48 protein-coding genes, 1 other RNA gene, 1 pseudogene and 1 riboswitch (1 of these 51 cut by a window edge) are annotated in these 57,463 nt (G+C 65.5%); of the genes and pseudogenes, 24 read left to right on the forward strand and 26 right to left on the reverse strand.

The annotated features are described in order from the left end of the window. Together GWC77_RS18345 and cobA are read left to right on the forward strand one after the other, a co-directional pair. Positions 1–791 (forward strand): annotated as a pseudogene (locus GWC77_RS18345) (sulfate adenylyltransferase); the annotation flags it as partial. Between the two features lie 65 nt (positions 792–856). Beyond that, a complete protein-coding gene (cobA, locus tag GWC77_RS18350; RefSeq protein WP_173259319.1) occupies positions 857–1,630 on the forward strand; it encodes a uroporphyrinogen-III C-methyltransferase in 774 nt (257 codons plus the stop codon). 40 nt (positions 1,631–1,670) lie between these two features. Here cobA and GWC77_RS18355 read toward each other — a convergent pair whose 3' ends face one another. The 4 genes from GWC77_RS18355 to lptF all read right to left on the reverse strand — a co-directional run bounded on the left by GWC77_RS18355 (position 1,671) and on the right by lptF (position 5,555). Beyond that, positions 1,671–2,468, reverse strand: a complete 798-nt coding sequence (locus tag GWC77_RS18355) for an HAD family phosphatase (protein WP_173259321.1) — start codon at positions 2,466–2,468, stop codon at positions 1,671–1,673. Between the two features lie 421 nt (positions 2,469–2,889). Further along, positions 2,890–3,282 carry a sirohydrochlorin chelatase gene (locus GWC77_RS18360; protein ID WP_173259401.1) on the reverse strand — a complete coding sequence of 131 codons (393 nt, stop codon included), beginning with the start codon at positions 3,280–3,282 and terminating at the stop codon, positions 2,890–2,892. 22 nt (positions 3,283–3,304) lie between these two features. Further along, positions 3,305–4,453: an LPS export ABC transporter permease LptG gene (gene lptG / locus GWC77_RS18365; RefSeq protein WP_173259323.1), complete on the reverse strand. Its 1,149-nt coding sequence runs from the start codon at positions 4,451–4,453 to the stop codon at positions 3,305–3,307. A gap of 4 nt (positions 4,454–4,457) precedes the next feature. Beyond that, positions 4,458–5,555 (reverse strand): LPS export ABC transporter permease LptF, encoded by a 1,098-nt coding sequence (gene lptF / locus GWC77_RS18370; RefSeq protein WP_173259324.1) that lies wholly within the window; start codon positions 5,553–5,555, stop codon positions 4,458–4,460. Between the two features lie 132 nt (positions 5,556–5,687). Between lptF and GWC77_RS18375 the strand changes: the two genes are divergently transcribed. From GWC77_RS18375 to GWC77_RS18385, 3 genes are all read left to right on the forward strand, one after another. After that, on the forward strand, positions 5,688–7,199 hold the full coding sequence (locus GWC77_RS18375) for a leucyl aminopeptidase (protein WP_173259326.1): 1,512 nt from the start codon (positions 5,688–5,690) through the stop codon (positions 7,197–7,199). A gap of 40 nt (positions 7,200–7,239) precedes the next feature. After that, positions 7,240–7,656: a DNA polymerase III subunit chi gene (locus GWC77_RS18380; protein ID WP_173259403.1), complete on the forward strand. Its 417-nt coding sequence runs from the start codon at positions 7,240–7,242 to the stop codon at positions 7,654–7,656. A 110-nt stretch (positions 7,657–7,766) separates the two neighbouring features. Beyond that, complete coding sequence (locus GWC77_RS18385; protein WP_367949063.1) at positions 7,767–8,492, forward strand: DUF2486 family protein; 726 nt, start codon at positions 7,767–7,769, stop codon at positions 8,490–8,492. Between the two features lie 13 nt (positions 8,493–8,505). Here the strand turns inward: GWC77_RS18385 and ilvD are convergent, their stop codons facing one another. Beyond that, positions 8,506–10,179 carry a dihydroxy-acid dehydratase gene (ilvD, locus tag GWC77_RS18390; protein ID WP_173259328.1) on the reverse strand — a complete coding sequence of 558 codons (1,674 nt, stop codon included), beginning with the start codon at positions 10,177–10,179 and terminating at the stop codon, positions 8,506–8,508. 207 nt (positions 10,180–10,386) lie between these two features. On the opposite strand from ilvD, the gene GWC77_RS18395 reads away from it, so the two are divergent. Continuing rightward, entirely contained in the window at positions 10,387–11,355 is a 969-nt protein-coding gene (locus tag GWC77_RS18395) for a LysR substrate-binding domain-containing protein (protein WP_173259330.1), read from the forward strand. Positions 11,356–11,446: 91 nt separating this feature from the next. Beyond that, entirely contained in the window at positions 11,447–12,346 is a 900-nt protein-coding gene (gene lgt / locus GWC77_RS18400; protein WP_173259332.1) for a prolipoprotein diacylglyceryl transferase, read from the forward strand. A 67-nt stretch (positions 12,347–12,413) separates the two neighbouring features. Here lgt and GWC77_RS18405 read toward each other — a convergent pair whose 3' ends face one another. The 5 genes from GWC77_RS18405 to GWC77_RS18425 form a co-directional block, all read right to left on the reverse strand. Next, positions 12,414–13,151, reverse strand: a complete 738-nt coding sequence (locus tag GWC77_RS18405; RefSeq protein WP_173259333.1) for an SIMPL domain-containing protein — start codon at positions 13,149–13,151, stop codon at positions 12,414–12,416. Positions 13,152–13,191: 40 nt separating this feature from the next. Continuing rightward, positions 13,192–13,650, reverse strand: coding sequence for an EVE domain-containing protein (locus GWC77_RS18410; RefSeq protein ID WP_173259335.1), 459 nt, complete (start codon positions 13,648–13,650; stop codon positions 13,192–13,194). A gap of 108 nt (positions 13,651–13,758) precedes the next feature. Continuing rightward, positions 13,759–13,940: non-coding RNA, 6S RNA (gene ssrS, locus GWC77_RS18415), on the reverse strand. A 77-nt stretch (positions 13,941–14,017) separates the two neighbouring features. Next, positions 14,018–14,332, reverse strand: coding sequence for a cell division protein ZapA (locus GWC77_RS18420; protein WP_173259337.1), 315 nt, complete (start codon positions 14,330–14,332; stop codon positions 14,018–14,020). Continuing rightward, positions 14,329–14,697, reverse strand: a complete 369-nt coding sequence (locus GWC77_RS18425) for an ATPase (protein WP_173259339.1) — start codon at positions 14,695–14,697, stop codon at positions 14,329–14,331. The genes GWC77_RS18420 and GWC77_RS18425 overlap by 4 nt, the downstream gene beginning before the upstream one ends. A gap of 158 nt (positions 14,698–14,855) precedes the next feature. Further along, positions 14,856–15,092, forward strand: a riboswitch (cobalamin riboswitch). 101 nt (positions 15,093–15,193) lie between these two features. On the opposite strand from GWC77_RS18425, the gene GWC77_RS18430 reads away from it, so the two are divergent. The 6 genes from GWC77_RS18430 to GWC77_RS18455 all read left to right on the forward strand — a co-directional run bounded on the left by GWC77_RS18430 (position 15,194) and on the right by GWC77_RS18455 (position 21,634). Continuing rightward, positions 15,194–17,119, forward strand: a complete 1,926-nt coding sequence (locus GWC77_RS18430; RefSeq protein WP_173259341.1) for a TonB-dependent siderophore receptor — start codon at positions 15,194–15,196, stop codon at positions 17,117–17,119. A 63-nt stretch (positions 17,120–17,182) separates the two neighbouring features. Then, entirely contained in the window at positions 17,183–18,184 is a 1,002-nt protein-coding gene (locus GWC77_RS18435; protein ID WP_173259343.1) for an iron ABC transporter permease, read from the forward strand. Beyond that, complete coding sequence (locus GWC77_RS18440) at positions 18,181–19,002, forward strand: ABC transporter ATP-binding protein (RefSeq protein WP_173259345.1); 822 nt, start codon at positions 18,181–18,183, stop codon at positions 19,000–19,002. Before GWC77_RS18435 ends, GWC77_RS18440 begins: the two co-directional genes overlap by 4 nt. Positions 19,003–19,101: 99 nt before the next feature. Further along, entirely contained in the window at positions 19,102–20,232 is a 1,131-nt protein-coding gene (cobT, locus tag GWC77_RS18445; RefSeq protein WP_173259347.1) for a nicotinate-nucleotide--dimethylbenzimidazole phosphoribosyltransferase, read from the forward strand. Between the two features lie 32 nt (positions 20,233–20,264). Beyond that, complete coding sequence (locus GWC77_RS18450) at positions 20,265–21,032, forward strand: adenosylcobinamide-GDP ribazoletransferase (protein WP_173259407.1); 768 nt, start codon at positions 20,265–20,267, stop codon at positions 21,030–21,032. Then, positions 21,017–21,634 (forward strand): histidine phosphatase family protein, encoded by a 618-nt coding sequence (locus tag GWC77_RS18455; protein WP_173259349.1) that lies wholly within the window; start codon positions 21,017–21,019, stop codon positions 21,632–21,634. Before GWC77_RS18450 ends, GWC77_RS18455 begins: the two co-directional genes overlap by 16 nt. A gap of 61 nt (positions 21,635–21,695) precedes the next feature. On the opposite strand, the gene GWC77_RS18460 is transcribed toward GWC77_RS18455, so the two are convergent. Together GWC77_RS18460 and cobU are read right to left on the reverse strand one after the other, a co-directional pair. After that, on the reverse strand, positions 21,696–22,670 hold the full coding sequence (locus GWC77_RS18460) for a cobalamin-binding protein (protein WP_254367027.1): 975 nt from the start codon (positions 22,668–22,670) through the stop codon (positions 21,696–21,698). Beyond that, complete coding sequence (cobU, locus tag GWC77_RS18465) at positions 22,649–23,212, reverse strand: bifunctional adenosylcobinamide kinase/adenosylcobinamide-phosphate guanylyltransferase (RefSeq protein ID WP_173259351.1); 564 nt, start codon at positions 23,210–23,212, stop codon at positions 22,649–22,651. Before cobU ends, GWC77_RS18460 begins: the two co-directional genes overlap by 22 nt. Before the next feature lie 133 nt (positions 23,213–23,345). Here cobU and GWC77_RS18470 point away from each other — a divergent pair, with 133 nt between their 5' ends. Then, positions 23,346–23,969 carry a ParA family protein gene (locus tag GWC77_RS18470; RefSeq protein ID WP_173259353.1) on the forward strand — a complete coding sequence of 208 codons (624 nt, stop codon included), beginning with the start codon at positions 23,346–23,348 and terminating at the stop codon, positions 23,967–23,969. 65 nt (positions 23,970–24,034) lie between these two features. Here GWC77_RS18470 and panD read toward each other — a convergent pair whose 3' ends face one another. From panD to GWC77_RS18490, 4 genes are all read right to left on the reverse strand, one after another. Further along, complete coding sequence (gene panD / locus GWC77_RS18475; RefSeq protein ID WP_173259355.1) at positions 24,035–24,421, reverse strand: aspartate 1-decarboxylase; 387 nt, start codon at positions 24,419–24,421, stop codon at positions 24,035–24,037. A 42-nt stretch (positions 24,422–24,463) separates the two neighbouring features. After that, positions 24,464–25,297, reverse strand: a complete 834-nt coding sequence (gene panC / locus GWC77_RS18480; RefSeq protein WP_173259356.1) for a pantoate--beta-alanine ligase — start codon at positions 25,295–25,297, stop codon at positions 24,464–24,466. Between the two features lie 124 nt (positions 25,298–25,421). Then, on the reverse strand, positions 25,422–26,291 hold the full coding sequence (locus GWC77_RS18485) for a ScpA family protein (protein ID WP_173259358.1): 870 nt from the start codon (positions 26,289–26,291) through the stop codon (positions 25,422–25,424). An 11-nt stretch (positions 26,292–26,302) separates the two neighbouring features. Then, a complete protein-coding gene (locus GWC77_RS18490; protein ID WP_173259360.1) occupies positions 26,303–26,488 on the reverse strand; it encodes a DUF3460 family protein in 186 nt (61 codons plus the stop codon). Between the two features lie 347 nt (positions 26,489–26,835). On the opposite strand from GWC77_RS18490, the gene GWC77_RS18495 reads away from it, so the two are divergent. From GWC77_RS18495 to GWC77_RS18510, 4 genes are all read left to right on the forward strand, one after another. Further along, entirely contained in the window at positions 26,836–28,536 is a 1,701-nt protein-coding gene (locus tag GWC77_RS18495) for an autotransporter assembly complex family protein (protein ID WP_254367029.1), read from the forward strand. 82 nt (positions 28,537–28,618) lie between these two features. Further along, positions 28,619–32,779 (forward strand): translocation/assembly module TamB domain-containing protein, encoded by a 4,161-nt coding sequence (locus GWC77_RS18500; protein ID WP_173259361.1) that lies wholly within the window; start codon positions 28,619–28,621, stop codon positions 32,777–32,779. A 145-nt stretch (positions 32,780–32,924) separates the two neighbouring features. Next, complete coding sequence (locus GWC77_RS18505) at positions 32,925–33,566, forward strand: hypothetical protein (RefSeq protein ID WP_173259363.1); 642 nt, start codon at positions 32,925–32,927, stop codon at positions 33,564–33,566. Positions 33,567–33,591: 25 nt separating this feature from the next. After that, positions 33,592–34,248: a hypothetical protein gene (locus GWC77_RS18510; RefSeq protein WP_173259365.1), complete on the forward strand. Its 657-nt coding sequence runs from the start codon at positions 33,592–33,594 to the stop codon at positions 34,246–34,248. Between the two features lie 48 nt (positions 34,249–34,296). On the opposite strand, the gene metG is transcribed toward GWC77_RS18510, so the two are convergent. Both metG and GWC77_RS18520 read right to left on the reverse strand, forming a co-directional pair. Then, complete coding sequence (gene metG / locus GWC77_RS18515) at positions 34,297–36,471, reverse strand: methionine--tRNA ligase (protein ID WP_173259371.1); 2,175 nt, start codon at positions 36,469–36,471, stop codon at positions 34,297–34,299. A gap of 385 nt (positions 36,472–36,856) precedes the next feature. Continuing rightward, entirely contained in the window at positions 36,857–37,522 is a 666-nt protein-coding gene (locus tag GWC77_RS18520) for an OmpA family protein (RefSeq protein WP_173259373.1), read from the reverse strand. Between the two features lie 328 nt (positions 37,523–37,850). Here GWC77_RS18520 and apbC point away from each other — a divergent pair, with 328 nt between their 5' ends. The 5 genes from apbC to GWC77_RS18545 all read left to right on the forward strand — a co-directional run bounded on the left by apbC (position 37,851) and on the right by GWC77_RS18545 (position 43,392). Then, the gene (gene apbC / locus GWC77_RS18525) at positions 37,851–38,939 is read left to right on the forward strand and encodes an iron-sulfur cluster carrier protein ApbC (protein WP_173259375.1); all 1,089 of its coding nucleotides are present in this window, start codon (positions 37,851–37,853) and stop codon (positions 38,937–38,939) included. A 148-nt stretch (positions 38,940–39,087) separates the two neighbouring features. Continuing rightward, positions 39,088–39,639 (forward strand): superoxide dismutase family protein, encoded by a 552-nt coding sequence (locus GWC77_RS18530; protein ID WP_173259377.1) that lies wholly within the window; start codon positions 39,088–39,090, stop codon positions 39,637–39,639. Positions 39,640–39,664: 25 nt separating this feature from the next. Further along, positions 39,665–40,234, forward strand: a complete 570-nt coding sequence (dcd, locus tag GWC77_RS18535) for a dCTP deaminase (protein ID WP_173259379.1) — start codon at positions 39,665–39,667, stop codon at positions 40,232–40,234. Positions 40,235–40,357: 123 nt separating this feature from the next. Continuing rightward, positions 40,358–42,637 carry an arginine/lysine/ornithine decarboxylase gene (locus tag GWC77_RS18540; RefSeq protein ID WP_173259381.1) on the forward strand — a complete coding sequence of 760 codons (2,280 nt, stop codon included), beginning with the start codon at positions 40,358–40,360 and terminating at the stop codon, positions 42,635–42,637. A 2-nt stretch (positions 42,638–42,639) separates the two neighbouring features. Further along, positions 42,640–43,392 carry a lysozyme inhibitor LprI family protein gene (locus GWC77_RS18545; RefSeq protein ID WP_173259383.1) on the forward strand — a complete coding sequence of 251 codons (753 nt, stop codon included), beginning with the start codon at positions 42,640–42,642 and terminating at the stop codon, positions 43,390–43,392. 53 nt (positions 43,393–43,445) lie between these two features. Here the strand turns inward: GWC77_RS18545 and argH are convergent, their stop codons facing one another. The 4 genes from argH to GWC77_RS18565 form a co-directional block, all read right to left on the reverse strand. Further along, positions 43,446–44,864 (reverse strand): argininosuccinate lyase, encoded by a 1,419-nt coding sequence (gene argH / locus GWC77_RS18550; protein WP_173259384.1) that lies wholly within the window; start codon positions 44,862–44,864, stop codon positions 43,446–43,448. A gap of 157 nt (positions 44,865–45,021) precedes the next feature. Next, positions 45,022–45,846: an anti-sigma factor gene (locus tag GWC77_RS18555; RefSeq protein ID WP_173259386.1), complete on the reverse strand. Its 825-nt coding sequence runs from the start codon at positions 45,844–45,846 to the stop codon at positions 45,022–45,024. Further along, a complete protein-coding gene (locus tag GWC77_RS18560; RefSeq protein ID WP_173259388.1) occupies positions 45,843–46,448 on the reverse strand; it encodes a sigma-70 family RNA polymerase sigma factor in 606 nt (201 codons plus the stop codon). Before GWC77_RS18560 ends, GWC77_RS18555 begins: the two co-directional genes overlap by 4 nt. A gap of 72 nt (positions 46,449–46,520) precedes the next feature. After that, on the reverse strand, positions 46,521–47,366 hold the full coding sequence (locus GWC77_RS18565; protein ID WP_173259390.1) for a helix-turn-helix transcriptional regulator: 846 nt from the start codon (positions 47,364–47,366) through the stop codon (positions 46,521–46,523). A 266-nt stretch (positions 47,367–47,632) separates the two neighbouring features. Between GWC77_RS18565 and GWC77_RS18570 the strand changes: the two genes are divergently transcribed. After that, positions 47,633–48,385, forward strand: a complete 753-nt coding sequence (locus GWC77_RS18570; protein WP_173259392.1) for a class I SAM-dependent methyltransferase — start codon at positions 47,633–47,635, stop codon at positions 48,383–48,385. A gap of 44 nt (positions 48,386–48,429) precedes the next feature. Here GWC77_RS18570 and GWC77_RS18575 read toward each other — a convergent pair whose 3' ends face one another. The 4 genes from GWC77_RS18575 to ppc all read right to left on the reverse strand — a co-directional run. Then, positions 48,430–49,638 (reverse strand): EAL domain-containing protein, encoded by a 1,209-nt coding sequence (locus tag GWC77_RS18575; RefSeq protein ID WP_173259394.1) that lies wholly within the window; start codon positions 49,636–49,638, stop codon positions 48,430–48,432. A gap of 72 nt (positions 49,639–49,710) precedes the next feature. After that, positions 49,711–50,754: a PleD family two-component system response regulator gene (locus tag GWC77_RS18580; RefSeq protein ID WP_173259397.1), complete on the reverse strand. Its 1,044-nt coding sequence runs from the start codon at positions 50,752–50,754 to the stop codon at positions 49,711–49,713. A gap of 22 nt (positions 50,755–50,776) precedes the next feature. Continuing rightward, positions 50,777–54,532 (reverse strand): PAS domain S-box protein, encoded by a 3,756-nt coding sequence (locus GWC77_RS18585; protein ID WP_173259399.1) that lies wholly within the window; start codon positions 54,530–54,532, stop codon positions 50,777–50,779. Between the two features lie 194 nt (positions 54,533–54,726). Next, a protein-coding gene (ppc, locus tag GWC77_RS18590) for a phosphoenolpyruvate carboxylase (RefSeq protein ID WP_173259413.1) crosses the window boundary here: on the reverse strand, positions 54,727–57,463 show its 3' portion. It continues 101 nt past the right edge of the window; the window shows 2,737 of its 2,838 coding nt (coding positions 102–2,838); its start codon lies beyond the right edge, outside the window — the gene reads right to left on this strand; the stop codon is at positions 54,727–54,729.

The raw sequence follows: 57,463 nt of genomic DNA on the forward strand, positions 1-57,463 counted from the left end.
GCGATGCGTACGTGCAGCTCGCGCAGCAACTGGGGTTGAGCGGGGTGCGGTTCGTGCCGGTGTCGGCGCTCAAGGGCGACAACATCGTGCGGGCGAGCGAGCGCATGCCGTGGTACGCGGGCGAGGCTTTGCTGGACGTGCTCGAGGCATTGCCGGTGGCGCCGCCCACGGGCGAGGCGCTGCGTTTTCCGGTGCAGTGGGTGGCACGCCAGGACGGCGCAAGCGCGGACGACTTCCGCGGCTACATGGGCCGGGTGGAAGCGGGCGAGGTGCGCGTGGGCGACGTGGTGACGGTGCTGCCGGCGGGGCGCGAGGCGACGGTGGCGGAGATCGTGGCGCCGGTGGTGGGCGGCACGGCGGCGGTGACGCGCGCGTTCGCGGGGCAGACGGTGACGATCCGGCTGACGGAGGATGTGGATGTCTCGCGCGGCGATACGTTCGTGGCGGCGCAGCGTGCGCCGCAGCCGGCGAAGAAGCTGGAGGCGGACTTGTGCTGGTTCGACGAGGAGCCGCTATCGACGCAGCGCAAGTATCTGCTCAAGCAGACGACGAACACGGTGTTCGCGCGCGTGGGGGCGGTCAACGAGGTGCTCGACGTGCATACGCTCGCGCATACGAGCGAGCGGCATGCGCTGACGATGAACGACATCGGACGGGTGTCGCTGACGCTGCAAAAGCCGGTGGTGTGCGACGTGTATGACGAGCAGCCGGCGACGGGCGCGTTCGTGCTCATCGACGAGGCCACGCATCATACGGTGGCTGCCGGCATGATTCGTGCATACTCTGCCTGACGCGGCCTGAGACCCACCAAGCAAGCGACAGACGGCCGCATGAACTCGAACGGGACGGATGGCGTATGGGCAAGGTGTACTTGATCGGTGCGGGGCCAGGGGCGGCGGACCTCATTACGGTGCGTGGTGCCCGTTTATTGGGCATGGCGGACGTGGTGCTGCACGACGCGCTGGTCGAACCCGAAATGCTCGAATACGCGCCGACGGCCCGCAAGATCGCTGTCGGCAAGCGCTGCGGTCGGCGCTCGACGGCGCAGCAGTTCATCAATAAGCAAATCGTCGATGCCGCGCTGACGCACGAGTTCGTCGTGCGGCTGAAGGGTGGCGATCCGATGTTGTTTGGCCGCGCCGACGAGGAAATGCGAGCACTGGAGCAAGCCGGTATCGAGTACGAAGTGGTGCCGGGCATCACGGCGGCGCTCGCGGCCGCATCGGCCGTCAAGCGCTCGCTGACCTTGCGTGGCGTTTCGCGCAGTGTGGCGCTGGCCACGCGCAGCCGCGCACCGGATTCGCAGGAAATCCGCGAGCAGGTCAATGCGGATTCGCTGGTCTTCTACATGGGCCGCGACAGCGCGCCCGAGATCGCGCAGCAACTGATCGATGCGGGACGGGCTGCCGCGACGCCGGTCGCGATCGTGGAAGCTTGCAGTACCGCCCGCGAACGCACGCTGACACTGACGCTCGAAGCGCTCGCGGCGGGCGAAGCCCAGCAGTGGCTCGATCCGGCCCAGCCGAGCCTGCTGATGATCGGCGCGGCGTTCGCCGAGCGTGGGGCGCTGACACAGGACGCTAGCGGGCAAGGCTTGGTCGACGAACGGCCTGCGCGCGCTGCGGCCTAGCGTCCCCCTCTCGCGCCGGGCCTACGGTTCGACGCGCGCTTCAGAGCCGAGGAATGCGGTGCTGCCGCAGCAATTCTTCGGGGATCCGCAAAGCTTTACTCAGCTCGTGGTAATCCACCCCGAATATTCGGTGATGGACCGCTGCGGGAAAGTCGTCCCGCGCAACCGTGTTGCCGACGATATACATCTCGCGTATTCCCGCTCGCAGCGCTGCCTCTTCTCCTCCCGGCGTATCTTCGAATCCAACGAGTTCGTCAGGGGGCACCCCTAGCAACTCCGCTGCTTTGAGATAGCCTTCCGGTGCAGGCTTCTTCTGCTTCACGTCATCTCCGGTAACCGTGTAGCTGAATGCGTCGCGTGTCCCCGTCCAGTATTTCATCGCGTCCACGCTCTCTCCGGGACTGTTCGTCACTAGCGCGACCGGCCCATGGGTCCTGACGTGCGCGAAAAATTCGGGCGCTCCTCGCACCGGCTTTATTCCGTTCTTCCTGACGAGGTCTCGGAATATCTCGTCCTTCTTTTCGTAGAGCTTCAGTTCTTCCGTGGTCAGGTCGCGATTTTCTCGCTTACGGATCTCGCGGATGACGATCTCTTCGTCGCTGCCGTGGAAGTGATTCGGCTCGTCGGCTTCGACCTTGATATTGAAACACTGATCGAAGAAGATGCACCACGCTTGAGCGTGCACAGGCGCACTGTCGAAGACCGTACCGTCACCATCCGTTACCGATGCAAATCGGCTGTCGCGGCCGTCGTCCGAGAACGTAGCTCGCGCAAGGCGCGGCGCGTCGCCGGGTTGCGAGAGGCGCATAGCCCGCAAATGGCTCAGCGGGCCTTCCAACGGGTGGCCGAGGTGACTCTTGTGCAACCGACCGAGGTCCAGCGTATCGCTATCGGCACCGTCTGGCGACAGCCGAGCTGCTGCGTGGCGAGGCGTGTACGCACCTTGTGTATCTCCTGTGTCTCCAACTCTCATGTCAATCCTCCTGTCGAAGATTCGACCGCACGTTCGTCGCCCGTCACGTGGGTGGAGCGGGACTGCGACGGAGCGGCGCCTTATTACGATGCAATGCACCTGGAACGAGCGGATGTTAGGACCCTTCGTCTGATTCCAACGGAATGGAGGCGAAGGCCGGGGGGAGGAAACGAATTCTCGAAGGCTCAGGCGAGCAGTGCGCTTTCAGTGAGATGCGGCGAGGAAAGGCAGAAGATAAGGAGCTTTCGTGAAAGCGAGCGAGGCACCCGGCTCGTCAGCGTTGACCCTATCGCTGATCGCGTACGCCGATCTGCCGTTGGCAGTACGCGGCGAGCGCATCGAGCACCGCGTCGTCTTCGCCGACGGGTTGAGCGCAGCGAATCTCGACACCTGCGTGCGCGGCGCGGCATTGGTCGACGACAGCAGGCAGATCTCGCCGGATGTGCCCACCTATGCCGATGAACACTGGCACCACCGTCACCACCGTGCAGCCGGCCGCCACCTGCGCCGCGATGGCCGTTGACAGATCGGGCGTCATCAGTTCGAGGAATGCCAGGTCGACGCGCGCGTCGGGGCCCGCCAGCGCGCGCAGTTTCGCGGCGAGCCGTTCGAACGGCTCGGCCCAGCGTGCGTCGCGCGCGCCGTGGCCGAAGAGAACGATGCCGTTGCGTACCGTCATCATGATGATCGCGCTCCGAACGTCAATGCCGATCGACCCACTTCAGCGCCACGAAGCCGAGCACGAGATAGATGAGCGCGGGCGTGGCGGCGGTCATCGGCGCGGGCCATGTGGTGAGCATGCCGATATGCGAAAAAAGCGTGTTGATGAGCTGGAAGCTCATGCCGAGCATGATGCCACCGAACACCTTCACACCGACCACACCCGCACGCGTATGCAGGTACGCGAACGGCAGCGACAGCACGAGCATGACGAGCACGGCAAACGGATAAAGCAGCTTCTTCCAGAGTGCGATGTCGTAGCGCTGAGTATCCTGCCGATTCTCGGTCAAATGCTGGATATACCGGAACAGGTTGAACATCGACATCCGGTCGGGCGCGATCAGCAGCACGGAGAGAATTTGCGGCGTGAGCTCCGAGCGCAGCGAGTATTCGGGCAGCGTCGTCTGCGCTGCGCGGTAGACGGGGTTCAGCGCGTCGGCGGGGTGGGCGTCGGGCGGCGCGATGCTCGTGAGCTCGGTATCGGTGACACCCTTGAGCAACCAATGCCCATTACCCTGGTAGCGGCCGCTTTGCGCGATACGTACGTTCGTCAGCCGAAACCCGGGATCGAACTCGTAAATGCGCACATTGCTGATCGACGAGTCGGGCATCAGCTCGCCCACGTTGACGAAGCGCGTGATGCGCTCGCCGTTCTCGCGTGCGCCGAGCGTGTCCTTGACCCAGACACCCGACGCGAAATTCGTCGATACGGCAGAGCCCAGCGCTTCGAGCCGGACGCGCTCGGATAATTGATCGGTATAGGGCCCGACGACTTCGCCGATAAAGTAGGTCAGCGCCACGATGGGAATGCCGATCTTGAGCAGCGACCGAAGCGCCTGCCCGGTCGCGAGACCCGAGACGCGGAAGATCGTGTACTCGGAGCTCGCGGCCATTTGCGCGAAGACATAGATCGCACTGATCAGCGCCGCCACCGGGATGATCTCGTAGAACCGCGACGGCGTTTGCAGCGCGACGCGCAGCACGGCATAACCGAACTTGTAATTGCCGTGCCCGACCGTGTTGAGCTCGTTGATCAGATCGAAAAAGAAAAAGAGCCCCGAGAACGCGAACAGGATGAAGATGAACGCGAGATAGATCTGGCGGGCGAAGTATTTTTCGTAGATGCGCATCGCGTCACGCTCCTGCCGTGCGCTTGAACAGCGCGCGAGAGATCAGCGGCCGGTTGCGCACGCGCAGCCAGAATACGATGACGACGAGCGCCGTCACGATCACATGCAGCCCGAGCAGGCCGACGACGAACGACATCCGGCCCTGTTCGACCCACGACTGCACGACGTTGAGCAGGTTCGAATAGGTCAGAAAGATCAGCACGGCCATGACGAGGTTGATCGTGCGCCCCCGACGCGGATTCTGATAGGCGAGCGGGATCCCGAGCAGCATCAGGTTGATGGCCATGAGCGGCAGCCCCGTGCGCCAGGCGAACTCGGCGAGATTCGTGTTGCTCGGGTGGCGCAGCAGCGCGAGCGTGGGCAGACCGGTTGTCGATGGTTTGTTGACGACCGGCTGTTGCGTGATCTTCACGCCATAGCGCTCGAATTCCATGATGCGGAAGTCCGGCTTGCCCGGCTCGCCGTCATAGCGGCGGCCATTGTCGAGCACGACGAATCGCGCGCCGTCTTTTTCGGTTTCGGTGTGACCTTGCTTCGAGACGACGACGCTCACTTTGCCGTTTTCGGTGCTCGTCACGAAGACATTCTCGACCTTCGCTTGGTCGGGCGTCATTTTTTCGACGAAAAAGACGCGATGGCTCGCGGGCGATTCGCGGAACTGGCCCGGCGCCAGCAGCGATACCTCGTCGCGCTGTTGAAAACGCGCGCGGATGAGCTTGTTTTGCGCGTTCGACCAGGGCCAGCCGACGTATGCGAAGAAGGCGATGAGCAGCAGCATCGGTGCCGCGAAGGTGGCGATCGGCTTGATGAAGCGCGTGAGGCTCACGCCGGAGGCGAGCCAGACCACCATTTCCGAATCGCGGTACCAGCGCGTCAGGACGAACAGGATCGAGACGAACAGCGTCACCACGAGCATCACGGCGAGATAGCCGATGACGGTGAGCCCGATCAGCACGAGAACGTCCTTCGGGTCCACTTCGCCCGAAGCGGCAAAGCCGACGATGCGGATCATCATCGTCGTCAGAAAGATGGTCAGCAGCACCATGAAAACGGCACCTGCCGTATATGCGAGCTCGCGCTGCAAGGAGCGTTCGAAGATCATTGTCGGCGAGAGATGGCGGGGGCGGAGAACGCGGACGGTGTGCGCCGCGGTCCGACGCCGCAAAAAAATAGCGGATAATTGCGGCTACTTTCCTTCAAAGCAGTAGCCGAATTTTATCCGAGGACGAGCGCGATGGACTTTAGCATAAAAGCCTGTGAGTGGACGAAAGGCACGACAAACGGTTTCCTGGCGGGCAAATCGGATTGCATCGTGCTGGGCGTCTTCGAGTCGCAAACCCTGAGTGGGGCGGCGCTCGAGATCGACACGGCCACCAAAGGGCTCGTCACGCGCATCGTCAAAGCCGGCGATATGCAGGGCAAGAGCGGCACGACCCTCTTTTTGCCGGAGGTTTCCGGCATCGGCGCATCGCGCGTGCTGCTGGTGGGGCTCGGAAAACAGGACGGCTTCGGGCAGAAAGCCTACGGCGACGCCGTGCGCGCCGCCTGGCGCGCCATTCTTGGCACGAAGATCGCCCATGTCACGTTCACGCTGACCCAGCTGCCGATCCAGGAGCGCGGCGGCGAGTGGGCCGTGAAAGCCGCCATCGTCGCGCTGCGGGCCGAAACCTATCAGTTCACGCAAATGAAGGGCAAGCCCGAGCCCGTCAAACGCAACCTCAAGCGCATCGTTTTCAGCGTCGATGCGCCGGACGAGAAGCTCGCCAAAGCCGCGGCCAAGGAAGGCGCCGCGCTGGCGAACGGCATGGACCTCGCCCGCGATCTCGGGAATCTGCCCGGTAACGTATGCACGCCGGCCTACCTCGCGCACACAGCGAAAAAGCTCGGCAAGGAATGGGATCTGAAGACCGAGATACTGGGCGTGAAGCAACTCGAGGCGCTCAAGATGGGCTCGATGCTGTCGGTCACGCGCGGCTCGGCCCAGCCGCCGCAATTCATCGTCATGCAGTATCAGGGCGCCGGCGCGAAGACGGCGCCGATCGTGCTCGTCGGCAAGGGGATCACGTTCGATAGCGGCGGCATATCGCTGAAGCCCGGCGAGGCCATGGACGAAATGAAGTACGACATGTGCGGCGCGGCCTCCGTTTTCGGGACGCTGCGTGCCGTTGCCGAACTCGGCCTGAAGCTGAACGTCGTCGGCATCGTGCCGGCCTGCGAGAACATGCCGAGCGGCACGGCCACGAAGCCGGGCGACATCGTCACGAGCATGTCGGGCCAGACGATCGAAGTCCTCAATACGGATGCCGAAGGCCGGCTCGTGCTCTGCGACGCCTTGACCTACGCGGAGCGCTTCAAGCCGGCGGCCGTCGTCGACATCGCCACGCTGACGGGAGCCTGTGTGATCGCACTCGGCCATCATATGAGCGGGCTCTTTTCGAAAGACGATGCGCTGGCCGGCGAGCTGCTCGATGCCGCGCGCGAGGCAGCGGATCCGGCCTGGCGCATGCCGCTCGACGAGGAGTATCAGGAGCAGCTCAAATCGAATTTCGCCGATGTCGCCAATATCGGCGGCCGCCCGGCGGGCAGCGTCACGGCGGCCTGCTTTCTGTCGCGCTTCACTTCGGCCTATCCGTGGGCGCACCTCGATATTGCCGGTACGGCATGGAAGAGCGGGGCGGCCAAGGGTTCGACGGGCCGGCCGGTGCCGTTGCTCACACAGTTCCTCATCGACCGCGCGGCGCAGTGATGGCGGCATGCATGTCCTCTTGCGCGACGAGGAGCCTGCGGTGACGCGCATCGACTTTCATACGAATGTCGGCGATTCGCTGCTCTACGCATGCCGGCTCGCCCGCAAGGCTTACGTGGCCGGTCAGCCCATCGTCGTGCTGGCCGACGCGGCGCGTCTGCGCGCATTCGACGAGCGGTTGTGGACCTTTTCGCCGCTCGACTTCGTGCCGCACTGCATGGCAGGTCAGCCGCTCGCCGAGCGTACGCCCGTGGTGCTCGCGACCGATCTCGAAGCGACGCCTCACCATCGCGTACTGCTCAATCTCGGTGCGACGGTGCCGCCGCAGTTCGCGCGCTTCGAGCGTCTGCTCGAAGTCGTCGGCAATGGCGAGGACGAGCTGCTCGCGGGCCGCGAGCGTTATCGCTTTTATCGCGACCGCGGCTATGCGCTCAACAACTACAAGCAGGGCGCCTGAGACGGCGCACTAGCGTTTGTCCGACACCCGCAAGGCCGGCATGCCATCGTGGCGCAAACGCCCGGGCCGTCGAGTCCAACGGGCCGATCCAAGAGAAAGGGAGACTCATCGTGACCGATCCCAAGCATCCCGAACATTCGAGCGATCCGGGCGATCCCGATTCGCTCCCCGTGCTGACCGACGTACTCGTGCCGGGGCGGCCGCCGATGCCGCGCCCCACGGCACAGCACGAGCCCGATGCCGCGACGCGGAGCGAGCCCTCGATGCACGAATCGGCGCGATCGTTCGCGACCACGGAGCAGCAGGCGGCACGCCGCCCGACGGAGTCGAGCACCGAAGCCGTTCGAGCCGCGCAGATCGAGGAGTTCGTCGAGCCGGCTGCCGCTGCACCATCGATATCCGCCGAAGCGCCGGCCGATACGCCGGTTGAAGCGCCGATCGAGGCATCGACCGCGGCAGAGCAACAGGCACAGGGAGAGCGGCAAGCCAAGGCAGAGCAAGACGCAACGGCGAAACAACAGGTAGAGGCCTCGGCGCCCCTATCGTCAGCCGCGCCTGCCGTCGAACTGCCTGCCGCGGAGGATTTGTCCGAACGCGATGCGGAGCAGCTCGCCGAGCGTCTGCGCGTGCGGTTTGCAGGCTATCTGCGCGAGGAAGGGCGAGCGGTCATCGAAGCGCGTTGCCGCGATGCCTTGCAGGAGCACACGAGCTGGCTCGTACGGCAAGTGACGCGTGAAGTCGCGCTCGCCCTCGAGGGGGAGGTGGTGGGCTGGGTGCGCGACGCGGTGCGCGAGGAACTCGCGGCGCATCGCGCGTCGCGCCGCCCGGGCGCGTAATCCGTGCCCGGCGTCAGCCCGTGACCGCGCCCTTGTTCGCGGGCCGCGCAAGCGCCGCGTACTTCGCCAGCACGCCCCGCGTGTAGCGCGGTGCCGGCTGCTTCCACGCCGCGCGGCGGCGCTCGAGTTCGGCATCGTCGACGTTCAGCTGCAAGAGCAGCTTATGTGCATCGATCGTGATCGAATCGCCCTCCTGAACGAACGCGATCGTGCCGCCTACGAATGCTTCGGGGGCGACGTGACCGACCACCATGCCCCAAGTCCCGCCCGAGAAACGGCCGTCGGTGATGAGCCCGACCGATTCGCCGAGGCCCTTGCCGATGAGCGCCGACGTGGGTGCCAGCATCTCGGGCATGCCGGGACCGCCTTGCGGGCCCAGATAGCGCAGCACGAGGACATCGCCGGGCCGGATCTGGTCGGCAAGAATCGCGGCCAGCGCGCTTTGCTCGTCGTCGAATACACGTGCAGGGCCCGTGATCGCAGGGTTCTTGAGACCGGTGATCTTCGCGACGGCCCCGTCGGTCGCGAGGTTGCCCTTCAGAATGGCGAGGTGGCCTTCTTTGTACAGCGCCTTGTCGATCGGGAAAATCACTTGCTGATCGGCACGCGGCACACTCGGCACGTCCTTCAGTTCTTCGGCGAGCGTCTTGCCGGTGATCGTGATGCAATCGCCATGCAGCAGGCCCGCGTCGAGCAGAATCTTCATGACTTGGGGTACGCCGCCCGCGCGATGCAGATCGGTCGCCACGTATTCGCCCGACGGCTTCAGATTGCAGATGACGGGCACGCGCTGGCGCACGCGCTCGAAATCGTCGATCGTCCATTCGACCTCGGCCGCATGCGCGATCGCAAGGTAGTGCAAGACCGCGTTCGTCGAGCCGCCCGTCGCCATGATGACGGCCACGGCGTTTTCGATCGACTTTTTCGTGATGATGTCGCGCGGCTTCAGATCCCGCTTGACCGCCTCGACCAGCACGCGGGCCGACTCAGCCGCGGACGTGACTTTTTCGTCGTCGGGGTTCGCCATCGTCGACGAGTAGAGCAGCGACATGCCGAGCGCCTCGAACGACGAACTCATCGTATTGGCCGTGTACATGCCGCCGCATGAACCGGTGCTCGGGCAGGCGTTTTGCTCGATGCCGTCGAAATCTTCCTGTGACATGCGTCCGGCCGTGAATTCGCCGACGGCCTCGAACGACGAGACGATCGTCAGATCCTTGCCTTTCCAATGGCCGGGGCGGATCGTGCCGCCGTAGACGTAGATACCGGGCACGTTCATGCGCGCGAGCGAGATCATGCCGCCCGGCATATTCTTGTCGCATCCGCCGATGACGACGACGCCATCCATCCACTGACCCTGCACGCACGTCTCGATGCAATCGGCGATGACTTCGCGCGAGACGAGCGAGTACTTCATGCCTTCGGTGCCCATCGACATGCCGTCGGAAATCGTCGGCGTACCGAATATCTGCGGGTTGGCGCCCGCGTCTTTCACGGCGCTCACGGCGGCATCGGCGAGGCGTTGCAGACCGGCGTTGCAAGGCGTGATGGTCGAATGGCCATTGGCGACGCCGATCATCGGCTTGTCGAAATCGTCCTTCTTGTAGCCGAGCGCGTAGTACATCGAGCGGTTCGGTGCGCGGGCAACGCCCTGCGTGATGTTTTGCGAGCGACGGTTGTAAGCCATGGGGACTCCGGGTTCGTTCGATTGCCTGTCAATGCCATGCACGCGAAGCCTGATCCGGGCCCATTGGCCGCATCGCGCTGCAGCCTCGCGTGGAGTCGCGCCAGAATGCCCTGACTCGATACGCGTGTCCAATATATTATTGAGGACTGATTAAGTCGAAAAACATATCAGACGATCGACGCCCTCAAAAAGGGAAGGGAGCTCTCCATGACGCCCGATCTGCGGCAATTGCGTTACTTCGTCGCCGTTGCCGAGGAGCGGCACTTCGGCCGTGCCGCCAAGCGGCTGGCGATGACCCAGCCGCCGCTTTCGCAGGCGATCCGCGCACTCGAGGAGGAACTCGGCGTCGCGCTTTTCGCGCGCACGAAGCGTACCGTCGAACTCACGCCCGTGGGCGCCGATCTGCTGCCGGAGGTGCGCAAGTTGCTGGCCGCGGCGGAGGGCCTGCGCCCACTCGCGCAAAGCCTGGCGCGGGGCGAGGCCGGTACGTTGGCACTGGCGTTCGTTTCGACGGCCGATTACGGCTTGTTGCCGCAGCTTTTGCGCGAATTCGCGGGGCGCTACCCCGGTGTGCGGCTGCAGCTTGCCGAAGCGACGAGCGATGTGCAAATCGACGAACTCGTGGCGGGCCGCATCGACGCAGGGCTCGTCATCGCACCTTTGCCGCCGCGACACGCGGCGGCGCTGACCTACCTTCCCGTCATGCGCGAGCCGCTCATCGCCGCGCTGCCCAGCACTGCCGCGCGGGTGCGCTCGCGCAATCGGCACGGCGAGCCGCCCGAGTGGGACGAGACACCGGTGACGCTCGCCGAGTTGGCCCAGTTGCCGCTCGTGATCTTCCCGCGTCGTTTGGCGCCGGGGTTTTATGACATCATTACGGGCTGCTACGGCGCCGCGGGGCTCACGCCGCGCATCGGCCAGGAAGCGATTCAGATGCAAACGATCGTCAGCCTCGTCTCGGCAGGCATGGGGGTGGCGCTCGTGCCGCAATCGTTGCGCAACTTGCGCCGCACCGGTGTTGTCTATCGGCCGCTGGCCGAGCGCGCGCCGATCGTCGAGACGGGGCTCGTCTGGCGCACGGCCGATGTCAGTCCCGTGCTGGCCGGGTTCCTGGATGTCGTGCAGGGCCACGCCGCGGCGCTGGCGGCGAAGGCCGGTGCGAACGCGTCGGCATGACCGTGGCATCGCGCCGCCGCCACAGGGGCGCGGGCCGCCCGTCGCGGTCCTACCCGTCAACCAACCGTTCTATGCCAATTAAGCCTATACGATGCTGATTCATCCCAACTTCGATCCGGTGGCGATCCATCTCGGACCGCTCGCCGTGCGCTGGTACGGCCTGATGTACCTCGTCGCGTTCACGATGGCGATCGTCGTCGGCCGGCTGCGCCTGCGGTTGCCGCATGTCGCCGCGCAAGGCTGGAACGTGCGCGATATCGACGACATGATGTTCTACGGTGTGCTCGGTACGATCGTCGGCGGGCGGCTCGGTTACGTGCTGTTTTACAAGCCCGACTACTACTTCATGCATCCGCTCGACATCTTTAAGGTCTGGCAGGGCGGCATGTCGTTTCACGGCGGTTTTCTCGGCGTCACCCTCGCGATGATGCTGTTCGCGTTCCAGCGCAAGCGCACCTGGCTGCAGGTGACGGATTTCGTCGCGCCGATGGTGCCCGCGGGGCTCGCTGCCGGCCGGCTCGGTAACTTCATCAACGGTGAGCTATGGGGCCGCGTGACCGATCCGAACGCGCCGTGGGCGATGCTGTTCCAGAACGCGACGGAAGACGATGCGCGTTGGCTCATCGCGCATCCCGAGCTCGCGGCGCGCTGGCATCTCGGCGAGATCTTCGCGAAGTACCACATGCTGCCGCGGCACCCGTCGGAGCTCTACGAGATCGCGCTCGAAGGCATCGCGCTCTTTTTCGTGCTCTGGTTTTTCTCGCGCAAGCCACGGCCCGTCGGTGCAACCTCCGCCGTGTTTCTGATGGGCTACGGGCTCGCCCGTTTCATCGTCGAGTTCGCGCGCGAGCCGGACGACTTCCTCGGGCTGCTGGCGCTCGGCATGTCGATGGGGCAGTGGCTCTCGCTGCCGATGATCGTCGTGGGCATCGTGCTGTTCGCGTGGTCGTACCGTCGCGCGGACAAGGCACCTGCCGCGCTTGCCCGCTGAGGCGCGGCAGCCCGCACGGCAGCGCTGGCTCGCGCCTGCGCAAGCCGGCAACGAGCGGGAACCGCGCCTACCGCGTCATTTGGACCGAACCCGATACATTCACGCTCACACGCGCCTTGCCGCCTTCGACGGGCAGCGGCGCCGCTTCCCCGGCTGGCGCCGCGGCCATCGCGCGCATGGCGAAGAGCGGCCTCGGCGGCGGCGCTTCCTGACCGATGCTGACCTGCCGTATCGTGTAGCCGTTGTAACCGAAGGCCTGCGCGGCCGATTCGGCCTGCTTGCGGAACGAGTCGATCGCCTGCCGGGTCAAGTGTTCGGCCGTCGTGCGCTGCGCTTCGGGCGACAATGAAAACGAAACATTGGCGACTTGCATCGACGTATTCATTTGCCCTGCAAGCTTCGACGCCGCAGCGAAATCGCGCGATTCGAGCACGACTTCCGTGCGTCCGCGCCAGGCGGAAATGCGGCCATTCCGATCGGTCGACGGATAGATCGAAAACGCGCCCGTATGTGCGCTGACGCCGGTCACGCTCTTTGCCTGCGCAAGCGCTGTGGCCGTGCGTTTGTTGAGGGCATCCGTCAATGAAGCCGCATCGGCCGCTTCCTGTTCGTAAAACAGCGTGATGTCGACGACATCCTGAGGCACTTCGTCGCTCGCCTGCGCGGATAGCGACAACACGCCGGCCGGCGCGCTCTCCGCGGACGGCGGCGTGGCCGCGCGCGCCGCCTCGGTTGCGAATGTGGCAACCGACGTCAGTGCGGCGGCGGCAACGAGCGTGAAAACAGTGGCGGTCGTTCTTGTCATCTCTCAGGTCCTTCTTCTTAGAAAAATCGATGGATGAGGCTCACGCCAGCCGTTCGGTGATGAAGCGCCATTCGGCTTCCGTGACGGGTGTGATCGACAGGCGGTTGCCTTTCGCCAGCACGCGCATGTCGGCGAGCTCGCGATGTCTGCGCAGCTCGGCGAGCGAAATGAGCGCTATTTTCTTGACGAACTCGACATCGACGAGCATCCAGCGCGGGGACTCGTGTGTCGATTTCGGATCGAAGTACACGCTTTTGGGGTCGAACTGCGTCGGATCGGGATAGGCGCCGGACACGACGCGCGCAATCCCCGCGATGCCGGGCTCGGGACAGCTCGAATGGTAAAAGAGCACGCCGTCGCCGAGCTGCATCGTATCGCGCATGAAGTTGCGCGCCTGATAGTTGCGTACGCCGGTCCAGGGGAGCGTGCGCGAGGGCGCGGTGGCGAGATCGTCGATACTCGCCTCGTCCGGTTCGGACTTCATCAGCCAATAGCGCATAGATCGATTGAATGCGTTCAACGGTGGATGAAACCAACAGGGCCCGGTAGTTTTGGCCTTCTCGCGCCGCAAATGAAAACGGCATCGGTCGAACCGATGCCGTCGAATAAAGTCCCCGCCTTGGCCGCTAGGCCGGCATCCTGAACCGGGAGTTCAGAATTGGTCGCAGTTAGCCGCACTTCGGGTACATCAGACAGAGTGACGCGCACACCCGTGCTGCAAATTTCCGCAACCGTGCACATGGCATTGGTTCAAGGAATTTATGACCTTGGCGAACCAGGCAGGGAAGCCGTAAAACTTGTGTAACGCTCAACATACCGAACAGTCACAACCACCGGTGCTCGAAGCGTTGTGCCTCATGCAACGGCTATCGCGCTTCGCTTTGCTCCAGCACCGCGCCAAGCTGTTCGTTCATTTGGCGCATTGTACGCCTGATTTCCTCGGCCGGGAATGCTTCCCCATGCCGGATACTTTCTTGCAGCTTGACCAGTTCCGACGCGAGCGAGAGGGCCGCCATGACCGCGATGCGATCAGTCCCGCGTACGCTGCTCACCGAGCGGACTTTCGTCATTTCGGCGTCCACGCGTGCAACGGCGTCGAGCAGTTGCGACTCGGCTTCGGGCGAGCAAGCAAGCCGGTACGTCTGCCCGAGAATCGTCGCTTCGATCTGCTTCGTCGTCATGCGTTTTCTCCCTGCTGAGCCGCCGCGTTCGCCGAATTGCCGTGCGGCGCTTCGCGCTCGCCCGGTTCGGCGAGCAGATCGAGCTGGTTATCGCCTTCGTACGGGCCCTTCGTGCGCGGCAGTTTTTCGAGAATGGCGTTCAGGCGCACCTGCGCATCGTCGATTTTGGCAAGCAATGTATCGCGCTCGACTTGCAAGGCATTGCGTTCGTCGCGCAGGAGTTCGAGCTCGGCGCGGGCCGAGTCGTTTTCCGCGCGCAATTGCGCAAGCTGCTCTTCGAGCGCGTGGCGGGCCTGCTGATGGCGTTCGTTGATCGCGATCAGCCGGCCGATGTTGTGTGACAGGGTTTCGAGTTCGGTGAGCATCTGCTGCGTCCTCTAAAGACTTGCGCATTTTAGCGCGGAATACGCGGGCGTCCGATCCTTGTCTCGTTTCGAGACGTAACAACATCCTGTCGATTTGTGCCGATGTTGCCGCCCGAGACGCCAAAACGGTCGATTCTTGACGCTCATGGGGCCCGCTCCTACACTTGCGGCACTTTGGTGCCCGCGCGTTCGTTTCCGATGCGCGCGGTTAAACGGGAAACAGGACCGTGCGGCGTTTCGCGCGTCAACCTGTGCTGCCCCCGCAACGGTAAGCGATGCGTCGTCCGCGTTCGTCGCGGCGAAATCGATCCGAAGCCACTGCGCGCCTTGGCGCGTGGGAAGGCGGATTCGAGAGCTCGTCAGCCCGGATACCGGCCAAAGGGGGAGCGCCGCTCCCGACGGCAACGCGAGGCTGCATCGCGTGTTTCGGGACGTGCTCATGACGGGGTGGCCTGCGGGGAAGCGGGCTGCCTGCCGATCCATGGGAATACCAACGATGTCCTTGTCCATGCTCCGCGCGGCGTGCGTTGCGTTCGCAGGCCTGCCGCTTGCCGCGCTCGCCCAAGCGGTCGCCGGCGATTCACCGTCGAATTCGACGACGGTTTCGCCTTCAGGTTCCATCGCGACTTCCGCGTCTGCCTCCTCCGATTCGACCCTTGGCAAGTTGGAGCCGATCGTCGTGACGGCGCGGCGTTCACCGCAGGCCCTCGCCGATGCGATCCCGCAAACCACGAGTTTTACGCGGCAAGATATCGAGGATTCGACGGCGATCGATCTGCCGGGGCTGCTCTCGCTCGCGCCGGGCGCGCAGCTCATTCGTAACGGCGGGCCCGGCAGCAATGCGTCGCTGACGTTGCGCGGCGGCTCGCCGACGCAATCGCTCGTGCTGATCGACGGGGTGCGCGTCGATTCGGTCAGTCTCTCGCAGGCGCAGATCGCTCAACTGCCGCTGTCCCAGATCGATCATGTGGAGGTCGTGAACGGGGACGTCTCCGCGCTTTATGGCTCGGGCGCGATGGGGGGCGTCGTGCAGGTCTTCACGAAAGACGGCGGCAATCACCCGCCGCGTTTTCATTTTTCGCTCGGCTACGGCAGCTATCGCACGCAAACGCAGGAAGCGGGTGTCGAGGGCGCATTGGACAAGGACGGCAAGACGACCTTCAGCTTCAATGTTTCGCGCTTCAAGAACGATGGCTTTTCGTCGATCGATCCGGCGCTCGCGCCGAATGCGAATCCCAATGCGAACGGTTATCTCAACGAGACGGTGTCGGCGGCGATCCGTCATCGGTTCAGCGACGAGTGGGATGCGGGCGTGCGCTTTTTTCAATCGAACGGCAACGCGAGTTTCGATAACCCGTTCGGAATGCCCACCGATCTCAACAACCTCTACAGCAAAGTGCGCGAGGTCTCCGTATTCGCGAACGGCAAGCTGACCGATCGGTGGACCACCCACTTCACCGTGGCGGAGGGCGACGATCGCAGTGTCGAAAAAACGAACGGCGTCTACGACAACCGCTTCGATACGAACAACCGCCAGTACACGTGGCAGAACGATTTCAAGCTGTCGCCGGACCATACGCTGCAGCTCGGCTACGAGCATCTCGATCAATCGCTCGAGTCGGATATCTTCGCCGCGCCCCCGCGGCGCGTCGATTCGGCGTTCGCGGGCTATACCGGCCGATTCGGCGCGAGCCGCATTCAGGCGAACGTTCGCCGCGATCAATATTCCGATTTCGGCGGCGCGAACACCTACTACCTCGGCTACGGATACGACATCACCGAGCACTGGGGGGCGCGCGTCAGCTATGCGAGTGCGTTCCGGGCCCCGAGCTTCGACGATCTCTACTACCCCGGCAGCGGCAATCGATCGATCAGACCCGAGCGCAGTCATGCTCTCGAGGCGGCGCTGCAGTATGCTTCCGATGCATTCGGCGTGGCGCGCCTTACCGCCTTCCAGACGAACTACAGCGACCTCATCAACTATGTGCCGACACAAGGCGGACTGTTCTATATCGCGAAGAACGTGGGGCGCGCGAAGGTGCAGGGCGTGGAGGCGTCGTGGCGGGGCCACATCGGCAAGACCGATATCCGGGCGGCGTTCACGGTGCAAAACCCTGTCGACGAAGATGCCCACGTCGATCTGAACCGGCGTGCGCGGCACTTCGCATCGTTTGCGGCGAACCGGAGCATCGGTGCATGGCGCGTCGGCGGCGAGTGGATCGTGAGCGGCGCGCGCAACGATAGCGGCACCGTCCTGGGCGGATATGGCGTCGTGAACCTCTCGGCGCGCTACCGCATCACGAAGGCCTGGTACGTGGCCGCGCAGATCGACAATCTTTTCGACAAGCACTATGAGCTCGCCTATACCTACAACACGCCGCGGCGCAGTGCGTTCATCACGCTCGGCTGGCAACAGCAGTAGCGCGCGTGCGTGCGCGAGCGGGGCGCTCATCGTGCTTTGGGCCGCTCGGCGGAGGCTCACGCCGTGAATGCGCAACGCGCAATCGCCATCTGGCTTGCGCTGGCCGCGCTGGCGGGCATCGTATTCGTCGCCGCGCTGACGCTCGGCAGCGTGAGCGTCTCGCCGCTGCGCGCGTTGGGCGCGCTTGCCCATTCCGGCTCGGCGGGCGCCGATACGATCGACGAAATCGTGCGCAGTCTTCGTCTGCCGCGCGCACTCGCGGGGTTCGCGTGCGGTGCTTTGCTCGCGCTGGCCGGTGCGCTGCTGCAGGTGCTGCTGCGCAATCCGCTCGCCGAACCGTACGTGCTCGGCGTATCGGGCGGCGCGGCCGTGTTCGCGATCGCTGCGTTGCTCGCGGGCACGGCGTGGTGGCTCGTCGATGCGGCTGCGTTCGCGGGGGCCTTGTTCACCATCGCGCTCGTGCTCGGCTTCGCCCGCCGGGCGCTCGCCCGCGGCGAGCCGCAAGAGGCGTCGCCGCGGCTCTTGCTCACCGGCGTCGTACTCGCCACGGGCTGGGGGGCCGGTGTCACGCTGCTGCTCACGCTGGCGCCGGACGAGCGGCTGCGCGGAATTCTCTTTTGGCTCGCAGGCGACCTCAACGGCGTGGCCAGCCCGTGGCCCGCGCTAGCGGCGCTCGCGCTCGCGCTGGCCGCGGCCGCACCGGTTGCGCCGCAGCTCAATGTCCTCGCGCGCGGCGAAGCGGTGGCGTTCGCACTGGGCGTGAGCGCCGGACAACTGCGCTTGCGCATCTATCTGGTGGCGTCGCTTGCCACCGCCGCAGCAGTGACGACGGCGGGCACGATAGGCTTTGTCGGCCTCGTGGTGCCGCACGCGTTGCGTCTCGCGTGCGGCAACGATCAGCGCATGCTCGTGCCGGCGAGCGCGCTGGCCGGGGGCCTGTTCGTCATGAGTGCCGATCTGCTCGCGCGCACGGTCGCCGCGCCGGCGCAGTTGCCGGTGGGCGTGATCACGGCATTGTTCGGCGTGCCGCTGTTTCTGTGGATGCTGGCGCGGAGGTCGCGATGACGAGCGCGCGAATGGCCGTTTCGACGCTCGCGGCATACGAGCTTGCGCTCGACGTGGGCGAGCGCGTCTTGCTGGCAGATTTCACGCAGACGTTCGGCGCCAGCGAGCTCTGGTGCGTGGCGGGTCCGAACGGTGCGGGCAAGACGACGCTGCTTTCGACGCTCGCGGGGCTCGTGCCGCCGGCGCGGGGGCGCGTTGCACTCGATGGTGTGCCGATCGGCGATTGGCAGCCGGGCGAGCTCGCGAAACGCCGTGCGCTGATGCCGCAAAACGTGCACGACGCGTTCAGCGCTACGGTGTTCGACATCGTGCTTCTGAACCGTTTTCCGTATCTCGGCGGCTGGGGCTGGGAGACTGAGCGCGATCGCGCCGCCGCACACGCGGCGCTCGACGCGCTTGCGCTTGCCCAACTGGCAGCACGCGACGTACGTTCGCTATCGGGCGGCGAGCGCCAGCGCGTGGCACTCGCCGCCACGCTATGTCAGGATGCGCCGCTGTTGTTGCTCGACGAGCCGCTTGCGCATCTCGACCTGCGTCATCAGATCGACTGTCTGACGTTACTCGCGCACTGGGCCCGGGAAAGTCCGCGCACAGTGATATTTTCCTGTCACGATCTGAACCTCGCGCGTCGCTTCGCGACCCACGCGCTGCTGATGCCCGGTGACGGTACGGCGCAGGCCGGGCCCGTGCGGGACGTGCTCACGCCCGAGCTCGCGAGCCGTGCGTTCGGATACCCGCTCGTGCTGATCGAAGCCGACGGTCATGAGGCGCTCGTGCCCGCGCTGCGTCGACCTGAAATGGAGTCCCCCAAACCTTGAACGCCCCAGTGAATCTGGCCGCATGTCGGCTTATGCCGATTCTTTCGCGAAATCGTTCGCCATCGGCACGATGATTTCGATCGAACCCATAGGAAAGGTATGAACGCCTCCGTTACGTTGCCCGTCGTCGAACCGCTCGACCGCTCGCTCGGCTCCGAACTTCAACGCATCATCGACGGCAAGACCAAGCCGCCCGGCAGCCTTGGCCGGCTCGAAGCGCTCGCATGCCAGATCGGCATGATCCAGCGCACGACGCACCCCACGCTCGCGCGGCCGGCCATGATCGTCTTCGCGGGCGACCACGGCATCGCCGAGGAAGGTGTCAGCCCCTATCCACAGGCGGTCACGGCGCAGATGGTCGCGAACTTTCTCGCCGGAGGCGCGGCGATAAATGCGATCAGCTCGGTGGCCGGGTTCACGTTGGAGGTCGTCAACGCGGGCGTGGCCGCAACGCTCGACGCGTTGCCAGGCCTCGTCGATATTCCCATCGCGCGCGGCACGCGCAACTTCGCACGCGAGTGCGCCATGACGCGCGAGGCGGCCATCGCTGCCATCGCGGCCGGCGCGCAGCGCGTGCGTCACCACGCGGCGCTCGGCACCAACGTGATCGGCTTCGGCGAGATGGGCATCGCGAACACGTCGTCCGCGGCATGCCTGATGAGCCGCCTCGCAGGCGTGCCGATCGACGAGTGCGTCGGCCGGGGCACCGGACTCAACGATGCCGGGCTTGCGCACAAGCGCTGCGTGCTCGGCGCGGCGCTGGCGCGCCACGCAGGCGCGACGCAGCCGCTCGATGTCCTGGCGGCGTTCGGCGGCTTCGAGATCGCGATGATGACGGGCGCCTATCTCGCCGCGGCCGAGGCGAAGATGACGATCCTCGTCGATGGATTCATCGCCACGGCAGCGTTTCTCGTCGCCAACTCGCTCGCGCCGGCGGTGCGCGATTATTGCGTCTTCGCGCATCTGTCGAACGAGGCGGGTCACCGGCGCATGCTGGATGCTTTCGACGCCAAGCCGATTTTGGCGCTCGATATGCGGCTCGGCGAGGGCACGGGCGCTGCGCTTGCCTTGCCGCTCTTGCGCGCGGCGGTCGCGTTTCTCAACGAGATGGCGAGCTTCGAGTCCGCCGGTGTAGCCGGGCGCGGCGACGCCGGCCAATCGGACCGATCGGACCAATCGGGCCTATCCGGCGAGCCGGACGAGCGTCGTAGCGGGCGCGGCACGTCGTGACGCGCCCTGCCGGCGGCCAGGAGGCCGATCGCGTGCGCCGCCTCGATCCGCGCGCCGAGTGGCGCTACCTGTGCGCGGCGCTCGGCTATTTCACGCGCGTGCCGCTACCGTATGGCGTTGGTACCGCGCAGGGCGATCTGGCCGGCGCCATCCGCTACTTCCCGCTCATCGGCGCGTTGGTCGGTGCATTCGGCGCGCTCGTCTACCTGCTGGCGTGGCGTGTTTTCCCGGTGTCGCTGGCCGTACTGCTTTCCATGGCGGCGACGCTGCTGGTAACGGGGGCCTTTCACGAAGACGGGCTGGCCGATTGCTGCGACGGGTTCGGTGGCGGCATGGCGCGCGAGGATGTCCTGCGAATCATGCGCGATCCGCGCATTGGCGCGTTCGGCGCGATCGCGCTGGTCATGACGCTCGCGATCAAATGGCAGGCGCTCGCCGCGCTTCCCCCGCTCGTGGCCGCCTGGCTCATGGTGGCCGCGCATGCGGCCAGCCGCGCGCTCGCGGCGAGTCTGCTCGTCACGCTCGATTACGCGCGAGCCGAAGGCAAGGCGGGCGCTGTCGTGCAGCGCCTGTCCGTACGCGCGTACGGCCTCATCGCTGCACTCGGACTGCCTTGGCTCTTCTGGCCGGACTGGCGCGCCGGGCTTGTCGCGCTGGCCGTAACGGTCGTGCTGCGCATGCTGATGTCGCGCTATTTCCAGCGGCGCATCGGCGGCTATACGGGCGATTGCCTGGGCTTCGCGCAGCAAGTCTTCGAGCTGGCGATCTACCTCGTCGTTCTCGCATGGATCTCGTCCTGATCCGCCATCCGCCGCCGGCTGTCGAGCGCGGCGTCTGCTACGGGCGCACCGACGTTCCGCTCGCCGTCGACGAGCGCGAGGCGGCTGCTGCCATCGTCGCGCGGCTGGCGGCACTCGATGTCCCCCTGCCGCGCTCGCTCGTCACGAGTCCGCTTGTTCGGTGCGCCGGCGTGGCGCGTCAATTGGCGCGCCGCTTCGGCTGCGCCGAGACGGCCGACGCCCGGGTCCAGGAGATCGATTTCGGCGCCTGGGAGCGTCTCAGATGGGATGCCATCGACCGTGCGGCGCTCGACGCCTGGGCTGCCGATTTGCGCCACGCGCGCACGCACGGCGGCGAAAGCGTGGCGCAATTCGGCACACGCGTGGGCGAATGGTTCGAGACATGGAAGCGGGCGAGCCAGTCCGCGGGGGCGGCTCGGCGAGCAAGCAAGGCGCCGACGCTCGTCGTCACGCACGCAGGCGTGATCCGTATGTTGGCCTCGCTCGCACTTGCCGTACCGCTCGAGCGCACACTCGCGTGGCCTGTCGCGATGGCCGGCATCGTTTGGCTCCAAGGGGACGAGGAGGGCGGCGCCTGGCGCGTGATTCGGTGGAATGGATGAGATTTGGCCGTCGACCGGACCGACCGAATCGACCGGATCGATCCGGCCAAGGTGGATTCGCTCAGTGCGAGTCCGAAGCCCGGGCGGCGGCGCCCGAGGCAGGCCGTTTCGCTCGAGCCGTTTCCAGGTCGCGGCACAGCGCATCGATGCCTTCGGCCAGACGCGGTCCCGGCCGGTTGATCAGATCGCCGTCGATGGCGAACAGATTGCCGCGCGCGACGGCAGTCATGTGCGGCCAGGCGCGCCAGCGCGCGAGATCGGGCAGCGGTGCGTCGCGTGAGGGCGCGGTGGCACCCTTGGCCGCCGTGACGATGGCCTCGGGGTTCGCCGCGACGACGGCTTCGACCGACACCGTGGGCACGCGAGCGGCCAGCTCGCCGAATACGTTGCGTCCGCCGCATAGCGCAATGGCGTCACTGACGATATGCGCGCCGTTGAGCGTCAGCAGCGGGCGGTCCCAGACCTGATAGAACACGCTGACCACGGGTCGCGCCGCATAGCGCGCCCGCAGCCGGGCGATTTCGTCGCGATAGCGCTGCGCCGCGGCGCGGGCCGTGCTTTCGGTGCCGAGCAACGTCCCGAGGCGGTCCAGATTCGTCGCGACGTCATCGACCTTGTGCGGCTCGCTGACGAAAAGCGGGATGCCGAGGGCACGCAGCTTATCGAGCTGCCGCGTGTCGTTGCCATGCCGCCACACGACGATGAGCTCGGGCCTGAGCGCGACGATGCGCTCGAGATCGAGGGCGGAATTGCTGCCCACACGCGGCAGCGCGTTGGCTTCGGGCGGATAGTCGCTATAGGACACCGCACCCACGAGCCGTGCTCCGCCGCCGGCCGCATAGACGAGCTCGGTCGTGTGCGGCGCGAGCGAAATGACGCGCGCCGCGGGTTGGGCGAGCGTGACGGTACGGCCCGCGTCGTCGACGACGGAAACGGCCGCGCGCGCGGGCAGCGGCGAACCGGCGGCCCAGGCGAATGCAACGGCAAGAGTCAGCGCTTCGACGAGCTTGCGCATCAGGCGATTCGCGTTCGGCATGGCGCCGTTTTAACGGCGAGCGGAAGACCCGCCACCATCAGCGTGACCTCGGGCGCGAGCGCGGCCACGCGCTGATTGAGCCGGCCGAGCGCATCGACATAGCGGCGGGTCACCGAACCGAGCGGCACCACGCCCAGGCCTATCTCGTTGCTGACGACGATGACGCGTGCACGAACGGTCGCCAGCGCCGCCATGAACGCGTCGATCCGGGCGTCGGCGTCCTCAGTCGCGGGGCCGCATGCTTCGGGCGGACACAGCAGACCGGCGAGCCATAGCGTCAGGCAGTCGACGAGTACACAGGCATCGTCCCCGTCGGCCGCGCGAAGCGCCTCGTCGAGCGCGGCACCGGCTTCGACGAGCCGCCAATGCGCCGGCCGCCGCGCGCGGTGGTGAGCGATACGCTCGCTGAACTCGGCATCGGCGCCGCGGGCCGTTGCGATGTAGATGACGCCGCGGCCGCTGGCCCCGGCGAGGCCCTCGGCATAGGCGCTCTTGCCCGAGCGGGCGCCGCCGAGCACGAAAGTGAGGTCTGGCGTGGTCATCGCGCGATTGTAACGGCATCGCAGGCCCGACATGGTGTCCGGGCGGTTGCCGAGGGGGCTACGGCGCGAACCGATTTGCCGATATCATCGACACCCATACGGGGCCAGACGGCTTCGCAAATCGGGAGCGTTCATGACGGTAATCGTGGTGGCCAACCCCAAGGGCGGGGTGGGCAAGAGCACGTTGTCGACCAATCTGGCCGGCTCGTTCGCGGCAAACGGGGAATGGGTTGCGCTCGCGGACCTGGACCGGCAGCAATCGGCCCAATCGTGGCTGGCGTTGCGGCCCGGTGGCCTGCCGCCCATCGAGAGCTGGGCGGTCGATCCCGATGCCCCCGCCAAGCCGCCGCGCGGCCTCGAGTGGGCCGTCGTCGATACGCCGGCCGGATTGCACGGCAATCGTCTCGTGAGTGCGCTCGAACTCGCGGACAAGGTCATCGTGCCGCTGCAGCCGTCGATGTTCGACATTCTCGCCACACAGCATTTCCTCGAACGGCTCGCGAAGGAGAAGGCCGTGCGCAAGGGCGCCATCGAAGTCGGCGTCGTCGGGATGCGCGTGGACGCGCGCACGCGCTCGGCGGACCAATTGCACCGCTTCGTGGAGGGGCTCGATCTGCCGGTGCTGGGATTTTTGCGCGATACGCAGAACTACGTGCAATTGGCCGCGCACGGACTCACGCTATGGGACGTGGCAAAAAGCCGCGTCGAGAAAGACCTCGAGCAGTGGGAACCCATCGTCGCCTGGGCGGCTCGCTGACGGTTGCCGGCGCGAGACGCCCGTGCGCAGCACGCGATGCGCTCTGCGCGCAGCCGCCGGGTGCGTCAGCTCCAGCTTTGCACGGGCACCTGCGCCCGGCTGCCCTTGATCTTGTTGCGCTCGTCGACGAACACGAGTTTCGGCTCCCAGCCGGCCGCCCGGTCCGCCTCGTCGACCATCGCGAAGGCGGCGATGATGACGAGATCCCCGAGCTGGGCCCGCCGCGCGGCCGAGCCGTTCAGCGAGATCATGCCGCTGCCGCGCTCGCCGCGAATCGCGTAGGTCGAGAACCGCTCGCCGTTGTTGACGTTCCAGATGTCGATGCGTTCGTTCTCGACGATATCGGCCGCATCGAGCAGATCCTCGTCGATCGCGCAGGAGCCTTCGTAATGCAGCTCGCAGTGCGTGACGACGGCGCGATGAATCTTCGATTTGAGCAAATGGCGCTGCATGGTCGTTTCCTCTGACGTGCGCGGCAACTCACGGGTGCCGCTTCAGATTTCCAGGTTGTCGATGAGACGTGTGGCGCCGAGCTTCGCCGCGGCCAGCACGACGAGGGGCGCATCGGTTTCGTGAGGGGCGGGCGCGATGAGATCCGCGCGCTTGCGCACGGCCACGTAATCGGGTTGCCAGCCGCGTGCGGCGAGGCTCGCCATCGCGTCGCGCTCGAGCCGCTTGAAATCGCGCTCGCCGGTATGCACGGCATCGCGCAGGCGGGCGAGCGTGACGGCGAGCATCGGCGCTTCGCCGCGCTCCGCCTCGGTCAGATAGCGGTTGCGGGAGCTGAGCGCGAGCCCATCCGCGTCGCGCACCGTTTCGGCCGCGACGATGTCGGTCTGCAGCGCGAACTGATGGCACATGCGTCGCACGATCATGAGCTGCTGGTAGTCCTTCTTGCCGAATACGGCCACCCGCGGTTGCACGCAGGCCATCAGCTTCATGACGACCGTGCATACGCCCGTGAAAAAGCCGGGCCGGAATTCGCCCTCGAGGATGTCGCCGAGGTCGTGCGGCGGATGCACGCGATATTCCTGCGGCTCGGGATACATGTCGCGCTCGGTCGGCGCGAACAGCACGTAGACGTTTTCCTTTTGCAGCTTGTCGATGTCGGCTTCGAGGGTGCGCGGGTACTTGTCGAAGTCCTCGTTCGGGCCGAACTGCAGCCGGTTGACGAAGATGCTCGCGACGACCGGGTCGCCATGCTGACGCGCGAGACGCATCAGCGAGAGATGTCCCTCGTGCAGATTGCCCATGGTCGGCACGAAAGCCGTACGGTTCTGTCCGCGCAACTGGTCGCGCAATTCCTGGATCGAGCTGATGACTTTCATGATGGACCGGGGTTGAAGCGCGGCGAGGCGCGTGGACTGCAACAGGGCGCCGATTGTAGAGGATTCGACGAGGCGCAGTAGCTAAAAGAGCGGATCCTCCAGGGCACCGTGGCGCCGTTCGGCGCTACGCCGGCAGATACGCCAGCCGCACGTAGATCGGCGCGAACGGTTCGGCTTGCGTGATCTCGATCAGCGATTCGCGCGACAGCTCGAGCATGGCGATGAAGTTGACGACGACGACGGGCACGCCGCGCGAGACGTCGAACAGCTCGGCGAACTCCATGAAGCGCGCGTTTTGCAGCCGCCGCAGGATCAGGCTCATATGCTCGCGTACGGAGAGCTCCTCGCGCGAAATCTTGTGATGCGCGACGAGCTTGGCCCGCTTGAGCACATCGGCCCAGGCCGCGCGCAGATCGTCGATGACGACGTCTGGAAAGCGCGGCGCCATGCTCTGCTCGATATAGACGTCGGCCCGCAGAAAATCCCGCCCGAGCTGAGGCAACTGATCGATGCGCTGCGCGGCGAGTTTGATCCGTTCGTACTCGAGCAGGCGCCGCACGAGCTCGGCGCGCGGATCCTCCGCTTCCTCGCCCGTATCCGCTTTCTTCACCGGCAACAGCATGCGCGACTTGATCTCGATCAGCATCGCGGCCATCAGCAGATACTCGGACGCGAGTTCGAGGTTCGTCTGGCGCAGTTGTTCGACGTAGCCGAGATATTGCACCGTGACATCGGCCATCGGTATATCGAGTACGTTGAAGTTCTGCTTGCGGATCAGATAGAGCAGCAGATCCAGCGGACCTTCGAACGTTTCGAGAAAGACCTCGAGCGCGTCCGGCGGAATATAGAGGTCCTGCGGCAGCTTGAAGAGCGGCTCGCCGTAAAGACGCGCGAATGCCACGCCGTCGATGGTGTCGGGCGTGGTATCGGTGGCCGGCGCGGCGAGCGCCGAGACCGGCTCTCGCGAGCGCGTGGCCTCGTCGGCGGGGTTCACGCGGCGGGCGCTCAGAAGTTCTGGTAGTAGACGTACGGCGTTTGCTTGACGCCCGCAGCCTGCTGGCGCGCCCGCTCCTCGAGATCGAGCGGCTGCTTGTCCCACAGGAGCGCGCGGCCGCGGCGCTGCTCTTCCTCGAGCGTCGGCTGTTGCTGCTTGAGCTGGTTCAGGAACTGCGTGATATCCGATTGATACATGGCTCGTCGATCGTGGAAAATAGGGGCACATCGGTGCGGCGAGCACCGTCTCTCGCAAACCGGGATTTTAGCGCATGCCACCGTAGGCGGAACATCGCGGGCGTCATGGCGTCAAAACCGCGCGCGCGGCGGACTCGCTTTCGCGGTCGCCCGCGAGGCCGCGGCTGTGGTCAAATGAGCGGCCGGCGGCGCGTGCTCGTATGCGCCGCGCGTGAGTTCGTCTTTTCAACGTTGCCGGGAGGCCCCGTTTGCGGGAAGCAGCGATCGACAACCTGTGCTTGACGCGCGCCGCCCGCCGGTGCGCCGGACGCCTTGCCCGCGGCTGGCTCGCGGCGGCTGTCGGGACTCTGCTAGCAGGGCTTGCGTTGCCGGCTTCGGCCAAATATGGCATCGAGATCGATGCGCCGCGCGAACTTCGCAAGCTGCTCAAGGCGCATCTCGACCTCTCCCGTTTTGCCAAGCGCGACGACATCACGGACGATCAATTCGATTTTCTCTTGACGGCGACGCCGCAGCAGGTGCGCGATCTCGCATCCACGGACGGCTATTTTTCACCGGTCGTGCGTACCGATGTCCGCACGGCCGAGGGCAAAAAAAGCGTGATCGTGCATGTCGATCCGGGGCCGCGCACGAACGTCTCGTCGATCGATCTCTCGTTCGCCGGCCCGGTGAAAACGGAAGACCCTTCCCGCGAGAACGCGGCGCGTTTCGCTTTCTCGCTGCACCCGGGCGACCCCTTCACGCAGTCGGGTTGGAGCGATGCCAAATCGGCCGCGCTCAAGGCGCTGCAGGCCCGTCGCTATCTGGGCGCGAAGATCGCTCGCTCTCAGGCGCTCATCGATCCGCGCAAAAAAACGGCGGCGCTTTCCGTCGCGTTCGAGAGCGGTCCGACGTTTACGATGGGTCCGCTCGATGTCTCGGGCGTGCGCCGCTATCCCGAATGGATCGTGACCAACGTCAATCCCATTGCAGTCGGCGAGTTTTATGACACGACTCGAATCGAGGAATTGCAACGGCAATTGCAGAATACGCCGTATTACGCCAGTGTCGCGATCGATGTCGACAGCGACGTCGACAAGCCGCACGAGACGCCGATTCACGTGAAGGTCAGCGAGTATCCGTATAACAGCGTGCGTGGCGGGGTCGGCTACGCGACCGATACGGGCGCGCACGTCCAGGGCGCCTACTCATATCTGAATACGTTCGGGGCCGCCTGGCCGTTTTCGGTACAGGGCCGGCTCGATCAGATCCAGCAATACGGCCAAATCCAGTTGTCGATGCCGCCAGGGCGGCGGGGCTGGGTCAACAGCGCGCTCGCGTCGTACTCGAGCACGAATGTATCGGACACGCGCATCTATAGCGCGCGCATCGGCGTGCAGCGGGCGCGCACGTCGCAGTTCATCGATTACACCTACTCGCTGCAGTACTACGTCGATCGGCTCGATCAGAACGCCGCCAGCCCGAAGACGAGCCACGCGCTCGTACCGCAGTGGTCGTGGACGCGGCGCAATGTCGACGATCCGCTCTTTCCGCATTCGGGCAATCTGCTCCATGCCGAGGCCGGCTTTGCGGTGCGCCACGCGCTCTCGGACGAGACGTTCGTGCGCGGCTATGCGCGCGGCGTACAGTATCTGCCGGTCGGCAAGCGCGACCTCGTGCTTTTTCGCGCGGAACTCGGCGGCGTGTTCACGAGCGGCAGCTCGGCCGATGTGCCGGCATCGCTGCTTTTTCGCGCGGGCGGTTCGAACTCGGTACGCGGCTATGGCTTTCAGAGTATCGGCAACAACGTGTCGGGTTCGGTGCTGCCGACGAAGTACCTCATCACCGGCACGGCCGAGTATCAGCACTGGTTCACGCACGATTGGGGCGCCGCGGTGTTCTATGACATCGGCACGGCCACGGATACCTGGCACGAGCGGACGTTCTTTCCCGGCGTCGGTGTCGGCGCGCGCTGGCGCAGCCCGGTCGGCCCAGTCAACGTCGATCTCGCATATGGCATTCGCAACAAGAGCGTAAGACCGTATCTGACGCTCGGCATCGCCTTTTGAAACGGCCTGAAACCGCATGAAAACCGCATGAAAACCGCATCGATATCGCTTTCGCCTTGAGCGCGCTTTTCCCGAAACGAGCATGACGAACGATTCGCCACCGCCGCCCTCATCACCGCCGCCAGACGTCGACGACGCCGGCCGCGATGCACCGCCGCCGCGTCGCAAGCCGCGCCGGGCGCTGCGCGTGTTCGTGTGGACGGTGCTGGGCATCGTGCTCATGCTGGGCGCCGAATCGCTCGCGCTATTCGGTGCGCTCACGACCGAGCGCGGGACTGGGCTTGTCTGGCGCGCAGCCGTGGCGCTCTCGGGCGGACGCCTCGCCGGCACGTTCCAGGGTGGCACGCTCGCCAGCGGGCTGAGGTTGGCCGACGTGCATTTTCTCGAGCGGCCGGCGGCAACGGGCGGTCCCACGGCTGCGACAGCCGCGACGACCGAGATTCGCATCGACCGGCTGAGCGGCCGATGGGCGCTCACGCCGTCGCCTTGGCGGCTGACGATCGTCGATCTGCACGCGGGCACTGTCGATGCGCGTGTTGCGCCGACAAGCAGCAACGCGCCGATGACTTTGCCGCAGAGCCTGCGCTTGCCGATCCAGCTGGACGTGCGCGCAATCGGTATCGACCGGCTGCGCATCCATGACGGCGCAAGCGTGACGGAATTCGACCGTTTGCGGATGAGCGGCCGCAGCGACGGGCGCCATCATACGCTTGCGCTCGGCGGGCTCGATACGCCTTACGGGGCGATCACGGCCGAGCTGTCGCTCGACGGCGTGCGCCCGTTCGCGCTCACGGGCAACGCCGGTTATGCGGGCGAGTTCGCGGGCGAGCCGGCCCGGGCGAGCGCGCAGGTCACGGGCACGCTGGAGGCGCTGACGGCCGAGATCGACGCAAGCGGTTTCAAGCTCAAAGGGCATGCACGGGTAGAGGCCACGCCTTTTGCACCGGTGCCGCTCAAGCGCGCGCAAGTCGCGCTTGCTCACGTGAACCCGCAGACGTTCAGCCCCGGTGCGCCCGCGGCCGATCTTTCGCTCAACGCCGATCTCGGCCCCGTGCCGGGGGCGGGCACGTCGGTCGTGGCCGGTCCGGTCTCGATCGTCAACGCGAAGCCGGGCAGACTCGACGCGCAGTTGCTGCCGCTCATCGATGCACACGCCGATGTGCGGCTCGATGCAAGCGCGGAGCGCATTGCGGACCTGCGCGTGCGGCTCGTCGATGACGCCGAGCTCGCGGGCGGCGGCACGCTCACACGCGGCCGAGGTCGCATCGCCTTGCAGGCCAGCCGCCTCGATCTGAACACGATTACGCCATGGGTGCGCACGACGGCCCTCGATGGGCCGATCGGCGTGCAACTCGACGGCGCGACCACCGGGCTCGAGTTCGACCTTGCCGACAAGCGTGCGGGTCTCGGCGCACGCGCCAAAATCGCGTTGGATCCCGAGCGTATCGCGTTGCGCGATGTGCGCGTCGCGGCCGGCAGTGGCCACGTCGATCTCGATGGCACCCTCATGCGGGATGCTCGATCGACGTATTCGCTGCGCGCGACGCTGAAGAGCTTCGATCCGCGCCTCGTGCTGGCGGCGAGTGCGCCGCCGGCCGCGCCAAAGCGCCCGGGAGCCCCGCACGCGCCGCGCGCGGGAACATCATCGAAGCCGTCGACCGCATCGACCGCATCGAAGCGGCAAGTGACGTCGCATCCGTCGGCCCCGGGGAGAAAGTCCGCCGCGGTGGCGCGGGGCGCGTCGACGCGGTGGCCCGAGGCGCGCGTGACGGGCACGCTGGAAGCGAGCGGCACGTTGGCTCCGAATATCGCGACGAAGCTGCGGTTCAAGCTCGCCGACAGCCTCTACGACGGTCTTCCGCTCAAAGGCGAAGGCACGGTGCAGGTGGCCGACAAGCGCTTATTGCCGAGCGACGCGGCGCTATCGATCGCAGGCAATGACATCGAGCTGCACGGCAGCTTCGGCGCACCGGGCGACCGGCTGCGTTTTCGCATTGCCGCGCCGCAGCTCGGACGGCTCGGCTTTGGCCTGGCGGGCGCGGTGAATGCCGACGGCGACGTGACGGGCTCGCTCGCTCATCCCAATGCCACACTCAGCTACGATGCGCACGATGTATCGTTCGGCGAAAACCGCGTCGGTGCGGCGACGGGGCGTGCGCTCGTGCGTGACGGCGCGAACGGGGCGCTCGAATTCACCACCGATGCGCGCGACGTCCATACGAGCATCGCCGATTTCACGAGCCTTTCCGCGCACGCGAGCGGCACGCGCGCGAAGCACGCGTTCGATGCGGCGGCGAAAGGCACGCTGCGCGGCCGGCCGGTAGACCTCGTATTGGCGGCGTCGGGCGGGTTGACCGATACACGCGACGGCTTGCAATGGGCCGGTACCGTCACGCGCTTCGCAAATCGGGGCATGCCGGCGCTCGAACTGCAGGCGCCGCTCGCGATCAATGCGGGCCGCCAGTTCGTGACGCTCGGCGCGACGCGGCTCGCGCTCGAAGGCGCGCGGATCGATATCAAGTCCTTCGTCTACGACCGCGGCGCGATCCGCTCGGCCGGCTCGGCCTCGAATCTGTCGGTGGCGAGACTGCTCGCAATACGCGAGCAACTGACCGGCACGCCTTCGCGCATGCGTAGCGATCTCGTCGTCGCGGGCGATTGGGATTTCACGCTGGGCCGCACGGCGTCCGGCTACGCGCGCCTCGAACGCGTGAGCGGAGACGTGTCGGTCGACACGGTCCGGGGCGGATTGGCGCCGCTCGGCATCACCGCGCTTGGCGCACGCGCCGATTTTCGTACCGGCTCGCGATTGAGCGCGACATTGCACGCGGCGGCGAGCCGCATCGGCAGCGCGGACGCGAACGTGAGCGTACCGCTTTCCCCCGATCCGGCGCGCGGCGGTCAGCTCGGGCTGGCGGCAGATGCTCCGCTTGCGGGCACGATCGCGGCCGATGTTCCTTCGCTGAAAACGACGGGCGGCCTGTTCGGGCCGAGCTACGTGCTCGCCGGGCGCGCGGCGCTCAGGCTGAGCGTGGCGGGCACGATCGCGAAACCCGCGCTCTCAGGCGCGCTGACCGGCGACGGGCTCGCGGCGACGTTCATCGATCAGGGCGTGCAATTGAAAGACGGTATCGTACGCATCGCACTATCGGAGAATCTCGTCGACTTTCAACGCGTCGAGTTTCATGGCGGCGACGGTACGCTGCGCGCGACCGGTCAAGTGCGGCTCGATCGCGCCGAGCCCGACATCACCGCGCAAATCGTCGCCGACAAGCTCGAGTTGTTCGCCGCGCCGGACCGGCGGCTGTCGCTGTCGGGCAGCGCGACGGTTGCGAACGGCGGGCCGGCCGGCGGTATGAATATCGACGGCAAGTTCAAGATCGATCGTGCGCTGTTCGACATGCCGGAGCAGCCGGCGCCCAGCTTGTCGGACGATGTCGTGATCTTGCGCAACAACGCCGCCGTGCGAGGTGCGCCGCCGCCGATCGAGCCGACCATGAACAAGCCGGTGAGCCGCTTCGCGCCGCGCGCGAACATCGACATCGATCTGGGGCGCAACTTCCGTTTCCGTGGGCGCGGCGCTGATCTCGGGCTGCGCGGCACGGTGACCGTGATGTCGGCGCCGAGCCAGCCGCTGCGGGCCATCGGCAATGTCGGCGTGACCGAAGGCTCGACCTATACCGAGTTCGGGCGGAAGCTCGCCATCGAAAACGGCTTTTTCACGTTCAACGGACCGGTGGCGAATCCCGGCATCAATATCCTCGCGATGCGCCGCAATCAGGAGGTCGAGGCCGGCGTGCAGGTCACGGGAACCGTCGACGCGCCGATCGTCAAACTCGTGTCGGAGCCGAACGTGTCCGACAACGAAAAACTGTCGTGGCTGCTGTTCGGCCATGGCACCGATCAGGGCAACAATCTCGGCCAGCAAAGCTCGATGACGACGGCGCTCGCGCTGCTCGGGAGTGCGACAGGCAAACGCGTGGCGCAGACATTCGGACTCGATGAATTCACGGTGGGCCGCAGTGACGTCGGATTGACCGATCCGCAGGTGGTCATGCTCTCGAAAGCGATCAACGAGCGACTCGTGCTCGGCTATGAGCAGGGTCTGCAATCGGCGGCCAATGCGTTCAAGGCGACGATCAATCTCTCGCGTTTCTGGGCGCTTTCGACTTATACGGGCACGTTCCAGGGCGTCGATATCAATTACACGCGCCGCTTCGATGCGTTCTGGTTGAAACGGTGAGCCGGAAAATAACTGAGAAAAGTTCCCTATTCCAGCGTGGGGGTTGCATGTTCCGATAGCGGTTTCCGACTTAACCGAAAACCGAAATATGCAGCCGATCAGAATGATGCGTGCCCCATCGTCGATGGTCCACCGGACCGGGCCAATGAATTTCATCGAGGATCGCGGCGCATTCACGACCGCGAGCCGGAGCTCGACGTACAACCGCTATTTGTTCGCGGACACGCAAACCGGTGCGCGCGATCTGGTGCTTGACGGTACGGGCGCGCAGATCGTCGATTTCTTCGAGCGCGAGGCGATGTACGGCATCGAAACCACGATACCGGAATTGCCATCGATCTTCATGGGCGTGACGGCGCAAGTCTCGCGCAACCGTTATAGGACGCTATTTGCGGGAAATGACGCGGCCATGGCCGGGGTCAGCGTCGCGAACACGTTGATTCGATGTGTCGCACTGAAGGATTGGTCGACCGCGAAATTCGTGCCGCAGGATTCGCACGCGCTCGACTGCGGCATTGGCGGTTGTACGGCGCCCGTTGGCGACGTGGGCGATATTGGCGACCTGATCGCCACGGTCTACGACATGTACAAGTTCATCCGCAATCCCGGTATCGCCGAATCGAAAGGCAAGGCAGGGAAGCTATTTCGCGTCACATTCAGTCCGTTTCCGGGCGAAGGCATGCGGCGGATCGGACAAAGGCGGGTCTTCTTCTCCAGGTTCAGCGGCCACGGCATGCCGAACGCCACAGCCGACGGCAATGACTTCAAACGTCTTTTTCGGCACTGATGTCACTATTATTTAGGATTCCGAAATGGACATATGCGTTAAGGAGTATGCCGGCCGGATGTGCCGGTTATCGTCGGGAAATCCGGACTTCGGTAGTTTCGGCGCGGTGAAATTCGATCATGGTGGCGTGCCAATTCCTTACCCTCCACAAATCAACGGCATGTGGCTGTTGTCCGATTACGGACAGGGTGCGCGACCGCTTGTCGTCTACGGTACGCTCGACGAAATTGCCGGGTTCTTCAGCGCAAACGCGAACAAGGGCATCGAAAACACTTCACCGAATACCTTTTCGGGCAAGCCGGACATTTATATGTCCGTTTTCGAGCTTTCCACCGTGGCGCGTTACAAGTCGCTCTACCCCTATAACGAAGCCGCCACGAGAGTGGCCAAGTTCGCCGGCGGGACGTTCAGTTCGCCCGCGACGTTCGGCGCGGTGGGTCTGAAAATGCCGAGCAGTGCGGTGGGCTCACGGATTGCAGCGTCGTTGGGCAAACTCGCGTCGAAGCTTCATAAGGAGATACCGAAGGTGCGCAATCCGGGATTTGCCGCGGCGCCCGCTGCCCGAGGCAGCGGCATCCTGATGGTCAAGTTTTGGCATGTACCGTTCGACGGTTCTCGAAGGGTCGGCACGGGCAACCTGTTTTTTCGCGATATCGATCGGGCCGTGTTGCAGCAGTATTGATGGCGGGGGCGCACGCCGATTCGTGGCGCGCGCGCCCGCCGCCCGCCGCTACTTCACGCGCATACCCGGCTGTGCGCCGCTGTGCGGTTCGAGGATATAAAGCCCCGGTTCGGCTTTCTCGTCGGCAGCCGATGCCGCCAAGACCATCCCCTCCGAGAGCCCGAACTTCATCTTGCGCGGTGCCAGGTTCGCCACTATCACGGTCAGCTTGCCGACGAGGTCCTCGGGCCGGTAGGCCGACTTGATGCCCGAGAACACGTTGCGCGTCTTCTCTTCGCCGACGTCGAGCGTCAGTTGCAGCAGCTTGTCGGAGCCCTCGACGGCCTTGCATTCGACGATGCGCGCGATGCGCAGGTCGATCTTGGCGAAGTCGTCGATGGAAACGAACGAGGCCTCGGCGCTTTCGGTCGATTTCGCGGCTGCCGCAACGGTGCCGCCCTTGGCGCCCTTGCCGCTTTTGGCTGCTTCGACGGTGGTTTTCGCTGCCGAGGCCGCTTGCCGAGGCGGTGTAGTGTCGGTGGGTTGCAGCGATGCGCGGTTGGCCGCGACCAGCGCTTCGATCTGTGCCGGGTCGACACGGGTCATCAGATGCTTATAGGGGTTGATCGGGCGTGCCGACGAAAGGACGTTGCCGGCGTCGGCCCAAGTCAACGGCGCGATACCGAGAAACGCCTCGACGTTCGCGGCCAATGCCGGCAGGACCGGCTTCAGCGCGATCGTGAGCAGCCGGAACGCCTCGATGCTGACGCTGACCGTCTCGTGCAGCGCCACCGAGTTGGCCGGATCCTTCGCCTGGTCCCAGGGTTTGGCCGTATCGACGTAGGCGTTGACGGCATCGGCGAGTTCCATGGTCTGCCGGACGGCACGGCCGTACTCGCGCGCTTCGTAATGGGTGGCGATGTGCGGCAGCGCCTCGCGCAGCATGCCGAGCAGCGGGTGATGCATCGCGCTGTCCTGCACGCGGGCGTCGAATCGCTTTACGAGGAAGCCCGCCGCGCGGCTCGCGATATTGACGAACTTGCCGACGATGTCGCTGTTCACGCGTGCCAGGAAATCCTCGAGGTTCAGGTCGATGTCTTCCATCGTGGCATTGAGCTTCGCGGCGAAGTAATAGCGCAGCCATTCGGGGTTGAGCCCCGTGTCGACATAGCTCTTCGCCGTGATGAAGGTACCGCGCGATTTCGACATCTTCGCGCCGTCCACGGTCAGAAAGCCGTGGGCGAAGACGTTGGTCGGTGTGCGGTGGCCGGAGAACTCGAGCATCGCCGGCCAAAAGAGCGTGTGAAAGTAGAGGATGTCCTTGCCGATGAAGTGGTACTGCTCGGTCTCGGTGCCCGGGCGGATCCATGCTTCGAAGTCGAGCCCGAGGCGCGCGGCCAGATTCTTGAAGCTGGCGTAATAGCCGACCGGCGCGTCGAGCCAGACATAGAAGTACTTGCCGCTCGCGCCCGGAATTTCGAAACCGAAATACGGAGCGTCGCGCGAGATATCCCAATCGGCGAGCTTGGCCTCGCCCTTTTCGCCGAGCCATTCGCGCATCTTGTTGGTGGCTTCGGGCTGCGCGAGCCCGCTCACCCAGGTGCGCAGGAACGATTCGCAGCGCACGTCCGAGAGGCGGAAGAAGTAATGCGTCGACTTGCGGCGCACGGGCGTCGCGCCCGAGACGGCCGAGTAGGGGTTGATCAGCTCCGTCGGCTGATAGGTCGAACCGCAGACCTCGCAGCTGTCGCCGTATTGATCCTTCGCGCCGCACTTCGGACACTGACCCTTGATGAAGCGATCGGGCAGGAACATTTCCTTGACGGGATCGTAGGCCTGCTCGATCTCGCGGGCATCGATGAACCCGGCTGCCTGCAGCGAGAGGAAGATCGACTCGCAAAGTTCGCGGTTCTCGTCCGAATCGGTCGAGTAGTAGTTGTCGAACGAAACCAGAAAGCTGTCGAAATCGCGCTTGTGCTCGCGCCCGACGCGCTCGATCAACGCCTTCGGCGTGATGCCTTCCTTTTCGGCGCTCAGCATGACGGGCGTGCCGTGCGTGTCGTCGGCACCGACGTAGTACACCTCATGCCCGTGCATGCGCAGCGTGCGAACCCAGATGTCGGTCTGGATATATTCGACCAGGTGGCCGAGGTGGATCTGTCCATTCGCGTACGGCAAGGCGGATGTGACGAGAATCCGGCGACGGAGCGCGGGTGGGTTGGAGGCGATGTCGGGTGCTGTCATTGGCGTTCGAAGAGGGACCGCGCAGGGAAAACGCCGATTTTAACAGGGCCGGCGCGGCAATTCGTGGCAGGGCGCGGGCTGTGCCCCGCCTGACGTTCGGCGCGAGGGGGGAGGGGCCGCGGACTCGGAAGCGCCGAGGGGTCGGAAACCGTTGCGGCCCACGCACTGGAAACGGCGGGCAAAAAAAACCGGGGCGAATATGAACCGGCCCCGGAGCAACAACGACAAGAGGAGAATGGTGACGCGGCGGCCTTCGCCATCCGCGTACCGTACGTAGAGACAGCCGATTTCCGGGCGAGTTCGAAAAATTTTTCGATTTGTTTACCGAAACATTCCGGGCGCATTCCCGATCGGCCCGCAGCCCGCCCGGCGGGCTGCGGCCAGTTTATTGGTAGCGCGGCGCCTGGCCGTGCTGCGCGGTTGCTTTCAAATAGATTTCGACGCGGCGGTTCTGAGCGCGGCCCTGTTCGGTGTTGTTGTCGGCGACCGGCTGATTCGGACCGTATCCAGCGGCCGCCAGACGGTTAGGCGTTACGCCGCGCTGACTGAGGTAGTTCGCCACGCTTTGTGCGCGGTTCTGCGAAAGCGTCTGGTTGTACTGCGGCGACCCCGTGCTGTCGGTGTAGCCGCGCACTTCGGCAACGAGTTCGGGGTTCTGCGCCATCTGACTCGCCACTTCGTTGAGCGTCGGATAGAGCGCCGGGTTGATCTGATAGCTGTCGGTCGCGAACGTCACGTTGCTCGGGATATTGACCTTCAGCGAACCGTCGGGCTGTTCGTTGACGGTCGTGCCGGTGCCGCGCGACGCGCCCGAAATCCGGTTACGGATGTTGTTCCAGTTGTAGCCCGTGATGCCGCCCAACAGCCCGCCGACACCCGCGCCGATCGCAGCGCCCTTGCCGCCGCCGAAGATGGCGCCGAGGCCGGCGCCCGCGGCCGCACCGGCGCCTGTGCCATAGGCCGCATTCGTTTGCTGCTCCGTGGCGCAGCCGGCGAGCAGTGCGCCGGCCAGCGTGAATACCGTCAAGCGGGTCATGATTTTCGAGTTCATTTTTCGAGTCCTCTCAAGAAAACGTGTCGGAACGATGCCGGTTGTTCGGCCCGATCCGGGGCGGAAAACTGCTAAGCCTTGCCGCGCGCAGTGTCTTCCAGCCACGACGACGCAAGCCACTACAATAGCGCGTACGGGGACCGCGATGCGGCCCCCTGGCGAGCGCCGAGGGCGAAAGTGCCTCGGGAGCGCACTATTTGGCAATGGCGAGCAACACTTTCTTTCAATTTTCCTGCCTTGCGGCGCGGCGTGAGTCGCCCTCGGGCCGCATACGCTGCGGCCCGTCGGTGGGCCTCGCCGCGAGCCGTTTCGCTTCGGAGTTTTTTCGATGAGCATTGATCGGGCCTTGGTCGACGCCGCGCTTGCGGCCGTGACGGATCCCAACACCGGCCGACCGTTCGCGGCAGCCAAGGGCGTGAAGTCGGTCGCCGTCGACGGTACGGCCGTACGCGCCGAGATCGTCCTCGGCTATCCCGCGAAAAGCCAACTCGACGCGCTGCGTGCGTCGATCGAAGCGGCGCTGCGGCAGGTGCCCGGCGTCGAGCGCGCCGAGGTCACGCTCACGCAATCGATCGTCGCGCACGCCGTGCAGCGCGGGGTCAAGCTGCTTCCCAACGTGAAGAACATCGTCGCCGTGGCGTCGGGCAAGGGCGGGGTGGGCAAGAGCACGACCGCCGTCAATCTCGCGCTGGCGCTAGCCAGCGAAGGGGCGTCGGTCGGCGTGCTCGATGCCGATATTTACGGACCGTCGATTCCGATGATGCTCGGCATCGAGGGGCGGCCGGACTCGCCAGACGGACAAACGATGAACCCGCTCGAGGGTCACGGCGTGCAGGCGAATTCCATCGGCTTTCTCGTCGAGCAGGACAATCCGATGGTCTGGCGCGGCCCGATGGTCACGTCCGCACTCGAGCAACTGCTCAGACAAACGAATTGGCGCGAGCTCGACTACCTCGTCGTCGACATGCCGCCCGGTACGGGCGACATCCAACTGACGCTCGCGCAGCGCGTCCCGGTGACGGGAGCGGTCATCGTCACGACGCCGCAGGACATCGCCCTCATCGATGCCAAGAAGGGCCTGAAGATGTTCGAGAAGGTCGGCGTGCCGATCCTTGGCATCGTCGAGAACATGAGCATCCACGTCTGCTCGAACTGCGGCCATGCCGAGCATATCTTCGGCGCTGGCGGCGCCGAGCGCATGGCCGGCGAATACGGCGTCCAGGTGCTCGGCAGCTTGCCGCTCGACATCTCGATTCGCGAGCAGGCCGACAGCGGGCATCCGTCCGTCGTCGCCGATCCGAGCGGACGCATCGCCGAGACATACCGCGCCATTGCCCGGAAAGTGGCCATCCAGATTGCCGAGCGCGCGCGCGACATGACCGGCAAATTCCCGAGCATCGTCGTTCAGAACACCTGAGCGGGCCTGCTTCACGCGGCGTCCGGGGCTTTCGCGCGAGGGCCCGGCATGCCCTTGCGCCGCGCCGGCCGCGCGGCGCGGTATCATGTCGCCTTCGCTTGAGTCCGGGACGGCAGCGCAGGGGCGCTGCGGCCGGCATGAGGATCGCATGAGACAACGAACCGACGGGCGGCACGCGCGTGCGTTGAGCGTCGTCGCCTGCGTCGCCCTGTTTGGCCTGGCGGGCGCGCCGCTTGCGGGCTGCGCCGCATTTTTGGGCCACCACGAAAAGCGCGCCGATGCGCAATTGCGGCCGACGGTCGGCAGCGCGGTGCAAGGTGCCGTCACGTTCATAGAACGCGCGGACGGCGTGCAGGTCACATACAACCTCGCGGGCTTGCCGCCCAACACCGACCACGCGCTGCAAGTGCACGAGCGTGGCGATTGCAATGCGGTCGACGGCGCGAGCGCCGGCCCCGTCTTCGCGCCGGCCGCGTCGAGGCTTCGCGCCGGGGTGCGGCTCGAGGGCGATCTCGGCAATCTTCATGCGGACGCGAACGGCGGCGCGACCGGCTTCATCGTTGCGCCCGACGTCTCGCTCGACGGCGTGCGCTCGGTCGTCGGGCGTTCGGTGCTGATCTATCGCGAGCCGATCGACCCGGCATTTCCCGATCACAGCGTCGGGCCCGCGCTCGGGTGCGGCGTGATTCACGGACAATGAGCAGGACCGAGAGACCTCGAATTTTATGAGCATCAAATCCGACAAGTGGATTCGGCGCATGGCCGCCGAGCACAACATGATCGAGCCGTTCATGGGCGATCAGGTCCGCACGGCCGAGGACGGCCGCAAGATCGTGAGCTACGGCACGTCGAGCTACGGTTACGACATCCGCTGCGCCGACGAATTCAAGATCTTCACGAACATCAACTCGACGATCGTCGACCCGAAGAACTTCGACGAGAAATCGTTCGTCGATTTCAAGGGCGACGTCTGTATCATTCCGCCGAATTCGTTCGCGCTCGCGCGCACGGTGGAGTACTTCCGCATTCCGCGCAACGTCCTGACGGTTTGCCTCGGCAAGTCGACCTATGCGCGCTGCGGCATCATCGTAAACGTGACGCCGTTCGAGCCCGAATGGGAAGGCTACGTGACGCTCGAGTTTTCGAACACGACGCCGTTGCCGGCGAAGATCTACGCGAACGAGGGCGTGGCGCAGGTGCTCTTTTTCGAAAGCGACGAAGTCTGCGACGTGTCCTACGCGGATCGGGGCGGCAAGTATCAGGGCCAGCACGGCGTCACGCTGCCGAAGACCTGAATGCCGTCGGCGTGCCGTCACAACGCTGACGCAAAGCGCAAAGAGACTGACAGGTTTTCGAGCGACCGCTCGGCACGGAGAACATGACCCGCGCCAGCGGTCCTTGTTTTTGGAGAATCGTTCATGAAGTTCCGTTTCCCCGTCGTCATCATCGATGAGGACTTCCGTTCCGAGAACATCTCGGGTTCCGGCATTCGGGCGCTCGCCGAGGCGATCGAAGGGGAGGGCGTCGAGGTCCTCGGCCTGACGAGCTACGGGGACCTGACCTCGTTCGCGCAGCAATCGAGCCGCGCGTCGTGCTTCATTCTGTCGCTCGACGACGACGAACTGATGCTCGGCGAGACCGGTCCCGATGGCGAACTGCCCGAGTTCGCGACGGCGATTCTCGAGTTGCGTGCGTTCGTCAAAGAGGTGCGCCGACGCAACGCGGATATTCCGATTTTCCTGTATGGCGAGACGCGCACGTCGCGCCACCTGCCGAACGACATCCTGCGAGAGTTGCACGGGTTCATCCACATGTTCGAGGATACGCCCGAGTTCGTCGCGCGCCATATCGTGCGCGAAGCGAAGGTCTATCTCGATTCGCTCTCGCCGCCGTTTTTCAAGGAACTCGTCAAGTACGCCGACGAAGGCTCGTATTCATGGCATTGTCCGGGCCATTCGGGGGGCGTGGCGTTCCTCAAGAGCCCGCTCGGCCAGATGTTCCACCAGTTCTTCGGCGAGAACATGCTGCGCGCCGACGTCTGCAACGCCGTCGACGAGCTCGGGCAACTGCTCGATCACATCGGCCCCGTCGCGGCGTCCGAGCGCAATGCGGCCCGCATCTTCAGCGCCGATCATCTGTTCTTCGTCACGAACGGTACGTCGACTTCGAACAAGATCGTCTGGCATGCGACGGTGGCGCCGGGCGACATTGTCGTCGTCGATCGCAACTGCCACAAGTCGATCCTCCATGCGATCACGATGACGGGCGCGATTCCGGTGTTCCTGACGCCGACGCGCAACAACTTCGGCATCATCGGCCCGATCCCGCTCGACGAGTTCAAGCCCGAGAACATCCGCAAGAAGATCGAGGCCAATCCGTTTGCGCGCGAAGCGCTCGAGCGCAACCCGAATTTGAAGCCACGGATCCTGACGATCACGCAAAGCACGTACGACGGCGTCATCTATAACGTCGAAACGATCAAGTCGCTGCTCGGCGACTTCCTCGATACGCTGCATTTCGACGAAGCGTGGCTGCCGCACGCCGAATTCCATACGTTCTACCAGGACATGCATGCGATCGGTGCCGGCCGTCCTCGCACCGGTGCGCTCGTGTTTGCAACGCATTCGACGCATAAGCTGCTCGCGGGCATTTCGCAGGCTTCGCAGATCGTCGTTCAGGATTCCGCCGATGGCGCGTTCGACCGGCATCGCTTCAACGAGGCCTACTTGATGCACACGTCGACGAGCCCGCAGTACGCGATCATCGCCTCGTGCGACGTCGCGGCGGCGATGATGGAGCCGCCGGGCGGCACGGCGCTCGTCGAGGAATCGATTGCCGAGGCGCTCGATTTCAGACGCGCGATGCGCAAGGTCGACGCCGAATATGGCGAGGATTGGTTCTTCCAGGTCTGGGGCCCGGAGGCACTTGCCGACGAGGGCATCGGCTCGCGCGAGGACTGGGTACTGCGCGCGAACGATCCGTGGCACGGCTTCGGCCCGCTTGCCGAAGGCTTCAACATGCTGGACCCGATCAAGGCGACGATCGTCACGCCAGGGCTCGACCTCGCCGGCGAGTTCGCCGAATCGGGCATCCCGGCCGCCATCGTCACCCGGTATCTGGCCGAGCACGGCATCATCGTCGAAAAGACGGGGCTCTACTCGTTTTTCATCATGTTCACGATCGGCATCACGAAGGGCCGTTGGAACTCGATGGTGACGGAGCTTCAACAGTTCAAGGACGACTACGACAGCAACCAGCCGCTGTGGCGCGTGCTGCCCGAGTTCGTGGCCCAGCATCCTGCTTACGAGCGCATGGGGCTGCGCGATCTGTGCCAGGCGATTCACAGCGTCTATCGCGCGAACGACATCGCCCGGCTGACGACGGAGATGTATCTGTCGAACATGGAACCCGCGATGAAACCCTCCGATGCGTTCGCGAAGCTCGCACACCGCGAGATCGATCGCGTACCCATCGACGAGCTGGAGGGCCGCGTGACGAGCGTCTTGCTGACGCCTTATCCGCCCGGTATCCCGCTGCTCATTCCTGGCGAGCGGTTCAATCGGACGATCGTCAACTATCTGAAGTTCGCGCGCGAGTTCAACGAGCGCTTCCCCGGTTTCTCGACCGATATTCATGGCCTCGTCGCCGAGCGGGTGGACGGGCGCATCGAATACTTCGTCGATTGCGTGCGTGTCTGATCATGAAGTGCGCTGCAAGAACGCTGCTCCCTACGAGGCTCGCGCTCTGCGCGTTGGTCCTGCTCGGCGCCTCGTTCGTCGTACCCGTCGCCGCCCATGCCGAAGCGGCCCCCGCGGACCCGATCGATACGGCGATGCGCACCTGTCTCGCGCGCGCGGACCGCTCGTCGCCTGGCGGGCAGGCCCAATGCATGGATGCCGCGCGCGATTCATGGCAGGCGGCCATCGACGCCGCTTATCGGTCGCTGTCGGCAGCCGCGCCCGACAAGACGCGTCGTGTCTGGGAGGAGAGCCAGCGCCGCTGGCAGACATGGCGGGACAAGGAAGTGCCGCTCGTGCATGCCGTGTTCCAGACGACGCACGGTTCGGCGTATGTCATCACCGAGGCTAACGTTTTGTTGCAGCCGGTGCGCGACCGCGCGCTGCAGTTGCGTCATGCGGCCGCGCAGTTCGACGCCGGGGCGAACTCGGCAAGCGATGCGGATCCCGTTCCGGCCAAACGCCCGACGCGCTTGCGCCCGTGCACCGTCGATGCAGCTTGCGAGCATGCGCAATTCGACCTGAACCGTTATGCGCGCAAGCTGCGCGCGAAATTGCCGGCGCGCTCGCGCGTCGTTCTCTCGCATGCGCAGCGCGCCTGGCTTGCCTACTTCGAGGCGACCTCGGGGCTGGGCACGGAGGCCGAGCGCGTCGATCTGATCGGCGCGCGCGTGGCGACGATCAAACGGCTATCCGAGACGGCCGGAGGGGACTGACAAAGGGGCGGCAGGCAGGCCTGGATCGACAGGCCTGCGCCCGCTTGAAGCGGCTACGGCCGCTGAGCCAGAATCGCTTGTCGTGCTGCGCTTGCCGCCGCGCGCACCTGCGCCGGGGCCGTGCCGCCCGCGTGATCGCGGCTTGCCACCGAGCCCTCGAGCGTCAGATAGTCGAAGACGTCGTCGCCGATCAGATGCGCGACATTCGGCAACTGCTTGCGCATTTCATCGAGCGTCAGATCCGCCAGATCGCACTGCCGGTCGACGCAGATCCGCACGGCATGGGCCACGGCTTCGTGCGCATCGCGAAACGGCAAACCGCGCTTGACGAGGTAGTCGGCGAGGTCCGTCGCCGTCGAGAACCCCTGCAATGCAGCGGCGCGCATCGCTTCGGCGCGGACGGTGATGCCCGCGACCATCTCGGCGAAGATCCGCAGCGTATCCGCAACGGTATCGACCGTATCGAAAAGCGGCTCCTTGTCTTCCTGGTTGTCCTTGTTGTAGGCCAGCGGTTGTCCTTTCATCAGCGTCAGCAACGCCATCAGATGGCCGTTGACGCGGCCGGTCTTGCCGCGCGCTAGTTCGGGCACGTCCGGGTTCTTCTTTTGCGGCATGATCGACGATCCCGTGCAGAAGCGATCCGCGAGATCGATGAAGCCGACGCGAGGACTCATCCAGAGCACGAGCTCTTCGGAAAAGCGCGACACATGCGTCATGACGAGCGCGGCGGCCGCCGTGAATTCGATCGCGAAGTCTCGGTCCGAGACCGCATCGAGCGAGTTCGCGCAGATGCCGTCGAAGCCGAGCGTGCGCGCGACGGCTTGCCTGTCGATCGGATAGCTCGTGCCGGCGAGCGCCGCGGCGCCGAGCGGCAGCCGGTTCACACGTGCGCGGCAATCGCGCATGCGTTCGGCGTCACGCCCGAACATTTCGACGTACGCGAGCAGGTGATGGCCGAACGTGACGGGCTGCGCGACCTGCAGGTGCGTGAAGCCCGGCATGATCGTTCCGGCGTGCTGCTCGGCCAATTCGACGAGCGCAAGACGCAAATCGCCGAGCAAGCCGCCGATGCGGTCGATTTCGCCGCGCAGCCACAGGCGGATATCGGTGGCGACCTGATCGTTGCGCGAGCGGCCGGTATGCAGGCGCTTGCCGGCATCGCCGATCATCGCCGTCAAACGTGCCTCGATATTCAGATGGACGTCTTCGAGATCGAGCTGCCAGACGAATTCGCCGCGCTCGATTTCACCGCGGATCTGCGCCATGCCGCGCTCGATGGCCGCGAGGTCTTCGGCGGCGATGATTTTTTGCGCCGCGAGCATCTTCGCGTGCGCGAGCGAGCCTTCGATGTCGACGAGCGCCATGCGCTTATCGAAAAAGACCGACGACGTATAACGCTTGACGAGCTCGGACATCGGCTCCGAGAAGCGAGCCGACCAGGCTTCGCCTTTTTTGTGCAGTTGAGACGTCATGATGATGGGCTGAGAAGTGGTCCGTCGTGAGAGCGCCGGGCGTGCGCCGAGGGTAGGTCTGGCCGCGGCACGGCTCGGCTCGCGCGGCGCATGCCGGGAAACGCTCGATTTTATCACCGCGGCAACCACAAGCCCGCTGCGGCCGGCGTGCGCTCGCCTACGCGGTCGCCATCAGTTTGCCCGCGCACACCACCGGGCCGCTCGGCCCGCTTGCGCTCGTGGAGCCGCCGGGCGGCTCCACCGATACGGCGAGCCTTACGTAGGCGTTCATATCGCGCACCTTCATATGCACGATCTTGCCCGGCGGCAACATGCCGAGCGAGACCGGCGCGCCGTGCTCGGGGATCCCCCAGAGCTGCTCCGAATGGCCCGGCGGGGCCGCATCGCCGCCGCTCATGCGGTGCGCGCTCATCATCGCGCTCTTGTCGTCCCACATCACGAAGACCATCGTCTTGCTCGTCTTCACATCGGCCAGCGCCGCGACGTAGGACACGCGCTCGATCGCGTTCTCGTGGGCAACCGTGTCGCCCGCGCCGCCGCTTGCGGCCGATTGGACGACGAGCGGAGCGGGCCGCAAAGCGATGGCGAAGCCGATTGCGGCGGCCAATGCCGCACCGGTGGCCGCAAACGACCAACCGCGCCAGAACGCGAGACTGTCGAACCAGCGCCGATGCTGCTTGCGCGCGGCTACGGTCCGCGCCAGCACCGGCTTGCCAGGCGCTTCGCCGGCCGCGCCGCGTGTCGGATCGGCCCATCCGAGCGCTCGTTCGATCGCCTGCCACGCGCCTGTCGGAGGCGCGACGGCGGGGACCAGTTCAGGCAGCGCGCCGAGGCGAGCCTGCCACGCCGCGATAGCCTTGCGGATGGCGGTATCGTGCGCGGCGAGCGCTTCCAGACGGCGTCGCGCGCCGCCGCGCAAGACGCCGAGTGCGTACTCGCCGGCCAAGCGATCGACGAGGCCCGGGTACCGGTGCAAATTCATTGCGTGGCCCCCATGCAAGTGCGCAGTTTCTCCAGCCCACGGCGCACCCACGATTTCACGGTGCCGAGCGGCACGGCAAGCGTTGCGGCGATTTCTCCATGGCTCGCGTCGCGCAGATAAGCGAGCGCCACGGCCTGCCGCTGATGGGCGTCGAGCCGCTGCATGCAATACGCGAGCCGCCGCGCCGACTGGCTCACGAGCGCCGCGTCGACGGGGTCGCGCGCGTCATCGGAAAGGGTCTCGTCGAATGCATCGCTCCATTCGGCGAAGCCGGCAAAGCCGGCGCCCGCGTCCGTTCGCCCAACATGCTGCCGGCGCAAGCAATCGAGCGAACGGTTGCGCACGATCGCGCTCATCCACGTCAGCGGCGCCGCGAGGCTCTCCTGATAGTCGCCCGCGTGGCGCCAGATATTCACGAACGATTCCTGCAAGGCTTCCTCCGCCCATTCCCGCTTCACCAATATACGCAGCGCGACGCCAAACAGTTTCGCTGCCGTCAGCTCGTAGAGCGCGCGCATTGCCGCGGCATCTTCGCGGGCGACGCGCGCGATCAGCGCGGCGAGCACGGAGGGCGTCGGTTCGGCGGGGGCGGAATTGGTCATGGAGAGCAGGGGCCGTCGCGGGCGTTGCGCGCTATCTTACGCGCTTCGTTCGCGGCGAAACGGGTGCATACATCAGTCGCGAACGAGCACCACGAGCAGCAAATCCTCGCGATGGGCGGGTTTGAAGGTGATTTGTTCATAGACGATGCGTCCCGAGACGGGATGATCGAATTCACGCCGGCCGACTTCGCGTTCGCCGACGTCCTGCGACGCCCAAAACCGCGCGAAGTCCTCGCTCTCGCCGACGAGGCCGTCGATGAGCGCACGCGTGGGCGCATCGTTCAGGTGCCGGATCGAATCGGCGCGAAACTGGGCGACGAGGCGCCGCGCGCGCGTTTCCCAATCGACGATGAACGTGCGCGCCGCCGGAACAGTGAACGTGAAGCGCAGCAAGTTGCGCTCGCGCCCCGGGTCCTGCGCTGCGCCGTCGAGCCAGCCGACGAACAGCGCGGCCGCGGAAGCGTTCCAGGCCAGCGCATTCCATTGCCGATCGAGCACATAAGCGGGTGTATCGAGATGGCGTACCGTCGCCAGCAGCGCGGTGGGGGCGTCGGCCGCGGCCGGCGCAGGTTCCGAGGGATCGCGTTCCCCGGCCAGCTCGAACAGGTAGCCACGCTCCGCACGCGTGAGCTGCAGGGCCGCCGCGATGCGCGCGAGCGCATCCGGCGACGCTGAGACCGGCCGTCCCTGCTCGATCCAGGTGTACCACGTCGGACTCACGCCGCACAGTTGCGCGACTTCCTCGCGCCGCAGCCCGGGTGTGCGGCGGCGCGGGCCGGGCGGCAACCCCACGGCCTGAGGGGAAAGGCGTTCGCGATGCGCGCGGATGAATTCTCCGAGCGCGCGCGCCGGGGTATCGCCATGTGCGCCAGCGTCCGCGGCGGGCGACGGGGGGGCTCGATCGGTCGTATTCGCCATCTTCGGTTCTTCCCAAACAACATCGGTGCCAAGCGGGCTCCGGGCCGGCTCGCTGGACGCTGAGCGGGTAGCCTCGGGCGGATGACGCAGGCGCAGCCGGGTGTACCGGATACCAGGATAATCGATTGCCTTGTACCGGTACCTGAGTGGCCGTATTGTAGCGCCAGATGTCGCCCCGGGGCGAGTGCCGCGCGTGTTGACGACTCGTGCCGATGCCGCCGCCGAAGTTGTCCGTCCGTCTTTCACTCTTCGAAGGAGTTGCCGCGATGAAACACCGCGAACAGGTTGCCGACGCGTTCGGCTCGACAGCCGCTGCCTATCTCGCCAGTCCCAGTCACGCCACCGGCGCGGACCTGCGGACCCTGGCCGCGGAAGTCGCGGCGAAGCCGGGCGGCAGCGTGCTCGATCTCGGCTGCGGCGCCGGCCATGTGAGCTTTGCGGTGGCGCCGCACGCGGCCACGGTGACGGCCTACGATCTGTCCGAACAGATGCTCGAGACGGTCGCCGCGGCCGCGCGCGAACGCCGGCTCGACACTATCCGGACGCAGCAGGGCGCCGCCGAAGCGCTGCCGTTCGCCGATGCATCGTTCGATTGGGTCTTGAGCCGGTTCAGCGCGCACCACTGGCACGATGTGCCGGCCGCCCTCGCCGAAGTGCGCCGCGTTTTGAAGCCGGGCGCGCGGGCGATCTTCGTCGACGTGGCCGGTGCCGATCATCCGTTGCTCGACACTTACTTGCAGAGTATCGAGCTCTTGCGCGACACGTCCCACATCCGCGATTACCGTGCCGACGAATGGGTGGCCTTTTTCGAACGGGCGGGCTTCGAAGCGCATGTGCGCGAGCGCTGGAGGCTGCCCATGCAGTTCGACCAATGGGTGGCGCGCATGCGCACGCCCGCGGAGCGCGTGGCGGGGATCCGCTCGCTTTGGCGCGCGGCACCCGACGAAGTGCGCGAGTACTTCGCCGTTGCCGAGGACGACTCGTTCGAGATCGATGTCCTCATGATCGACGCTCGATGAACGAGGCCGGCGCGAGCGCGCAGTCGGCTTAAAGCGCGGCAGGCCTATATCATCGACGCGTAACGTTGCGTCCACGCCTCGTGCCAGTCGGCCAGTTGCGCCGCTGGCATCGGCGCACCGACGAACGCGCCCTGAGCGACCTCGCAGCCCATGTCGCGCATCGCCTTCCAGTCCTCGAGGTCGTCGATACCTTGCGCCACGGTGCGCATGTTGAGCTGGCGCGCGAGTGAAAGCGTGGCCTTGACGATCGCGCCGAGCGACGAATCGCGGCTCGCGCCATGCACGAAACTGCGCTCGAGCTTCAGTTCGTCGAACGGAATGTCGCGCAGATGAGCGAGCGCTGCATCGCCGGTGCCGAAGTCGTCGATCAGCAGACTGATGCGCTTCAAGCGCAAACGCGTGAGGACATCGAGCGAGATGAGGCGGTTGCGCTGGATGCGCGTTTCGGTGATCTCGAGCACGAGCCGCGAAAGCGGGAAGTCCGCGGCATGGGCCGCGTCGACGATGAAATCGGGAAAATCGAGCGAGGCGAGATCGTCCATCGACAGGTTGATCCCGAGCCGGAAATCGGGGCCGAGCGCGTGCCATTGCCGCGCTTCATCGAGCAGTGCAGGGAGCAGGCCGCGCGTGACATCGTCCGCGATACCATGCTGCTCGGCCATCTTGAGAAATCGTCCGACGAGCACGAGGCCATCGCGCGGATGCTGCCATGCAACGAGTGCCTCGACGCCGGTCACTTCTCCTGTTGCGAACGCAGCCTGCGGTTGATAGCACATCACGATCTGCCCCGCTGCAATGGCCGCGCGCAATTCATCGGGCGAGTAGCTGGGCGCTTCGCTCGCGTTGGCCGCGGTACTCGACGCATCGGTCGCGAGACGCTGCTGCAATTGCTCGCGCGTGGCTGGCTTCGCGAGGGAGCCCAGCACGCGCAGCCCGCGGGAGTAAGCCAGCTTTTCCGCACTCTTCAGCACGCGCAGATCTTCGCCGCTCACGAGCACGACTTGTCCATCGTAGCCGCGCGCCACGAGCTGGCGCAGGAACTCGACGCCATCCATCTCGGGCATCTGCAAATCCGTGAAGACGACGTCGATCTCATGGTCCTCGGCTTCGAGCGCGGCCAGCGCGTCTTGCGCGTGCTCGTACGGCAGTATCGCCTCGTAGCCGAGCTGCGTGAGCTGGCGCACGAGCACCTTCAGGACGAAAGGTTCGTCGTCGACCACCAGGATCTTGCGTTGCTTGGTGGGTTGGGTCATGCAGTTCACCGTTATCAATGAATCAATGAATGAGTGAGGCGCGCGGCGCGTGGGCCGCGCCGCGCGCAACTGTCATGACATTGCCGTTACGGAAAGAAAAAGGCGCAGCTTGTCGATCAGCGTATTGCGATCGAAAGGCTTCACGAGGAAATCGACGGCGCCTGCTTTCAGGCTTTCGACGACGATGGCGCGTTCGCTATGGCCGGTCACCATGAGGATCGGCACGTGCGCGAATTGCGCGATCGCTTTGATCGCGCGCGTCGCCTCGACACCGCTCGTATCGGGCAGGCCGACGTCCATCAGCACGAGATCGGGTTTCATCTCCCACATCAGCGATTGCGCTTCGGCGCCCGTGCCCGCGAACGCCAGCTGCAGGTTCTGCCCGGAGAGCAGCCGAGCGAGCAGCTTTTGCTGGAATTCGTCGTCTTCGACGATGAGGACTTTCGGCCGATCCGGTTGCGGCGCGGGGCTCGCGTCGGGCTTCACCGGCGCTGCCTCGGGGGCGGCGCCGGCGGCGATGGAGCTGGCCCGCTGCGCCTCCTCGAAGAACCCGCCCGCGCGCGGTGTGCCGCCACCCGGTTGGGCACTGGCCTCAGGCGCTGGCGCGATAGCGGCGCGAGCCGTCGCCCGCACGGACCGGGCAGTGGCGGGCTGGCCAGGCGCCGCGCGCAGCCACGACTCGCCGGCGCGGTTTTCCGTGCGCATGAGCCGCAGCACCTGATGCACGGACATGCGAATGCGCGGCGCATCGTTCGTGGCGGGCCAGAACAGCACGTAATCGTCGAAGTGTTCCTTGCGGCACAGCTCGTAAGCGGTGCGAAGATCGCGGGAACTGCAGAGCAGCACGGTGCGATGCGGCACTGTGTGGACCGTCGTGCCGAGCCGGTAGAGGCCGAGGTAGTAACGCTGTGCGGCTTCGATCGTATCGAACGCGAGCACGAGCACGGCCGGGCGGTGTGTCTCGAAGTCGGCAACGGCGGATTCGGGTTTGACGGACAAACGCACGGTGCCGAAGTCGTCGGCAAGCAGTTTTCCGACCAACTCGGCGTCGGCGACGGCTTCGGACGCCACGAGAATCGAGGCGTGTTCGCAAGAGAGATCGGCTTCGTTGAACATCGTTGAGCCCCTATCGATTTATTTATTTCAGTTCTGCCGCGAGCAGGTGCTCGAGCGTGTCTTCCACGGCCGCGAGTGCCGTATCGAATTGATTCGCCCAGTTGGCAAGCGTCGCGAGATCGCCCGCCTTGCCGGCGTTTTCGAGTTCGGCGCACAGATCGCCGAGCGCCATCGCGCCTACCGAGCGCGAAGACGATTTGAGCTTGTGGGCGATCGCGCCGGCTTCGCGTCCGCGTCCGGCATCGCAGTGCGTGCGCAACTCCGCGGCCAGCTTGCCGACGGATTGCTGATAGTCCGACAGCAATTCACGCACGATGTCCGGATCGTCGCCAACGATGCCCTTCAGTATCTCGACATCGACGGCAGTGGCTGTTTGCGCGGTCGTCGGCGCGAAAGACTCCGCAACGGGTGCGGGCATCGGCACCATGGCGTCGGGTGCGCGAAAGTGCGCTTCGAGGACGGCTTGCAGCCGGTTGAGCTGAAGCGGCTTGGTGAGATACCCATCCATCCCGACCGCCTGGACGCGCGCCGCTTCGCCCTGCACGGCGTTGGCCGTCAAGGCGACGATCGCGAGCCGTGTGCCGGGCGGTTCTTCGCGGCGGATCGTCTCGACGAGCTCGTAGCCGTCCATCTCGGGCATGTGCAGATCGGTCAGCAGCAGCGCGTAGCGATGCGCCCGCCACAGCGCGAGGGCTTCCTTGCCATCGCTTGCGATCTCGGCCACGTGTCCCAGCAAGCCGAGCTGGCGCAGGATCACTTTCTGATTGATCGCGTCGTCCTCGGCGACGAGGATCAGCCGGCCTTGCTCGCGGGCCTGTGCGACCGATAACACGGGGCCCGAACGCTCGATGCGGGCCGGGTCGCGCCCCTGTGCCGTGGCGTGCACGCCAAAGCGGTTCACGGAGACGGCCTCCGTTTCGACATCGAACGGTAGCCGCACCGTGAACGTGGAGCCCGCGCCGACGGTACTTTCGACGGTCACGGTCCCGCCCATGAGATCGACGAGCCGGCGGCAGATCGCGAGGCCGAGTCCCGTGCCGCCAAAGCGGCGCGTGGTCGACGCTTCGGCTTGCGTGAATGGCTTGAACAGCTTCGGCAAGGTCTCCGCCGAGATGCCGATGCCGTTATCGGCGATGGCGAACGCGACTTCGACGCGTCCCGATTCGAGCGGCGTGGCGGTGACGCGCACCGATACGCTGCCCGGTGTGTCGGGCCGTCCGCCCGAGAACTTGATCGCGTTGCCGACGAGGTTGTTGAGCACTTGCCGCAGCCGTGTGTCGTCCGACAGTACGGCTCGCGGGAGATCGGCCGCGATGAACTTCGACAGTTTGACGCCTGCGCGCTCGGCCACGGGCGTGAGCGACTGGCACAGCCCATCGGTCACATGGGCGAGGCAAACCGGCACGGACTCGATATGCAAGCGTCCCGCCTCGATCTTCGAAAAGTCGAGGATGTCGTCGATGAGCGTCAGCAGCGCATTCGCCGATTCGCGAATCGTCGTGATCATGTCGCCCTGATCGGCGGTGAGCCCCGTTTGCGCAAGGACCTCGGTCATGCCGATCACGCCGTTCATCGGCGTACGGATTTCGTGGCTCATCGCCGCAAGGAAGGCACTCTTCGCACGCGAGGCGGCCTCGGCCTCGGCGCGCGCCTGCTCGAGCTGCTGCGTCGCCAGCCGGCTTTCGGTGACGTCGCGCGCGGTGGCATAGATGAGCCCGTCGAGTTCGATGGCTTTCCACGCGAGCCAGCGTACGCTGCCGTCGTGGCACAGGTAGCGGTTTTCGACGTTCTCGATCGGCTCGCCCGGCGCCCGGCGCTCGATCTCGGCGACCGTCGCGGCCCGGTCGTCGGGATGCACGAATTCGATGAAGGGGCGCGACAGCAACGTCTCGCTCGACCAGCCGAGCACCTTCGTGAACGCCGGGTTCACGCGCTTGAAATAGCCAGCGGGATTCGCGTCGGAGAGGCAGATGAGGTCCAGCGAAAGATCGAAGAAACGATCGCGCTGCGTTTCGGCTTCCTTGCGGCTGGTGATGTCCTGCAGCATGACCAGCGCACCCCAGGCGCCGTCCACTTCATACGGTACCGCTGTCATTTCGCCGATGAACGCGGTGCCGTCGAGTCGCAGCCAATTCGCTTCTCGCGCGGGCGAAGCGATGCGCGAGCGCGATAGACGCAGGATGCGTTCCTCGATCGTCGCGCGGCTGTCGGGATGCAGGAACTCCATCAGCGAGAGCCCGCGTATTTGCGCGGCGGAATAGGCGCCGAGCGTCTGAAGCGCTTTCGGATTGGCGAACGCAATCGTTTGCTCTTGAATGAGCAAGACCGCGTACGGCGAGAGTTCGATCAACTGCCGATAGCGCGCTTCGCTGTTCTTGAGTGCTTCCTCGCTGGCCCGCTCACGGCTCACGTCGCGAATGAGCGCCACCACCCCCGCCGATGCCGTACCGCGTTTTTCGACGCGCACTTCGAAGACGGCCGGCACCGGCATTTCGAGCCGGAAGATCGCGCTTTGCGCGCTGCCGAGCGTCGCATCGCCGGCCAGCACGGCCGCCAGGCGCTCAGCCTCGGCGGCGCCGTCCTGCTCGCGGTCGTCGCGGAAAAATGCGCGGGCGACATCGGCCGGCGTGGCGTCGACCGCCTCGTCGCCCGTCCAGCCGACGAGCGCGAGAAAGTGAGGATTGTGGCCATCGATGCGGCCTTCGGCGGAAAAGCCGACCGCTGCATCGGGGATCGCCTTGAAGAGCGCTTCGGCGCGCTCGACTTCGTCGCGCGTGCGGGCGAGCGCTTCCCTCTCGCGTGCCGACGACGCTTCGAGGCGCTTGGCGAGCCGCCCCTGAACGAGCGCTGCGCCGAGGATCAGCAGCGTCAGCACGATGCCCGCGGCGACGAGCGCTGTCGTGCGCTGCCGAAACGCCTGCAGATATTCGGCGTTCGAGAACCCGACCATCGCCACGACGGGATAGTCCGCGAGACGCTCGTAGCTGATCGTGCGCTGTACGCCGTCGTAGAAGCTGGCCGCTTCGAACGTGCCGCGCATCGCGCGCGCGAGCGCGATGCGCAACGGCGAGCGCGGCGGGATCGGCCAGTTCGTGTCGAAGCTATAGTGCGTGCCTGTGCGGCGGGCGCGCAGCACATAATCGTTCGTGCCGATGACCGCAAAGAGGCCGTCGCGCCCGATGCGCTCCGATTCGAGCAGCTCCGTGAAGACCGACGGCGGCACGGACACCACCACCACGCCGACGAATCGTCCCTGCGGATCGTTGATGCGGCGTGATAGCTGAACCGAACGTTCGCCGCTGACGCGATCGATGACGGGCTTGCTGATGAACAGACGTGCGCTGGGGTCGTCCATGTGGACGCGGTAGTAGTCGCGATCCGTATGGTCCATCGGCATGAACCCGTGGAACGTCGAAGCACGCAAAATGCCGTGCTTGTCGATGACGGCCACCTGGGTGAACACGTCGAGATCGACGAGGCCCGAATGGACGTAGTCTTCCAGCGCAAGTTCGGGGCCGTCGCGCTTCACGAGCCATGTGACGACATCGGCGACCTGATTCGCCTCGCGCAACACCCGGGTCGTATGCGAGGCCAGCGCGCTCGCGAGCGCCTCGGTCTGCAAGCGCTCGTTATGGCGCTCGGCATTGAGGTTCCAGGCCGAGAACGCACCTAGCGCGAGCCAGAGCGCGAAGACGAGTCCCAGCGCCGCCGCGAGATTGACGCGCGACGTGCGGCTCGTTTGCGCGCTCGACGATGGGGTGCGGGGGGCGTGGCTCATGGTGGCGATCAGTTGGCTTCGACATTTTTATCGACCGAAACCGGCGCGAACTTTAATGCGCCGAGCCCTCTAAATCGGGGGGCATAGAGACAGATCGGTCCGTCTCGAATGCGTGCACCGTCATGAATGAAAAAGGGCCGTGGCTTGCGCGCACGGCCCCGACGGACGGTGAAAAGCGATTTTCGCCCGGGCACTCAGCCCGTATTGCGCAAGCCCGCGGCGATTCCGTTGATGGTCAGGTGAATGCCGCGCCGCAACCGCGCATTGGTATCGCCGGCGCGATGGCGCTTGAGCAGCTCGACTTGCAGGTGGTTGAGCGGATCCAGATACGGGAAGCGGTTCTTGATCGAGCGCGCAAGCAGCGGATTGTCGGAAAGGCGTTGTTCTTTCCCGGTGATCTGCGCGAGCGCCTCGGTGGTGCGCTCCCACTCGGCGACGATCCGCGAAAACACCTGCTGGCGCAGCTTCTTGTCTTCGACGAGCTGCGCATAGCGCGACGCAACGGCGAGATCCGTTTTCGCCAGCACCATGTCCATGTTCGAGAGCAGCGTCGAGAAAAAGGGCCAGCTCTTGTACATCTTCTGGAGCGTGGAGAGGCGCTGCGCTCGCTCCGCTTCGCTTGCCGCGCCCGCGATATGGGCCTGGACGGCGCTGCCGAAGCCGTACCAGCCCGTGAGCAGCAGTCGGCACTGGCCCCAGGAGAAGCCCCAGGGGATGGCGCGCAAGTCCTCTATGCGGCGGTGCTGCGGATCTTGCAGCTTGCGCGACGCTGGGCGGCTGCCGATGTTCAGCTCGGCGATCTCGACGATGGGCGTGGCCTGGAAGAAATAGTCGGTGAAGCCGGGCGTCTCGTAGACGAGCGCGCGATACGCGGCCATCGCCGCATCGGAGAGGGCCTGCATCGTCGGTTCGCTCTCGGGCAGACTCGCGGGCGCGTCGCCGTGGGGCAGCAGCGAGGCCTCGAGCGTCGCCGCGACGACCGTTTCGAGATTGCGGCGGCCGATCTCCGGGTTCGCGAATTTGCTGCCGATGACCTCGCCTTGCTCGGTCAGGCGGATCTGGCCGTCGACCGTGCCGGGCGGCTGCGAAAGAATCGCCTGATAGGTCGGCCCGCCCCCGCGGCCCACGGTGCCGCCGCGGCCGTGAAAGAGCCGCAGCCTGACGCCGCGTTCCTTGAACAGCGCGACGAGTGCGAGCTCGGCACGATAGAGCTCCCAGTTCGACGTCAAGAACCCGCCGTCCTTGTTGCTGTCCGAATAGCCCAGCATGACCTCCTGCTCGCTACCTTGATGCGCGATGAGCGCATCGAGCCCCGGAAGCGCGAAGTACTCGCGCATGATGACGGGTGCGTTGCGCAAGTCGGCGATCGTCTCGAACAGCGGAATCACCATGAGCCCGTTACGCGCGCTGGCGTGCGTGGCCGCAAGCGTGCCTTCCAGCAGTCCGGTCTCCTTCTGCAGCAGCAGCACCTCGACGAGGTCGCTGACGGTCTCCGTATGCGAAATGATGTAGTTGCGCACGGCCCGCTTGCCGAACCGCTCGCGCATGACACGCGCCGTTTCGAGCACGCCCAGTTCGCTGCGCACGATCGGCGAATACTCGAGATACGGAGAGCGCAGCAGGCGCGGCTGCTCGAGTTCGGTCAGCAGGAGCCGCAGCTTGTCGGCTTCGGGCAGCGAGGCATAGTCGTAGTGCACGCCCGCGCGTTTGAACAGCTCGGCAATGACCGCTTCGTGCACGTCCGAGCTCTGGCGCAAGTCGATGCTCGCCAGATGAAAGCCGAACACTTCGGCCGAGCGCACGAGCGGCGCCAGCCTCGGCGCGATGAGCGTGCCGCCGTGATGCGCTTCGAGCGATTCGACGAGTACGTTCAGATCGCGCACGAACTCGGTGGCATCGGCATAGGGCGTGGCACGCACGGGCGGGGCGCCGTGGCCGGCGCTGCGCAGCGGCACCGTGCCTTCGCCTAGCCGCACGCGCACGCTCGCGGCAAGCCGCGTATAGACGCCGATCAACGCGCGGCGATACGGTTCGTCCACGCGATGCGGCGATTGATCCGGTGAAGCCTGGGCGAGCGTCTTCAGTGCCTCGCTGCAACCGGAGAGCATATTGGACACCGAGAGCTCGGCGCCGAGCGCATGCACTTCCTCGAGATAGTGCTCGAAGATGACCGTCGCCTGGCGCGCGAGGGCATGCTCGAGCGTTTCGGCCGTGACATTCGGGTTGCCGTCGCGATCGCCGCCGATCCAGCTGCCCATCTGAAAAAAGGCGGGCAGCCGCTTATCGAGCGCGTATCGGTCGCCGATCGCCTCCTCGATATCGGTGTAGAGCGCCGGTATTTCTCGCAGGAACGTCGCGCGGTAATACGACAGCGCGTTTTCGATTTCATCGGCGACGGTCAGTCGCGAATCGCGCAGCATGCGCGTTTGCCAGAGCGCCGAGACGCGGGCGCGCAGCAGCGCTTCGTTTTGCGCACGCTCGCGCTCGGTGAGCGGTTGATCGCGCTCGGCCAGCAGCCGCGCGATATCGTGCTGCGCATCGAGAATGCTCTTGCGCTGCACTTCGGTCGGGTGTGCCGTCAGCACGGGTACGATCAGCGCGTCATCGAAAAAACGCTCGAGCATGTCGGCGTCGATGTTGCCCGAGCGCGCGAAACGCTCGAGCGCATAGGCGACGGTGCCGGCCTGCGGAGCCGATCCGGCCAGTGCGTGAATGCGGCGGCGCCGGTTGTGATGGCGGTCTTCGGCGATGTTCGCCAGATGCGAGAAGTAGCTGAACGCCCGCACGACGCTCACGGTCTGTTCGGGCGTGAGCGCGCGCAACTGCTTTTCGAGCGCCAGTGCGGCGCTGTGATCGTCCTCCCGCCGGAACTTGACGGCGTTCTGGCGAATCGTTTCGACGACGTCGAAAACAGCGTCGCCCTCCTGTTCG

Source organism: Paraburkholderia sp. NMBU_R16, from assembly GCF_013282575.1.
Lineage (GTDB): Bacteria > Pseudomonadota > Gammaproteobacteria > Burkholderiales > Burkholderiaceae > Trinickia.

What these genes read in the sequence shown, in the direction of transcription:
- cobA (WP_173259319.1), top strand. Translation starts at nt 857, where the DNA reads ATGGGCAAGGTGTACTTGATCGGTGCGGGGCCAGGGGCGGCGGACCTC.
- GWC77_RS18360 (WP_173259401.1), bottom strand. Translation starts at nt 3,282, where the DNA reads ATGACGGTACGCAACGGCATCGTTCTCTTCGGCCACGGCGCGCGCGAC.
- lptG (WP_173259323.1), bottom strand. Translation starts at nt 4,453, where the DNA reads ATGCGCATCTACGAAAAATACTTCGCCCGCCAGATCTATCTCGCGTTC.
- lptF (WP_173259324.1), bottom strand. Translation starts at nt 5,555, where the DNA reads ATGATCTTCGAACGCTCCTTGCAGCGCGAGCTCGCATATACGGCAGGT.
- GWC77_RS18375 (WP_173259326.1), top strand. Translation starts at nt 5,688, where the DNA reads ATGGACTTTAGCATAAAAGCCTGTGAGTGGACGAAAGGCACGACAAAC.
- ilvD (WP_173259328.1), bottom strand. Translation starts at nt 10,179, where the DNA reads ATGGCTTACAACCGTCGCTCGCAAAACATCACGCAGGGCGTTGCCCGC.
- GWC77_RS18395 (WP_173259330.1), top strand. Translation starts at nt 10,387, where the DNA reads ATGACGCCCGATCTGCGGCAATTGCGTTACTTCGTCGCCGTTGCCGAG.
- lgt (WP_173259332.1), top strand. Translation starts at nt 11,447, where the DNA reads ATGCTGATTCATCCCAACTTCGATCCGGTGGCGATCCATCTCGGACCG.
- GWC77_RS18405 (WP_173259333.1), bottom strand. Translation starts at nt 13,151, where the DNA reads ATGACAAGAACGACCGCCACTGTTTTCACGCTCGTTGCCGCCGCCGCA.
- GWC77_RS18410 (WP_173259335.1), bottom strand. Translation starts at nt 13,650, where the DNA reads ATGCGCTATTGGCTGATGAAGTCCGAACCGGACGAGGCGAGTATCGAC.
- GWC77_RS18420 (WP_173259337.1), bottom strand. Translation starts at nt 14,332, where the DNA reads ATGACGACGAAGCAGATCGAAGCGACGATTCTCGGGCAGACGTACCGG.
- GWC77_RS18425 (WP_173259339.1), bottom strand. Translation starts at nt 14,697, where the DNA reads ATGCTCACCGAACTCGAAACCCTGTCACACAACATCGGCCGGCTGATC.
- GWC77_RS18430 (WP_173259341.1), top strand. Translation starts at nt 15,194, where the DNA reads ATGTCCTTGTCCATGCTCCGCGCGGCGTGCGTTGCGTTCGCAGGCCTG.
- GWC77_RS18440 (WP_173259345.1), top strand. Translation starts at nt 18,181, where the DNA reads ATGACGAGCGCGCGAATGGCCGTTTCGACGCTCGCGGCATACGAGCTT.
- cobT (WP_173259347.1), top strand. Translation starts at nt 19,102, where the DNA reads ATGAACGCCTCCGTTACGTTGCCCGTCGTCGAACCGCTCGACCGCTCG.
- GWC77_RS18455 (WP_173259349.1), top strand. Translation starts at nt 21,017, where the DNA reads ATGGATCTCGTCCTGATCCGCCATCCGCCGCCGGCTGTCGAGCGCGGC.
- GWC77_RS18460 (WP_254367027.1), bottom strand. Translation starts at nt 22,670, where the DNA reads ATGCCGAACGCGAATCGCCTGATGCGCAAGCTCGTCGAAGCGCTGACT.
- cobU (WP_173259351.1), bottom strand. Translation starts at nt 23,212, where the DNA reads ATGACCACGCCAGACCTCACTTTCGTGCTCGGCGGCGCCCGCTCGGGC.
- GWC77_RS18470 (WP_173259353.1), top strand. Translation starts at nt 23,346, where the DNA reads ATGACGGTAATCGTGGTGGCCAACCCCAAGGGCGGGGTGGGCAAGAGC.
- panD (WP_173259355.1), bottom strand. Translation starts at nt 24,421, where the DNA reads ATGCAGCGCCATTTGCTCAAATCGAAGATTCATCGCGCCGTCGTCACG.
- panC (WP_173259356.1), bottom strand. Translation starts at nt 25,297, where the DNA reads ATGAAAGTCATCAGCTCGATCCAGGAATTGCGCGACCAGTTGCGCGGA.
- GWC77_RS18490 (WP_173259360.1), bottom strand. Translation starts at nt 26,488, where the DNA reads ATGTATCAATCGGATATCACGCAGTTCCTGAACCAGCTCAAGCAGCAA.
- GWC77_RS18500 (WP_173259361.1), top strand. Translation starts at nt 28,619, where the DNA reads ATGACGAACGATTCGCCACCGCCGCCCTCATCACCGCCGCCAGACGTC.
- GWC77_RS18505 (WP_173259363.1), top strand. Translation starts at nt 32,925, where the DNA reads ATGAATTTCATCGAGGATCGCGGCGCATTCACGACCGCGAGCCGGAGC.
- GWC77_RS18510 (WP_173259365.1), top strand. Translation starts at nt 33,592, where the DNA reads ATGGACATATGCGTTAAGGAGTATGCCGGCCGGATGTGCCGGTTATCG.
- metG (WP_173259371.1), bottom strand. Translation starts at nt 36,471, where the DNA reads ATGACAGCACCCGACATCGCCTCCAACCCACCCGCGCTCCGTCGCCGG.
- GWC77_RS18520 (WP_173259373.1), bottom strand. Translation starts at nt 37,522, where the DNA reads ATGAACTCGAAAATCATGACCCGCTTGACGGTATTCACGCTGGCCGGC.
- apbC (WP_173259375.1), top strand. Translation starts at nt 37,851, where the DNA reads ATGAGCATTGATCGGGCCTTGGTCGACGCCGCGCTTGCGGCCGTGACG.
- GWC77_RS18530 (WP_173259377.1), top strand. Translation starts at nt 39,088, where the DNA reads ATGAGACAACGAACCGACGGGCGGCACGCGCGTGCGTTGAGCGTCGTC.
- dcd (WP_173259379.1), top strand. Translation starts at nt 39,665, where the DNA reads ATGAGCATCAAATCCGACAAGTGGATTCGGCGCATGGCCGCCGAGCAC.
- GWC77_RS18540 (WP_173259381.1), top strand. Translation starts at nt 40,358, where the DNA reads ATGAAGTTCCGTTTCCCCGTCGTCATCATCGATGAGGACTTCCGTTCC.
- GWC77_RS18545 (WP_173259383.1), top strand. Translation starts at nt 42,640, where the DNA reads ATGAAGTGCGCTGCAAGAACGCTGCTCCCTACGAGGCTCGCGCTCTGC.
- argH (WP_173259384.1), bottom strand. Translation starts at nt 44,864, where the DNA reads ATGACGTCTCAACTGCACAAAAAAGGCGAAGCCTGGTCGGCTCGCTTC.
- GWC77_RS18555 (WP_173259386.1), bottom strand. Translation starts at nt 45,846, where the DNA reads ATGAATTTGCACCGGTACCCGGGCCTCGTCGATCGCTTGGCCGGCGAG.
- GWC77_RS18560 (WP_173259388.1), bottom strand. Translation starts at nt 46,448, where the DNA reads ATGACCAATTCCGCCCCCGCCGAACCGACGCCCTCCGTGCTCGCCGCG.
- GWC77_RS18565 (WP_173259390.1), bottom strand. Translation starts at nt 47,366, where the DNA reads ATGGCGAATACGACCGATCGAGCCCCCCCGTCGCCCGCCGCGGACGCT.
- GWC77_RS18570 (WP_173259392.1), top strand. Translation starts at nt 47,633, where the DNA reads ATGAAACACCGCGAACAGGTTGCCGACGCGTTCGGCTCGACAGCCGCT.
- GWC77_RS18575 (WP_173259394.1), bottom strand. Translation starts at nt 49,638, where the DNA reads ATGACCCAACCCACCAAGCAACGCAAGATCCTGGTGGTCGACGACGAA.
- GWC77_RS18580 (WP_173259397.1), bottom strand. Translation starts at nt 50,754, where the DNA reads ATGTTCAACGAAGCCGATCTCTCTTGCGAACACGCCTCGATTCTCGTG.
- GWC77_RS18585 (WP_173259399.1), bottom strand. Translation starts at nt 54,532, where the DNA reads ATGAGCCACGCCCCCCGCACCCCATCGTCGAGCGCGCAAACGAGCCGC.